The sequence below is a fragment of the Sphingobacterium sp. HJSM2_6 genome (assembly GCF_049316305.1).
Classification (GTDB): Bacteria; Bacteroidota; Bacteroidia; order Sphingobacteriales; family Sphingobacteriaceae; genus Sphingobacterium.
In genome coordinates, this window is the sequence record NZ_JBMOXB010000009.1 from 1 (window position 1) to 57,671 (window position 57,671).

The 57,671-nt window shown below is 35.8% G+C and carries 47 protein-coding genes (1 of these 47 running past the window's edge); 28 read left to right on the forward strand and 19 right to left on the reverse strand.

From position 1 onward, the window contains the following. The first annotated feature begins 861 nt into the window (after window positions 1-861). A complete protein-coding gene (locus ACFRAE_RS09370) occupies window positions 862-3,630 on the forward strand; it encodes a hypothetical protein (RefSeq protein WP_422796887.1) in 2,769 nt (922 codons plus the stop codon). Window positions 3,631-3,696: 66 nt separating this feature from the next. Here the strand turns inward: ACFRAE_RS09370 and ACFRAE_RS09375 are convergent, their stop codons facing one another. The 8 genes from ACFRAE_RS09375 to ACFRAE_RS09410 form a co-directional block, all read right to left on the reverse strand. Beyond that, on the reverse strand, window positions 3,697-8,247 hold the full coding sequence (locus ACFRAE_RS09375; protein WP_422796888.1) for an efflux RND transporter permease subunit: 4,551 nt from the start codon (window positions 8,245-8,247) through the stop codon (window positions 3,697-3,699). Between the two features lie 14 nt (window positions 8,248-8,261). After that, window positions 8,262-9,368: an efflux RND transporter periplasmic adaptor subunit gene (locus ACFRAE_RS09380; RefSeq protein ID WP_422796889.1), complete on the reverse strand. Its 1,107-nt coding sequence runs from the start codon at window positions 9,366-9,368 to the stop codon at window positions 8,262-8,264. Between the two features lie 115 nt (window positions 9,369-9,483). Then, on the reverse strand, window positions 9,484-9,849 hold the full coding sequence (locus ACFRAE_RS09385) for a hypothetical protein (RefSeq protein WP_422796890.1): 366 nt from the start codon (window positions 9,847-9,849) through the stop codon (window positions 9,484-9,486). A 75-nt stretch (window positions 9,850-9,924) separates the two neighbouring features. Beyond that, window positions 9,925-10,098, reverse strand: a complete 174-nt coding sequence (gene ccoS / locus ACFRAE_RS09390; RefSeq protein WP_422796891.1) for a cbb3-type cytochrome oxidase assembly protein CcoS — start codon at window positions 10,096-10,098, stop codon at window positions 9,925-9,927. 8 nt (window positions 10,099-10,106) lie between these two features. Beyond that, window positions 10,107-12,506 carry a heavy metal translocating P-type ATPase gene (locus tag ACFRAE_RS09395; RefSeq protein WP_422796892.1) on the reverse strand — a complete coding sequence of 800 codons (2,400 nt, stop codon included), beginning with the start codon at window positions 12,504-12,506 and terminating at the stop codon, window positions 10,107-10,109. A 16-nt stretch (window positions 12,507-12,522) separates the two neighbouring features. Next, on the reverse strand, window positions 12,523-13,887 hold the full coding sequence (gene hemN / locus ACFRAE_RS09400) for an oxygen-independent coproporphyrinogen III oxidase (RefSeq protein ID WP_422796893.1): 1,365 nt from the start codon (window positions 13,885-13,887) through the stop codon (window positions 12,523-12,525). Window position 13,888: 1 nt separating this feature from the next. Next, window positions 13,889-14,308 (reverse strand): lactate dehydrogenase, encoded by a 420-nt coding sequence (locus ACFRAE_RS09405; RefSeq protein ID WP_422796894.1) that lies wholly within the window; start codon window positions 14,306-14,308, stop codon window positions 13,889-13,891. 205 nt (window positions 14,309-14,513) lie between these two features. Then, a complete protein-coding gene (locus ACFRAE_RS09410) occupies window positions 14,514-17,075 on the reverse strand; it encodes an ATP-dependent Clp protease ATP-binding subunit (protein ID WP_422796895.1) in 2,562 nt (853 codons plus the stop codon). A 168-nt stretch (window positions 17,076-17,243) separates the two neighbouring features. Between ACFRAE_RS09410 and ettA the strand changes: the two genes are divergently transcribed. The 4 genes from ettA (at window position 17,244) to ACFRAE_RS09430 (ending at window position 21,864) form a co-directional block, all read left to right on the forward strand. Then, window positions 17,244-18,926 (forward strand): energy-dependent translational throttle protein EttA, encoded by a 1,683-nt coding sequence (gene ettA / locus ACFRAE_RS09415; RefSeq protein ID WP_422796896.1) that lies wholly within the window; start codon window positions 17,244-17,246, stop codon window positions 18,924-18,926. A gap of 7 nt (window positions 18,927-18,933) precedes the next feature. Beyond that, on the forward strand, window positions 18,934-20,118 hold the full coding sequence (locus tag ACFRAE_RS09420) for a PAS domain S-box protein (protein ID WP_422796897.1): 1,185 nt from the start codon (window positions 18,934-18,936) through the stop codon (window positions 20,116-20,118). Between the two features lies 1 nt (window position 20,119). Continuing rightward, the gene (locus tag ACFRAE_RS09425) at window positions 20,120-21,178 is read left to right on the forward strand and encodes a response regulator (protein WP_422796898.1); all 1,059 of its coding nucleotides are present in this window, start codon (window positions 20,120-20,122) and stop codon (window positions 21,176-21,178) included. Window positions 21,179-21,441: 263 nt separating this feature from the next. Then, complete coding sequence (locus tag ACFRAE_RS09430; protein ID WP_422796899.1) at window positions 21,442-21,864, forward strand: hypothetical protein; 423 nt, start codon at window positions 21,442-21,444, stop codon at window positions 21,862-21,864. 93 nt (window positions 21,865-21,957) lie between these two features. Here the strand turns inward: ACFRAE_RS09430 and recN are convergent, their stop codons facing one another. After that, the gene (gene recN / locus ACFRAE_RS09435; protein ID WP_422796900.1) at window positions 21,958-23,610 is read right to left on the reverse strand and encodes a DNA repair protein RecN; all 1,653 of its coding nucleotides are present in this window, start codon (window positions 23,608-23,610) and stop codon (window positions 21,958-21,960) included. 156 nt (window positions 23,611-23,766) lie between these two features. Between recN and ACFRAE_RS09440 the strand changes: the two genes are divergently transcribed. From ACFRAE_RS09440 to ACFRAE_RS09450, 3 genes are read left to right on the forward strand one after another with little or no spacing between them, the layout of a single operon-like run. Further along, complete coding sequence (locus ACFRAE_RS09440; RefSeq protein ID WP_422796901.1) at window positions 23,767-24,384, forward strand: SprT-like domain-containing protein; 618 nt, start codon at window positions 23,767-23,769, stop codon at window positions 24,382-24,384. A gap of 27 nt (window positions 24,385-24,411) precedes the next feature. Beyond that, window positions 24,412-26,073 (forward strand): M20/M25/M40 family metallo-hydrolase, encoded by a 1,662-nt coding sequence (locus tag ACFRAE_RS09445; RefSeq protein WP_422796902.1) that lies wholly within the window; start codon window positions 24,412-24,414, stop codon window positions 26,071-26,073. A gap of 30 nt (window positions 26,074-26,103) precedes the next feature. Next, window positions 26,104-26,532 carry a hypothetical protein gene (locus tag ACFRAE_RS09450; protein ID WP_422796903.1) on the forward strand — a complete coding sequence of 143 codons (429 nt, stop codon included), beginning with the start codon at window positions 26,104-26,106 and terminating at the stop codon, window positions 26,530-26,532. 894 nt (window positions 26,533-27,426) lie between these two features. Here ACFRAE_RS09450 and ACFRAE_RS09455 read toward each other — a convergent pair. From ACFRAE_RS09455 to proS, 4 genes are all read right to left on the reverse strand, one after another. Further along, a complete protein-coding gene (locus tag ACFRAE_RS09455; protein WP_422796904.1) occupies window positions 27,427-27,681 on the reverse strand; it encodes a hypothetical protein in 255 nt (84 codons plus the stop codon). Window positions 27,682-27,756: 75 nt separating this feature from the next. After that, window positions 27,757-28,905 (reverse strand): cystathionine gamma-synthase, encoded by a 1,149-nt coding sequence (locus tag ACFRAE_RS09460; RefSeq protein WP_422796905.1) that lies wholly within the window; start codon window positions 28,903-28,905, stop codon window positions 27,757-27,759. A gap of 29 nt (window positions 28,906-28,934) precedes the next feature. After that, window positions 28,935-29,723 (reverse strand): GDP-L-fucose synthase, encoded by a 789-nt coding sequence (locus ACFRAE_RS09465; protein WP_422796906.1) that lies wholly within the window; start codon window positions 29,721-29,723, stop codon window positions 28,935-28,937. A gap of 9 nt (window positions 29,724-29,732) precedes the next feature. Next, window positions 29,733-31,205: a proline--tRNA ligase gene (gene proS, locus ACFRAE_RS09470; protein ID WP_422796907.1), complete on the reverse strand. Its 1,473-nt coding sequence runs from the start codon at window positions 31,203-31,205 to the stop codon at window positions 29,733-29,735. A 180-nt stretch (window positions 31,206-31,385) separates the two neighbouring features. On the opposite strand from proS, the gene ACFRAE_RS09475 reads away from it, so the two are divergent. Next, window positions 31,386-32,615, forward strand: a complete 1,230-nt coding sequence (locus tag ACFRAE_RS09475; protein ID WP_422796908.1) for a hypothetical protein — start codon at window positions 31,386-31,388, stop codon at window positions 32,613-32,615. A gap of 78 nt (window positions 32,616-32,693) precedes the next feature. Then, window positions 32,694-34,253, forward strand: a complete 1,560-nt coding sequence (locus ACFRAE_RS09480; protein WP_422796909.1) for an OmpP1/FadL family transporter — start codon at window positions 32,694-32,696, stop codon at window positions 34,251-34,253. Between the two features lie 174 nt (window positions 34,254-34,427). On the opposite strand, the gene ACFRAE_RS09485 is transcribed toward ACFRAE_RS09480, so the two are convergent. Next, window positions 34,428-35,780 (reverse strand): NfeD family protein, encoded by a 1,353-nt coding sequence (locus ACFRAE_RS09485; RefSeq protein ID WP_422796910.1) that lies wholly within the window; start codon window positions 35,778-35,780, stop codon window positions 34,428-34,430. A 36-nt stretch (window positions 35,781-35,816) separates the two neighbouring features. Between ACFRAE_RS09485 and ACFRAE_RS09490 the strand changes: the two genes are divergently transcribed. The 3 genes from ACFRAE_RS09490 to ACFRAE_RS09500 are packed head-to-tail and all read left to right on the forward strand — an operon-like array spanning window position 35,817 to window position 38,146. Continuing rightward, window positions 35,817-36,566 (forward strand): hypothetical protein, encoded by a 750-nt coding sequence (locus tag ACFRAE_RS09490; protein ID WP_422796911.1) that lies wholly within the window; start codon window positions 35,817-35,819, stop codon window positions 36,564-36,566. A 9-nt stretch (window positions 36,567-36,575) separates the two neighbouring features. After that, on the forward strand, window positions 36,576-37,496 hold the full coding sequence (locus ACFRAE_RS09495) for a LysM peptidoglycan-binding domain-containing protein (RefSeq protein ID WP_422796912.1): 921 nt from the start codon (window positions 36,576-36,578) through the stop codon (window positions 37,494-37,496). An 11-nt stretch (window positions 37,497-37,507) separates the two neighbouring features. Then, window positions 37,508-38,146, forward strand: coding sequence for a uridine kinase family protein (locus ACFRAE_RS09500; protein WP_422796913.1), 639 nt, complete (start codon window positions 37,508-37,510; stop codon window positions 38,144-38,146). Between the two features lie 262 nt (window positions 38,147-38,408). Here the strand turns inward: ACFRAE_RS09500 and ACFRAE_RS09505 are convergent, their stop codons facing one another. Continuing rightward, the gene (locus tag ACFRAE_RS09505) at window positions 38,409-39,632 is read right to left on the reverse strand and encodes an MFS transporter (protein WP_422796914.1); all 1,224 of its coding nucleotides are present in this window, start codon (window positions 39,630-39,632) and stop codon (window positions 38,409-38,411) included. 167 nt (window positions 39,633-39,799) lie between these two features. Between ACFRAE_RS09505 and ACFRAE_RS09510 the strand changes: the two genes are divergently transcribed. The 9 genes from ACFRAE_RS09510 to ACFRAE_RS09550 all read left to right on the forward strand — a co-directional run bounded on the left by ACFRAE_RS09510 (window position 39,800) and on the right by ACFRAE_RS09550 (window position 49,541). After that, complete coding sequence (locus ACFRAE_RS09510) at window positions 39,800-40,327, forward strand: DUF4442 domain-containing protein (RefSeq protein WP_422796915.1); 528 nt, start codon at window positions 39,800-39,802, stop codon at window positions 40,325-40,327. A 2-nt stretch (window positions 40,328-40,329) separates the two neighbouring features. Beyond that, window positions 40,330-40,758, forward strand: a complete 429-nt coding sequence (locus tag ACFRAE_RS09515; protein ID WP_422796916.1) for a transposase — start codon at window positions 40,330-40,332, stop codon at window positions 40,756-40,758. 6 nt (window positions 40,759-40,764) lie between these two features. After that, window positions 40,765-41,406 carry an SCO family protein gene (locus ACFRAE_RS09520; RefSeq protein WP_422796917.1) on the forward strand — a complete coding sequence of 214 codons (642 nt, stop codon included), beginning with the start codon at window positions 40,765-40,767 and terminating at the stop codon, window positions 41,404-41,406. Between the two features lie 89 nt (window positions 41,407-41,495). Then, a complete protein-coding gene (locus ACFRAE_RS09525; RefSeq protein ID WP_422796918.1) occupies window positions 41,496-41,834 on the forward strand; it encodes a c-type cytochrome in 339 nt (112 codons plus the stop codon). 225 nt (window positions 41,835-42,059) lie between these two features. Continuing rightward, on the forward strand, window positions 42,060-42,638 hold the full coding sequence (locus tag ACFRAE_RS09530; RefSeq protein ID WP_422796919.1) for a TetR/AcrR family transcriptional regulator: 579 nt from the start codon (window positions 42,060-42,062) through the stop codon (window positions 42,636-42,638). A 5-nt stretch (window positions 42,639-42,643) separates the two neighbouring features. Then, on the forward strand, window positions 42,644-43,975 hold the full coding sequence (locus ACFRAE_RS09535) for a TolC family protein (protein ID WP_422796920.1): 1,332 nt from the start codon (window positions 42,644-42,646) through the stop codon (window positions 43,973-43,975). Window positions 43,976-44,009: 34 nt separating this feature from the next. Then, the gene (locus ACFRAE_RS09540; protein ID WP_422796921.1) at window positions 44,010-45,134 is read left to right on the forward strand and encodes an efflux RND transporter periplasmic adaptor subunit; all 1,125 of its coding nucleotides are present in this window, start codon (window positions 44,010-44,012) and stop codon (window positions 45,132-45,134) included. A gap of 35 nt (window positions 45,135-45,169) precedes the next feature. Next, on the forward strand, window positions 45,170-48,340 hold the full coding sequence (locus ACFRAE_RS09545) for an efflux RND transporter permease subunit (RefSeq protein WP_422796922.1): 3,171 nt from the start codon (window positions 45,170-45,172) through the stop codon (window positions 48,338-48,340). A 244-nt stretch (window positions 48,341-48,584) separates the two neighbouring features. Beyond that, a complete protein-coding gene (locus ACFRAE_RS09550; protein WP_422796923.1) occupies window positions 48,585-49,541 on the forward strand; it encodes a class I SAM-dependent methyltransferase in 957 nt (318 codons plus the stop codon). Window positions 49,542-49,558: 17 nt separating this feature from the next. Here the strand turns inward: ACFRAE_RS09550 and ACFRAE_RS09555 are convergent, their stop codons facing one another. Continuing rightward, window positions 49,559-50,122: a hypothetical protein gene (locus ACFRAE_RS09555; RefSeq protein ID WP_422796924.1), complete on the reverse strand. Its 564-nt coding sequence runs from the start codon at window positions 50,120-50,122 to the stop codon at window positions 49,559-49,561. A gap of 4 nt (window positions 50,123-50,126) precedes the next feature. Then, the gene (gene holA, locus ACFRAE_RS09560; RefSeq protein WP_422796925.1) at window positions 50,127-51,134 is read right to left on the reverse strand and encodes a DNA polymerase III subunit delta; all 1,008 of its coding nucleotides are present in this window, start codon (window positions 51,132-51,134) and stop codon (window positions 50,127-50,129) included. A gap of 73 nt (window positions 51,135-51,207) precedes the next feature. On the opposite strand from holA, the gene ACFRAE_RS09565 reads away from it, so the two are divergent. The 6 genes from ACFRAE_RS09565 to ACFRAE_RS09590 all read left to right on the forward strand — a co-directional run bounded on the left by ACFRAE_RS09565 (window position 51,208) and on the right by ACFRAE_RS09590 (window position 56,726). Then, window positions 51,208-51,663, forward strand: coding sequence for a type I restriction enzyme HsdR N-terminal domain-containing protein (locus ACFRAE_RS09565; RefSeq protein WP_422796926.1), 456 nt, complete (start codon window positions 51,208-51,210; stop codon window positions 51,661-51,663). A 54-nt stretch (window positions 51,664-51,717) separates the two neighbouring features. Continuing rightward, complete coding sequence (clpP, locus tag ACFRAE_RS09570; protein WP_422796927.1) at window positions 51,718-52,419, forward strand: ATP-dependent Clp endopeptidase proteolytic subunit ClpP; 702 nt, start codon at window positions 51,718-51,720, stop codon at window positions 52,417-52,419. A 2-nt stretch (window positions 52,420-52,421) separates the two neighbouring features. After that, a complete protein-coding gene (gene clpX, locus ACFRAE_RS09575; protein WP_422796928.1) occupies window positions 52,422-53,672 on the forward strand; it encodes an ATP-dependent Clp protease ATP-binding subunit ClpX in 1,251 nt (416 codons plus the stop codon). A 63-nt stretch (window positions 53,673-53,735) separates the two neighbouring features. Beyond that, complete coding sequence (locus tag ACFRAE_RS09580) at window positions 53,736-54,557, forward strand: AMP nucleosidase (protein WP_422796929.1); 822 nt, start codon at window positions 53,736-53,738, stop codon at window positions 54,555-54,557. 47 nt (window positions 54,558-54,604) lie between these two features. After that, on the forward strand, window positions 54,605-55,969 hold the full coding sequence (locus tag ACFRAE_RS09585) for a pyridoxal-phosphate dependent enzyme (protein WP_422796930.1): 1,365 nt from the start codon (window positions 54,605-54,607) through the stop codon (window positions 55,967-55,969). A 52-nt stretch (window positions 55,970-56,021) separates the two neighbouring features. After that, on the forward strand, window positions 56,022-56,726 hold the full coding sequence (locus ACFRAE_RS09590; protein ID WP_422796931.1) for an FkbM family methyltransferase: 705 nt from the start codon (window positions 56,022-56,024) through the stop codon (window positions 56,724-56,726). 39 nt (window positions 56,727-56,765) lie between these two features. Here ACFRAE_RS09590 and ACFRAE_RS09595 read toward each other — a convergent pair whose 3' ends face one another. Continuing rightward, complete coding sequence (locus ACFRAE_RS09595) at window positions 56,766-57,065, reverse strand: FtsB family cell division protein (RefSeq protein WP_422796932.1); 300 nt, start codon at window positions 57,063-57,065, stop codon at window positions 56,766-56,768. A 182-nt stretch (window positions 57,066-57,247) separates the two neighbouring features. Further along, window positions 57,248-57,671 carry the end of a phosphopyruvate hydratase gene (gene eno, locus ACFRAE_RS09600; protein WP_422796933.1) on the reverse strand. It continues 875 nt past the right edge of the window, so the window shows 424 of its 1,299 coding nt (coding positions 876-1,299); the start codon falls outside the window, past its right edge; its stop codon occupies window positions 57,248-57,250.

Genomic DNA, 57,671 nt, shown 5'->3' on the forward strand with positions numbered 1-57,671 from the left:
TCCAAGACTTAGCCACAACATTTTTTATCCCTAAACCGCAACTGCCTGTGCCTTTGATGAATAAATTTTTTAAAATAGCTGCTCTTAAGACAAAATAGGCCATAAATGGCCTATTCAAGGACGATATCCTTCTTTAAAGCCTCTTGCATTCGTATAAACTGCTAGGCGCTTTGCATCCTCCAGTTCTTTACCATCCGTTGAATCCTTATAATCGTAATTTCTACACTAGCTATAATACAATAGGCTAACATGGCACAAAACCTGAAAGCCAGTTAGCTTATCAACGAAAAAATTGTATTACCTATATTATATAAAACAACTACCCATATAATATCGCTAACAAGCATTTATTAATTACAGCAATGGATCTCCTTCGGATCTTGGTCGGACATCACTCGGATGTTCACCGAAAATCAGCGAACAAGATCCGACGAAAAACCTAGGATACAACAATATTGAACCCGTCTTATATACTACCTGTATCAGACCAACAACATAAGCATCACATTACGAAGAATTGTTTTGGTTGGATAAACTTGAGAAATCTCTTTAAGGTAGAGGACCATTAAACCATAACTCCATTCAAAACCTATTGGTTAATAATAACCTACATTACAAAATACCACATTTAGGGTATATGCGAGTTAGAAAACAATCTTTACATTTAAATATTATTAACTATAAATTCAAACCAACTAACTAACTAGTATGAAATCATTCATCCACAAGCTCCTTTGTGTTTTTTTAAGTTTTATGGTAGCAGATACCATATATGCTCAAAATTCAAATGATGCTCCAAAAAAACAAGATAGTGAAGATAATAGTATATATCCCAAAGATGAATTAAAGATCTATAATCTATTGGAATTAAGTAAATACATAACAAGTCATCGATTGTCTATGCCAATTAAAAAACAACTATTCAATCGATTAATGGGCCTAGTTGGAACAGATTCCCTGAAATTGTCGAAATTAAATTCTAATAAATACCTTAAAGAATTGGTAAATGTCGTGCAAAAAAATGATCTACAAAATATTGAAACCTCCATCCATCATTCCTTAGAAAATAACATTCCTTTTACTATTTTGACCGAAAATCTAATAATTCAATCCTCAAAAAAAACAGAATTTGAAAAAGAGTATATCCAGTTATTTGCCTATATAAATTCAATTAAGGATGAAGAAAATAAAAAGAAGATAATTAGAGATTCTATAGATAAATACAATGAAGTATTAAAAAACATAGATAAGTTTGATGACTTAATAAAACAACAAAACAGCGATATTAATTCACTCCAAAGTGAATGGATAAAAATCACTAATAAACTCGCCAAAAAAATATCAAGTGACACGATCAATTTAATTCAAAAATCATTTAATTTAATTGATACCACTTCCAATTTGACAAATTTGGAGTTTGTCCAGCATATCAAAGAAATCATAAATAAGAACTCATATTTATCAAATCAATCTAAAAAAATTGTAAACATTGATCAAAAAATTGATACTATAGAAATAGATAAAGGAAATGCCGTTAGGATTTTTAGTAAAAAGATCTTGGATCAAATGACGCAAAGTGAATACTCCGGGGCCATGTATAAATTACCTGACAATTTATCAACCGAGCAAATCACCCAACAAATCCAGATTAATAGTATCATTCAATCAGCAGAACAATCTACGCGTTCTTCCTTTTCACTGCCATCAGAATCTGACTTAATCAATGCATTAGCTATCTTTTTGGCCAATAGAGCAAAACGAGAAGCATTAATATGGTTTATGGATAATCTCAAAGAAAGGATAAGTGATCCAATTGTGTTAGATGCATTTCCATCTACCAGTAAATTCATTTACGACAATCCATCTGAGGTACTAACCGATTTTAATATTTCGTTAAGAAGAGCTATGGCAGACGATTTCATTAATCTGCCTGATCACCTGTTGAATAGTCCCTGGATCAATCAACATTATCTTCAAGGCAAAAATTTAAAAAACACAAAAGAACTAATAAAAATTGGGAGTGAACTTTTAAGTCTTGTTCATTCACAATATACATACCGAGATATTATTAAGCATTTTCAATTGAATACCTCATTCGATGAAAAAAATAATTCCCACTTAATATTCCATTTCCTTTATATGGTAACCAATGAATTTTTCACAATTGATTTAATCGATAATACAGCAAAATATAGGTTACTAGGATTTGAGGAACTATCTAACATTAGTTTAGACCAATGGGAGGTTTTTAAAACGCTGCTATCCCTCAAATATAATTCAAATGTATACTCCCAATTAATATCAAAATACAATTACGATGATAAAATGATAAAAACTGATATCCTCGAAAAGCAATTAAAATCGATCAGCTCTTTACTAATGACCTTATCTCAGTTTGATAAATTAGCCAACCGAACTGAAAAAATAAACCCTAATGATATTTTGGCACCTTCCTTATGGAAAAACTTGGAAAAGGTTTTAGAGAATGTATACAGCAACTTTGCTTTAGATGAAAGTTTTAAAAAAGATTTAGAAATCCTAAAGAAAATTATACCAATCTATGAAAATGTATATAATAAAAATTTTGATCAAGTGGTAAAGAACACATTAGACTTTCTAAAAAACTACATTTCAGATAACGATATTAAATTAAGTATAACAGAGCAGTCGATTAAATTTGACTCCAAGATTCCAGGAATTGCTAATCTGTCGTTAAAAAACACGTTCAATTTAAAATCAGCTAGTATAATTTTCAAACAAGGAAATGTGTACATCGATACAAGTAAAATAAGCCATTTAGATTCCATAAGAAACGAATTGAAATACACTAATTATTACCTAAAAAATTTAAAAGAATTTAAGGATTCATCTGCTCTAAATCATTTAAAAATTAAACACACGCAAGTGTTAATAGCTAAATTATTTGAACTAAATAAAAAAAATCCAATAACAAAAGAACACTTACAACTGGTTAATTTAATACTTAAACTAAGTGAAAACCCCTTAGAAATTTTCAATGACCCTATATTAGGAAATTTAAAATTCGCTAACAAAGACAAAAATGTAGATCCCTTTAATAATATAATGAAAATAGCTACTTTTTTCACTGACATTAATAACAGTACAGATGCTAAATCTTTAGCATCTGCGATAGATAAAAATGTCTTGCCTCCAACGTCTTATATAAATAAAAGAAAAAGGAATTTTAGCATTGATTTAAATGGATATGTCGGGGTATATGGTGGACACCTATGTTATAAAGGAAATGATTCTACAAAATATAAAAATGGAGGAATTTATGGAATTACTGCTCCAGTAGGTATTAATTTAAGCATTAAAAATTTTTCACTTTTCATAAAAGCTATAGATTTAGGGAATTTAGTCAGCCAATATTTATGGGCTGCAAATCCTGAAACAAAAAATGATGACATCAATTTCAGGCAAGTTATTAATCCAGGGATTAGCGCAATATGGCATATTCCAAAATCTCCATTTGTATTATTCTTAGGTACAAGCGTTGTGTTGAATGAAGATTTTAACACAAAACAAGATCGCTTGAATCTATGGCAAAAGAGTGCTGGAATTAAAATAGATATCCCAATTATAAACCTCAATCGAAAAAAATACTAATCCAAAAAAAAATACTTTTAATAAAAAAGGGAGCTTTCGCTCCCTTTTATCACCAACCCTCCAAGGTTAGTTCCACCCACCACCAAGTACTTTGTATAGTACAATTTGGTTTTGGATTTTTTCTTTATTAATATCCACTTCAGCTACCTGAGCGGCAATTCTTCCTTTCTGCGCAGTAATAATATCCAAATAAGATACCCTACCTGCAATAAACAATTCCTCTGCTGCTGCAATCGATAAATTAAGGGCTTGAGCCTGATCTTGAACATGGATTTCGCGTTGCATAATCGCATCTTGGGTATTCAATGCCAATGAAACTTCATTTACCGCCTTCAATACCACTTTCTCATACGCTAAAAAACTAATGCCATAAGTAGCTTTCATGATTTCGTATTGCGATTTTAACTCTCTTTGTTTGAAGATCGGCATGCTTATTCCTCCAAATAAACCGTAAGTAACGGATTTATCTAGGCTGAACAATTTATCGAAGCTAAACGATTGTAAGCCTAAATATGGGCTAATCGCTACCGAGGGTAAGAAGGATAACCTGGAAGCTTCCAAATCATGAAAGTCAGCTTTCAACGCTAATCCAGCCATCCGAATATCCAATCTATTATTCAACAAATCCGCTAAAGATCCTACCGAAAGGTTGGCAAATAGCACCTCCTTATTAATCGTATTGATATTTCGAGCGATAGGTTGATAAACTCGACCCAATAGTCCATTGATTTGATGTTCAAAATTTAAGATATCTTGAAATGCAGTAGCACGATTTGCTTTTGATTCGGCTAATATAGATTTGAATTGTTGAACGGCTAACTCATCAGACCTTCCTGCCTCCTTTTGAGCTTCAATGATTTCCAAAGCACGTTCATGAAGTTTGATATTTTCTTCATAGACCAACACCTTTTCATCAAGGCTTATTAATTCATAATAAGCAGCTGCGATATTTGAAATTATTTCCGTTTCAATTAACCTTTTCATTTCAGATTCAGACATCAATTGATGGAAAGCTGCTTCTCTCCTATTTCTTAGCTTTCCCCAAAGATCAATTTCCCATGAAGAGCGCACGCCAACAAAATAATCTGGAATAAATGGCTCAGGAATTTTTTCATCAGATTTTAAATTATCCGAAAAATTAGAATCATAATTTCCTATACCCGATTCTGTGTAATGACCATATTTCCGTAATCCGCCTTCTACCGCAGCTTCTAACGTGGGAAATAATGCCGATTTACGGAATCTAAATTGGGCTTGAGATGCTTCTATGCGATGCAATGCTTGTTTGATATCGCGATTATTCGCTAAAGCTTCATCAATTAAGGAAATTAATTGCTGATCACTAAAAACTTCTTTCCAACCTAAATTTGCAATACTCAAACTATCCAACATAAATTTTGAAGCGTCTGTGCTTACAGTAGTAGACAATTCTTTTGTTATGGTCTTTTGCGGAGTAGAACAAGAGGAGAATAATAAAAACAAGGCAATTACAGATGTTGCTTGCGCAATTTTCTTTTTCTTCGCCCTTTTTGAAAATAACACCACCAATCCAGGAATTACCAAAACACCCAACACCGTACCAATCACCATTCCCCCTACTGCAGCAGTTCCGATAGTTCTATTACCGATCGCCCCTGCACCAGATGCCAACATTAATGGAATTAAACCTGCAGCAAATGCAAATGAAGTCATTAAGATAGGTCTTAGACGCGCTACAGCACCTTCAATCGACGCTTCCAAAACGTCCATACCTTGCTTGCGCTTAAGGTTGGCATATTCTACAATTAGAATGGCATTTTTACCCAATAGACCAATTAGCATGACTAAAGACACCTGTGCATAGATGTTATTTTCCAAGCCAAATATCTTTAAAAAGAAAAATGCACCAAATAATCCCGCTGGCAAACATAATATCACTGGCATAGGAAGTAAGAAACTCTCATATTGAGCTGCTAGTAAAAGATATACAAAGACTAAACACAATAAAAAGATATATGCTGCTTGGTTTCCAGAAATTTTCTGTTCCCTGGTCATTCCTGACCATTCGATTTCATAACCTTGGGGTAGATCCTTTGCGATACGTTCTACTGCTTCAATAGCTTGTCCAGAACTAAATCCAGGCGCTGCTTGCCCCGTGATCATAGCAGACGTAAACATATTATATCGAGTGATTTGCTCAGGACCATATACGCGCTTCATCGTCATAAATGAGGAATAAGGCACCATCTCTCCTGTTTCGGTTTTGACGTATAGGTTTAACACATCCTCTGGTTTTTTCCGAGAAAATGCATCCGATTGAACCATTACTTTATACATCTGCCCATAACGAATGAAGTTAGTGGCATACTGGCTACCTAATAGGGTTTGTAATGTGCTCATGGAATTTTCTACCGATATCCCTTTTTTGGCTGCCAAATCATAATCAATTTCCAACAAATATTGAGGGAAATTCACGTCAAAAGTTGAACTGGTATTTTCAATAACTTCATCTTGATTAAGCTTTGCGATGAATTCTTTCACAATCACATTTGTTTGTGCTAAGTCTTCATTTCCACTACGATCTAAAAGTCTTAATTCAAATCCGGATGAATTACCAAATCCGGGCACTGTAGGTGGTGGAAAATATTCGATGGTTGCATCTGCGATATGGGACGTTTTCTCCCGTAAAACGCGCATGACATCATCCACCGATTCTTCCCGATCGTCCCAAGGTTTTAGATTGATCATCCCCATACCGTACGAAGCACCAGAAACCTCAGTCACAATACTGTATCCCGCCAAAATAGAAACGGTCTCTACAACATCTAGACTACGTGCTATTTGATCGACCTCATTCAATACTGTTTCTGTACGATCCACCGTTGCTCCCGGAGGTGTCGTAACTGCCACATAAATCATTCCCTGATCTTCCGTAGGTATAAATCCAGATGGTAATATAGACGCAGATCCCCAAGTCGCGATGAACATGACTACCAAGGCAAGTAAGGTGATAATACGGCGACCGGCTATTTTTGTCAAGGTATTTTTATACCCTCCACTTATGCGGTTATATACATTATTAAATCCGCTAAAGAATTTATCTAATACACCATTTCCGGGTTTCTTGTCGTGAGGTGACCTTAAAATAATGGCACATAATGCAGGGGTAAGTGTCAATGCGTTAATTCCTGAAATGACAATAGCAGCTGCTAAAGTTAACGAGAACTGCCTGTAGAAAATACCGACTGGACCTGATAGAAAGGCTACCGGTACGAATACGGCTGACATCACCAAGGTAATGGCAATTACTGCCGACCCTACTTCTTTCATTGCCGCTAGAGTAGCTTCCATAGGAGGTAAATGTTCTTCTTCCATTTTAGCATACACCGCCTCGACGACGACAATACCATTATCGACCACAATACCTATCGCTAGGACTAAGGCAAATAAGGTTAATAGATTGATGGAGAAACCCATCATCTGCATAAAGAATAATGAACCTATTAAACACACAGGTACGGCTAAAATTGGAATTACCGTAGCTCTAAAATCTTGTAAGAATATAAAAACTACTAAAAACACCAAAATAAATGCTTCGATCAAGGTGATTAATACACTGGAAATTGATGCGTTCAAGAATCTAGAAACATCATAACCCATGGTATAGGTCATTCCTGCAGGGAATGTAGAACCTTTTAGTTCTTCCATTCTATCCTTAACACGCTGAATAACTTCTTGCGCATTGGACCCAGGTAATTGTTTTAACATGATGGATGCCGAAGGACGACCATCTGTTTTGGAAACCATCTCATAATCTAATGATCCGAATTCCACATCAGCCACATCTTTGATCCGAATGATAGATCCATCGACATTAGCACGTATAGGCACATTTTCATATTCACTGACTTCAGTAAATTTTCCTGGATACCGAAGTACATATTGCTGCATATTCACGGTTTTATCCGAACTAATACCTGTTTGTCCAGGAGCTGCTTCAATATTTTGCTTTCTTAATGCTGCTACAAGTTCTTCCGTAGATATGGAATAGGCCGAAAGTCGATCTGGTTTTACCCATATACGCATGGCGTAATCTTTCATACCCATAATTTGCGCAAATCCTACACCCTCAATACGTTTTAATTCCTTTAAAATATTGATGTCTGTAAAATTATATATGAATCGCTCATCGGCTGTTTCATCATCGGTATAAAGGTTCAAGTACATTAACATACTATTCACCTCTTTTTCTGTCGTTACCCCCGCTTTAATTACCTCTTCGGGCAATTCATCCAATACGGTTGTTACCCTATTTTGTACGTTTACAGCAGCAATATCTGGATCTACACCGACTTTAAAAAACACTTGAATTAACGTCGTACCGTTGTTGGTAGAAACAGAGTTCATATAAGTCATCCCAGCAACACCATTTATTGCACGTTCCAATGGAATGGCTACGGCATTGGTACTCACTTCGGCATTGGCACCCGTATAATTCGCTGTCACCACCACAGAGGGAGGTACGATATCTGGGAATTGGGTAATTGGCAATGTAAACAAGGCCAATAAACCCAGTAAGGTTATAAAAATGGATATGACCAGCGATAATACTGGTCGCTTAATATATTGTTCAAACATGAAATTACTCCTTATTAGTTATTTAATAATTTAGGTTGTACAATCATTCCATCACGTAAGGATTGAACGCCTTCATAAACAACTTTAGAATCATTTGGCAAGCCATCTTCAACCACATAAAAATGACCTACACGTTGTCCATTTTTAAAAGGAGTCATTTTTACGGTATCTCCACTCAAGGTATAGACATATGCCTTGTCTTGAATTTCAAACACTGACTTTTGGTGTACCATTAAAAGATTTCCAGTTTGTGTAGGGACTGCTATTCTACCCGTAGCCCCATGTTTCAACATGCCATCGGGATTATTGAAACGTGCACGTAGTGAAATAGAACCTGTACTGGCTTCAAATTCACTTTCCACTAATTCTGCCTCGGCAGTCAATGGATATAATTGACCGTTTGCTAGAACCAATTTAACTTCTTTCCTGAAGGTATTTTTGTCAAAATTAGATTCAGAAACCATATTTAAATATTCCGTTTCAGAAATATCAAAATAAACATTTACCATCGCTTGATCAGAGATACTCGTCAACAAAGAACCCTCTTCTAATAAAGATCCTTCTTTCAAATGTAAACGATCTATACGACCATCAAAAGGAGCACGAATTTGTGTATTAGCTAATTTGGTTTTGGCTTGATTAGATATTGCTTCGGCTTCCTTTACTTTGGATTCTGCAGCTCTTAATTGAACTTGCAATAAATCATATTCTGATTTACTTACTATATTTTTATCTAATAATTTTTTAGTCCTTTCTAATTCTAACTCTACTTTTTTAACTTCCGCAATGGTGGTATTCAATGAAGCTTGAGCTTGCGCATAATCTGCCTTGTATTCATCGTCTACAATGGAAAATAAAACTTGGCCCTTTTTTACGCTAACACCCTCATCGACATAGATTTTATTTAAAAAACCTGAAAGTCTAGAGCGTAATTCTACATTTTTTAAGGATTGAATATCTGCAATATATTCCTTAAAAATTACAGTATCTTTTTGAATTAGGTTGGTCACAGGAACGACTTTTGGAGTAGCGTCTTCCTTCCTTTCATTACTATTTACGGTGCATGATGCAAATAGCAAACTGTACCCTAGAACAGGGAACAATAATGAATTAATTTTCATGATAAATTATTATTAGTGGTAAAGTGTGAATATTTATGACAAAACACAGGTTGGTTAGCAGGTATATGCTGCTAAGCAAGTGATAAAATAAGGTTCAGATTTTCTAGAAGGAAAATTAGAATGGTCTATACCGATATAGGAATTCGTAATAGCTTGGCAGACAATTGGTCTTTGATAAATAAACCGGATGTTTTACGGATTTTTGTAAAAATACAAATCGACTTAATAACCAAGTAAATATGAGTACTAATGGAACTACAGCAAGTAAAAGTGAAAAGATTCTATACTCATCATAAATAATAAGAGGGATATTTTTTTCTCCACCTTCATGCTGAAAGTTTAGCACTTCTTCTAAAACGACTTCAACAAATGTCTCATTGGAAGAAACACGTTGATAACCAAGAAGCTCACTACATTTCACCTCAAAACATAGAACGTTGAGGTAGCTAAAAATGGCTAGGAAATGTAATATTCGAAACATACTCGCCAAAGATAAGCAAGCTTAGTACGAATAGCGTATGAATTAAGTAAAAAAACTGTTATTAAAAGGCTTTTTTCAAGCTTTTTTATCTTTTTTAGTTCCACTTTTCAATTCATCATCAAAAAGAATACGAACAGATGGGGTATAGGTATCTTCATGCTGTCCATTTTTACTCGCCCAAAAGAAAGCTAACAGAAAAAATAAAGCAATGATAAAACTACATCCAATTAACATAAATATGATATCCATAATATAAATTAAATTAACTTCCGACGATGGGCATAATACCTAGTCATCAGGCTAGTAAAAGATATAATTGTGACTGTACTAATCGGCATCAATATGGCTGCAAATAAGGGCGACATGGTCCCTTGAACGGCAAAGCTCAAACCAATTATATTATATAAAATAGAAATTACAAAACTAATCTTAATGACTTTTAAGGCGTCCTTACTGAATTGAAAAAAACGAGGTAATTTTTCAAAAGATTCGCCATCTAATATTGCGTCACAACCGGGTGAAAAGTTATTAATATCATCCGAAACGGCGACTCCTAAATCTGCCATGCGTAATGCACCGGCATCATTCAATCCATCTCCAAACATACATACTTTCTTCCCTTCGCGTTGCCACCAGGTAATCCTTTCCAACTTATCTGAAGGGGTTTGATTAAATAATAAGTGCGAGTTGTTGGGAAAAATCAATTTTAACGAATCAGCTCTTCGATCATTGTCTCCAGAGATTAAATGCATCTGGTAATTATCTGCTTTAAAATCATTAATGACTTGAGCTAATCCCAATCGCCAAGATTGTTCGAAGGTAAAATATCCTTTAATCTTTTGGTTAATCCGAAAGTAAACTACCGAACCATCTGTAATAGCACTTTCTGTACCAACAAAACTTGCGCTACCAACAAATAGTTCAAAGTCTTGATATTTCCCCATTTGCCCCTGCCCTATAAATTCTTGATAATCCGTAATGAGTAATTGCTGATCAATTTCACCTATCCATTTAAGGATTTCTCGACTTAAGGGATGACTTGAATTGCGGCATATTGCGCTTAATAGGCATTTATCGAAAGCGTCTAAATTTCCTTCAAAATATATCGTGGATGCATTCGGCGAAGAGATCGTTCCTGTTTTATCAAAAATGAGGGTGTCTATAGCTGCCATCTGCTCGATAGCCGCTGTATTTTTAATGTAAAATTTATTTTTATCGAATATACTCAGCGCGGCAGATAGCGTGAATGGAGAGCTTAAGGCTAATGCACATGGACAGGCTATGATCAGTACTGCTGTAAATGCAGCCCATGCTCGATTGCTATCTGCTCCAACTATCCAAAATAAACCAGCGCTTACAGCAATTAGTAATAAGCCTATCGTAAAGTATTTGCTAATATAGCCGACGAAGGTATCAAATTGTTTATTGTAATCTTTGAAACTCTCATTGTTCCAAAGCTTAGTCAAATAACTTTGGGATACTGCTTTTACGACTTCTAATTCGATCGCTTCGCCCATTTGTCTTCCGCCAGCATACAGGACTTCTCCCAATACCTTTTCTACGGGTTTACTTTCCCCCGTAACAAAACTAAAGTCTACGGAAGCATTGCCTTTTAATAGGATTGCATCTGCAGGAATTATTTCATTATTACGAACTAAAATACGATCACCAATTTGCAAATCGGACAATTGGGTTGCTCGTTCTCCCTTATCTTCTAAAACCGTGACAGCAACTGGAAAGTATGACCGATAATCTCTTTCAAATGAAATATGGTAATAGGTTTTTTGCTGCACCCATTTACCAATTAAAATAAAAAAAACTAAGCTGCATAAGGTATCCATAAATCCAGCTCCAGTCTGACTTAATATCTCGAAAGAGGAACGGAAAAACAATACGAAAATCCCCAATGCCAAGGGTACATCCAAGTTTAATCGCTTTTGTTTTAAACTCAGGTAGGCAGATTTGAAATAATCGGATGCACTATAAAATAACACAGGAATACCGAAAGCTAAATTCATATAGCCAAATAAAGTGGCATATTGTTTTTCAAACTCCGCCATCCCGAAATACTCTGGAAAAGAAATCATCATCGAGTTTCCAAAACAAAAACCAGCAACAGTAATTTTTGCTATTAATTTCCCTTGATTTATCTTTTTACTTTCTTTTACGACATCCTGTAATGTAATTTTAGGATCATAACCGATTTGATGAAGCAAACTCACTAAAGCCCGTAAACTAAGTTCATTTTTGTTGAAGGTAATACTAACTAACTTCTTCATGAAATCTACTTGAGAGGATTTCACTCCATCATGCAGTTTATAGAGATTTTCTAATAACCAGATACATGAACTACAATGGATGGCTGGAATATAAAAGGTAATAATAATCTTTTCGTCATCCTGATAATCAACTAGTTTTTCTATAATTTTTGGTTCATCCAAATAGGATAAATCTTCTTTTTGCAAACGTTGTGATTTACCGGGATGTGTATTGTATTTATAATAGCTTGTAAGGTTATTATCATTTAATATTTGATAAACGGTTTGACAGCCTAAACAACAAAAGCTATGCTGATGAAGAACATAAGAACTTTCCTCCATATGATCCCCACAATGATAACAGGTGCTTTCTACCTTAATTCCTTCTTGGTTCGCCATAATTCTTATAGACTAATTAAATCGCCTGACTAAACAAGCCTTCACGTTCTTTGCTATATTGCAAGCGAACATCGAAAGCCATACAAACATTTCGTAAAAATGACTTCCCTAATGCGGTAATCTCTACTGAATTTCCATCAATACTGATGAATTTATCGGCAACAAAACATTCCAATCGTTCTAATATTCCTTCGTTAATTTCCATAGCAGGAATTAAATCAACATGCCCACGGCACATCATATTTAATATGTATTGACGCACCACCAAATCCTCATCGGTCAATAAGTGTCCTTTAATTACAGGCAACTTATTTTCTGCAATGATGGCATGGTACTCCTCAACCGTTTTCACATTTTGAGCAAAGGCAGTCCAACTATCGCTGATGGACGAAACACCTAAACCTATCAACAATGGCGTATAACGATCTGCATAGCCCATAAAATTTCGGTGTAAACGTCCCTCAATTGCTGCTTGATATAACTCATCATTCACTTTTGAAAAATGATCCATACCCACATCTTCAAATCCTGCAGCTTGAATCATAGTCTTACCTAAGGTATACAAATTCAATTTTTCTTCCCCTACTGGCAAATCATGCTCTGTAAAGCGTCTTTGACCTGGCTTTATCCAAGGAACATGCGCGTAACTGTAAAAAGATATACGATCAGGATCTAGTTGAAGTGCATGTTTAATAGTCATTTCTACCGAGGACATCGTTTGCTTCGGTAGGCCATAAATTAAATCAAAATTGATGGAATCATAGCCAATTTCTCTCGCATCTGCCATCACACGTTGTACATCTGCTACTGTTTGATGACGATTGATCACAAATTGAACCTGATCATCAAAATCCTGAATGCCCAAACTCAGACGTGTAAATCCCAATTGGTATAAGGTCTCTAAATGCTGACGCGTTGTATTTGCAGGGTGTGCTTCAAAAGAAAAAGTCGCATCTTGCGATTTTTCATTCCCAGCCAATATTCCTTCAATTAAATAGGCTAAATTATGTGCTTCAAAAAAGGTTGGAGTCCCTCCTCCTAGATGTATTTCTGCAATTTTAATAGATTCCTCCCCCAAAATTGATTTATACATAGCCCATTCTTTCAATACAGATTGTATATAAGGGTCTTCTACACTGTGGTTTTTCGTAATTCTCGTATTACAACCACAATACGTACACAAGCTTTCACAGAATGGCAAATGAATATAAATACTAATTCCATTGTCTTTAGAAGAAGCGTACTGTGCCGCAACACGAGATTCCCAATTTACGCTATTAAACGTTTCATTATCCCAAAATGGAACTGTTGGATAACTAGTATAGCGGGGAGCCGCCACATTATATTTATTTATTAATTTATTGCTATGTTCTACTTCCATATTAGCCTTTCATTACTTTATTAACACAATCCATCCTACATTGGCATGCTTCACCTGCACAACCACCAACCATCCATTGTGTCAAATTTTGTATTGTTCTTGTTGCAATTTCTTGAGGATTATTTTCTAAAGGAGTATTTGCGATGTGCATTTTTAATTGTCCAGCAAATTCCACATCAATGTGATCTATTGATTTAGAACGAGTAACGATACTTTTTACGCCTAATTTGAAGAGTTCATTCAATAAGGTTCTATCTAAATGATCTCTTTCAGAAATAATAACGCACTCTTTTCCAGCGGCAAAGTGAACTGTACTTAAGTTCAACCCATTAGAGATAAAAGTTAGATCATGAACTTTCGCATTAGCTTTCGCTAAATACTCTTTCTCTGTACCTAATATGTTATAAGCTATCACTCTCATCCTTAAGAAAATAATTATTTTAAGACAAAATTAAGCCTTTGTTGATTTCAATTGAGTGAAGTACATCAACATGGAAAGTGATATATATCACAATTCATTCGAATACATTTGGAATAGCATATATAGCTTAGCAACAACAAGTCAACCTGATAAATCAAAAAAGGAGGCTGAAATCAGCCTCCTTTTTCTATTCATGAAAAACTATCTAGTCTTTCTTCTTATTATCTTTTACATCAGATGCTAAAGAAGAATCATCTTTTTTATTCGCTTTTTTTGATGAGACACTAATCTCACTTTTTTCATCATCGAAATCTACGTGAATGACATCACCAGCTTTCATTTCACCTTTGAGAATTTCTTCTGCAATCGGATCTTCCAAATACTTTTGAATAGCACGTTTTAATGGACGAGCACCAAAATTACTATCGTAACCTTTTTCAGCAATATATTCTTTTGCTTTTTCCGTCAAATCAATAGGATGACCTAAGCCCTCTATTCGAGTAAACAAAGATTTCAATTCAATATCAATGATTTTGAAAATATGATCCTTTGTCAATGAATTAAATACAATCACATCGTCAATACGATTCAAAAACTCAGGAGCAAAAGCACGTTTTAATGCTGTTTCTATCACTCCTCTAGAATGCGAATCGGCTTGATTTTCTTTCGCTGCAGTTGTAAACCCAACCCCTTGACCAAACTCTTTAAGCTGTCTCGCACCAATATTGGAAGTCATGATAATGATGGTATTTCTAAAGTCTACTTTACGACCCAAACTATCCGTTAATTGACCTTCATCCAGTACCTGCAATAATAAGTTAAAAACATCGGGATGCGCTTTTTCAATTTCATCCAATAATATAACTGAATATGGCTTACGACGAACTTTCTCGGTCAATTGACCACCTTCTTCATACCCTACATATCCTGGAGGCGCACCTACTAAACGAGATACCGCAAATTTCTCCATATACTCACTCATGTCAATTTGAATCAAAGCATCTTCAGAATCGAACATAAAGCGAGCTAATTCTTTCGCCAACTCAGTTTTACCAACCCCAGTAGGACCTAAAAATATAAAGGAACCGATAGGTTTTTTAGGATCTTTCAATCCTGCTCGAGTACGTTGAATTGCTTTAACCAACTTTTGAACGGCATCATCCTGTCCGATAATCCTACCCTTCATGGAATCACCCATGTTAAGCAATTTCTGACTATCCGATTGGCTTACACGCTGAACAGGAATTCCTGTCATCATTGACACCACTTCAGCAACATTATCTTCCGATACAGTATACCTTGTGTTTTTGGTGTCCGCTTCCCAAGCAGTTTTCTCTCTTTCTAACTCTTCAATTAATTTCTTTTCCGTATCACGAAGTTTCGCTGCCTCCTCATATTTTTGAGAACGAACAACTTTATTTTTCTCTAATTTAACTTCCTCGATTTTTTCTTCAATATCGATGATACTTTGAGGAACATGAATATTATTTAAGTGTACCCGAGAACCAGACTCATCCAAGGCATCAATAGCCTTATCCGGAAGAAAACGATCCGTAATGTACCTTGTGGTCAAAGACACACAAGCCTCAATCGCTTCTGGCGTATAAGTGACATTATGATGTTCCTCGTATTTATCTTTAATACGATTAAGGATTTCGATGGTATCATCATAAGTGGTTGGCTCTACCGTAACTTTCTGAAATCTACGATCCAAAGCCCCATCTTTTTCAATGTACTGACGATATTCATCTAAAGTAGTTGCTCCGATACATTGGATTTCTCCACGTGCTAAAGCCGGTTTGAACATATTTGAAGCGTCCAAAGAACCCGAAGCACCACCAGCTCCAACGATGGTATGAATTTCATCGATGAATAAAATAACATCCGGAGATTTTTCCAATTCATTCATGACCGCTTTCATACGCTCCTCAAATTGTCCACGGTATTTTGTACCCGCAACTAATGAAGCTAAATCTAACGTCACTACCCGTTTATTGAATAATACTCTCGAAACCTTCCTTTGAATGATACGCAAAGCCAGTCCTTCTGCAATAGCAGATTTACCGACTCCAGGTTCACCAATTAAGATTGGGTTGTTTTTCTTTCTTCTAGATAAGATTTGAGACACACGCTCAATCTCTTTTTCACGACCTACTATCGGATCTAATTTACCTTCTTCAGCAGCTTTAGTCAAATCGCGACCAAAATTATCTAATACTGGTGTTTTCGATTTGATATCCGAAACTTTCTTTGGAGAAGTAAATTGTGATTCTTCTTCACTATAATCTTCATCGCCACCAGAAGGTGAATTTGAAGCTTCATCCGTAATTCCAGCGTTACTTTGTTCTACCTCTGCTTTAAAGACATTATAGGTTACATTATATTGTTGCAAGATCTGCGAGGCAATATTTTCCTCATCGCGCAAAATCGCCAATAATAAATGTTCTGTACCAATAATATCGCTTTTAAATATTTTAGCCTCTAGATACGTGATTTTTAAGACTTTTTCCGCCTGTTTTGTCAATGGCATATTGCTTATTGGAGATCTAGAAACCGAAGAACCCATTACTGCATCCTCCACCGATTGGCGCACCGCGACCATATCTATTCCTAAATTCTTCAATATTTTGATCGCTACACCATCGCCCTCACGGATAAGTCCAAGTAATAAATGTTCAGTCCCTATATAATCATGCCTTAGACGCAATGCTTCCTCACGACTATACGAGATAACATCTTTGACCCGGGGTGAAAATTTTGCTTCCATTAAATTCCTTTCTCAATTAAATTCGGGTGATTATTGTATAAATGTAAGAAAAATACCCATCACACCCACTTGTTATAGTTATTTTTTATCAACAATTACGCCATATCCCTAAAACTATCAATTTGTCAGTATTTCCCTTATCTTTGTGCTAAAAGTTTCATCATACTTATGTCCGACGAAAAAATTATCTTTTCAATGGCTGGGGTAAATAAAATTTATCCCCCATCAAAACAAGTACTTAAAAATATTTACTTATCCTTTTTCTATGGTGCCAAAATCGGTGTTATTGGTTTAAATGGTTCCGGTAAATCTTCCCTATTAAAAATCATTGCAGGATTGGATAAATCCTACCAAGGTGAGGTGGTTTTCTCTCCAGGCTATACTGTGGGTTATTTAGCACAAGAACCTGAATTGGACCCCAATAAAACCGTTCTTCAAGTAGTCGAAGAAGGGGTTGCTGAAACAACCGCTATCTTGAAAGAATATGAAGAAATAAATGAGAAATTCGGATTACCCGAGGTCTATGAAAACCCGGACGAGATGGACAAATTACTCACTCGTCAAGGGGTGTTACAAGATCTTATAGACGCCACAAACGCTTGGGAATTAGACAGTAAGTTAGAGCGCGCGATGGATGCTTTACGTTGTCCAGAACCAGACGCTTTAATTGCCAATTTGTCAGGAGGTGAGCGTCGCCGTGTTGCCATGTGCCGATTATTATTACAAGAACCTGACGTATTATTATTGGATGAGCCGACCAACCACTTGGATGCAGAATCTATAGACTGGTTGGAACAACACCTTCAACACTATAAAGGTACCGTCATTGCTGTAACGCACGACCGTTACTTCTTAGACAATGTTGCTGGTTGGATATTAGAATTAGATCGTGGAGAAGGCATTCCTTGGAAAGGAAATTACTCCTCATGGTTAGATCAAAAAGCAAAACGACTAGCCCAAGAAGAAAAGCAAGAAACTAAGAGACAAAAAACCTTAGAGCGTGAATTAGAATGGGTACGAATGGCACCTAAAGCCAGACATGCCAAATCCAAAGCACGTTTACATAATTATGATAAACTCGCCTCTGAAGAAACCAAAGAACGAGAAGAAAAATTAGAATTATTTATTCCACCAGGACCTCGATTAGGAAATGTAGTCATTGAAGCCAATCAAGTATCCAAAGCTTACGGTGATAAATTATTATTTGAGAACTTAAGCTTCGCCTTACCCCCTGCAGGCATAGTCGGTATTATCGGTCCAAACGGTGCAGGAAAAACAACCCTATTTCGATTAATTACCGGACAGGAAACACCAGATTCAGGAACATTCAAAGTAGGCGAAACGGTATCCGTTGGATATGTCGATCAAATGCATGATGATTTAGATCCCAATAAATCTGTTTGGGAAAACATTACCGATGGCAATGAAAATATTAACCTAGGAAATAAAGCAGTAAACTCCAGAGCCTATGTTTCAAAATTCAACTTCAATGGTGGCGATCAACAAAAGAAAGTTGGCGTATTATCTGGAGGAGAAAGAAACCGTGTACATTTAGCTATTACCCTTAAAAAAGGAGCCAATGTATTGCTTTTGGATGAGCCTACGAATGATATTGATGTCAATACCTTGCGTGCCCTAGAAGAAGGCTTAGACAACTTTGGTGGTTGTGCCGTTATCATTTCTCACGATAGATGGTTCTTAAACCGGATTTGTACGCATATTTTAGCGTTTGAAGGTGATTCTCAAGTTTATTTCTTTGAGGGTAACTATACCGAATATGAAGAAAATCGCAAAAAACGATTAGGCGATGTAGGTCCTAAACGTATTAAATACAAAAAATTAGTAAAATAGTACCATTTTGGAAACTGCAAAACTACTTGAGGCTATTATTGAGAATGCCATAGATGGAATTATCACCATAGATAATCGAGGAATAATAGAAAGTATTAATCCTGCAGCATCCGAATTGTTTGGATACGATCCGCAAGAGGTTATAGGCAATAACATTGCGATGTTAATGCCAGAGCCTGACAAATCGAGACATGACGGATACATCCATAATTATGAATCCACTGGGAATAAAAGAATTATTGGAATAGGTCGCGAAGTAAAAGGACTCAAAAAATGTGGCAAGACATTTCCTTTTCGCTTGGCCGTAAGTGAAGTTTTTTACAAGGATCGAAAAATTTTTACGGGTTTTATTCATGATCTTACCAAAGAAAAACAAGCCGAATCTGAGCTGAAGAAGCACACACAAGAATTGGAACAAAAAGTTAGGGAACGAACAAAAGATCTAATCAAATTAGTTTCAGAACTTGAAAAAGCGAAAGCAGATGTCAGTGTATCTTTAGAGAAAGAAAAAGAATTGAATCAATTGAAATCAAGATTTGTTTCTATGGCTTCACACGAATTTCGTACACCTTTAAGTTCGGTTCAACTTTCTGCCTCTTTGATTGATCGCTATGTAGATAAGTTAGACTACGCTCCTATTGAAAAACACACCTCTAGGATCAAAAGTTCTGTACAATTGTTAAACACCATATTAAATGATTTTCTAAATTTAGAGAAATTAGAAGCTGGTGTTGTCGTCGTGAACAAATCTTCCATCAACATGGTTCAGTTAGGTGAAGAAATTGCGGAAGAAATGCAACTCATCTGCAAAAAAAATCAACACATCATATACCAACATACCGGAGAAGAATATTTATTTTTAATTGATCCAAACCTGTTGAAAAATAGCATTATCAATCTTGTTTCCAATGCTATTAAATATTCAGGTGAAGATACCTTCATCGAGTTTAACACAGAAATAGAAGGCAATTCGTTGATGGTTACGGTAAAGGATAATGGTATCGGGATACCATTGGAGGAACAAAATAATTTATTTGAACCTTTCTTTAGGGCCAACAATACAGGAAATATACCAGGAACTGGTTTAGGATTAAATATTGTGAGGCGGTATGTCGAATTGATGGGTGGAACGATGAATTATTGGTCACAAGTGAATCAAGGCGCAATCTTTAAAATGAATTTTATCCAATAGCATGGAAAAAAGAAAAATATTAATCATTGAAGACAATAGCGATATTCGGGAGAGTACAGCAGAAATACTTGAACTAACCGGAGAATATACTGTTATTGTTGCAGAGGAAGGAAAATCAGGAGTTGATTTGGCGATTAAGCATAATCCGGATATGATTTTATGCGACATTATGATGCCAGAGTTGGATGGTTTTGGCGTACTCTATATGCTTAGCAAGCATGAAAGTACCCAACATATCCCTTTCATTTTCCTAACCGCTAAAACCGAAAAAGCAGACATTCGGAAAGCAATGGAAATGGGAGCTGATGATTATCTGACGAAGCCTTTTGATGATATTGAACTTTTGAATGCTATTGAAAGTCGATTTAAGAAAAGATCTCAAATCCAAGCTAAGGTAGCCCCTAGTGTGGACAATTTACGATTAGACGATCAAGAACAAGCCTACTTATTGCAGGACTTGGCAAACCATGGCCGAACTAAAATTATCAAGAAAAAGCAATCCATTTACGAAGCTGGCGATACACCTATTTATGTTTATTATTTAAAAAAGGGGAAAGTTCGTAGTTTTTTAAATTACAAAGATGGTCGCGAATTATCTACGAATATTTTTGTTGAAGATCAATTCTTTGGCATGGAATCCGTGCTATTAAATGATAAATACGGTGATAATGCCGCAACACTTGAAGATGCAGAAATCTCCTTAATTCATAAAGATATTTTTTTTGAATTACTTTATAAAAAACCAGCAATCGCCGCAAAATTAGTGAAGGTATTATCGCAAAACATACGCGAAAAAGAAGAACAGATGTTAGGGTTTGCTTATGATTCAGTACGCAAAAGAGTTGCAAACGCTTTGGTTAATGTAGCGGAAAAATCGAATCTCCAAACAGATGAGGTTACCATTAAAATTTCCCGTGATGATCTCGCTGCATTAGCAGGAACGGCAAATGAAACGATTAGTCGCATGTTAGCCGACTTTAAAGATGAAAAGTTACTCACTAAAGAAGGTAATGCCATCAAAATATTTTCGGTCAATAAACTGAAGCATATAAAACAGTAGGTTTGAACTGAAAGAACTGAGATATTAGCCGTGTATACGCGGTTCTACTCGGAATAGAATTGATCGTTTTATCATCAATGATAAACAATTTATTTGGCCTACAGGTTCATTGCCTCTAGGCCTTTTTACATTTCATTTCCTTAAAAAATTCAATAAAATTCAATTGTGGTCATATTTTTGTACTTACAATTAAACTATTTTAAATCTCTATCGTCTACTTACAAAAGGAAAACTATTAAATCACGATAAATTAGCAACCACAAATGAAAAAATTACTTTTAGCTCTAGCAATCGGAACTGCATCTTTAGTTAGTTTCAGTTCTTGCACCAAGGAATATATTACGAACATTACTCCTGGAGTAAGTTATGTATATAATGTTGACCCAAATGATTGGGAACGTATAACCAATGGGGATATTGTTAATTATAGAGTTACCATCAATGTTCCAGATTTAAAGGATTATATCTTTGAGGATGGTCATGTTGATGTTTCTATGTTACTGGATAGTAATCCAAATACTTATGAGAATATTCCAGCTACTATTGATGACTATCATTATAGTGCAAATTATTCCATAGGTAAAGTAACTATATATGCGGAATATCGTGGATCTTCAGCTACTGCTCTTTCACCAGAAAAGGCATTGGTAAAAGTTGTATTAACAGAATCAGAAATAGGAAATTAACAATTTCGATTAATATATAAGGGAAATAAATGGAGTGCGGCTCTAATTTATTTCCCTTTTCTATTTTTTACCATTTTCACCATGGCTATTTTTTTACTTCAATAATTCCTTCGCATGAAGAATGGCTGTATCTTCAGGTTTAGACCCACTTAACATTTGTGCAATCTCCATCACCCGGTCAGACTCCTTAAGTAAAACTATACTTGATTTCGTGCGATCCCCTACATCATTTTTAAAAACTTTAAAATGACTATTTCCTTGTGAAGCAATCTGAGGTAAATGCGTTATACTAATCACTTGCATATCTTGCGCAAGTTCTTCCATTAATTCACCAACTTTTAAAGCCACCTCTCCAGAAATTCCTGTATCAATTTCATCAAATATGATGGTCGGTAATGCCGAAGTCTTTGCCAACAAAGATTTTATCGCTAACATTACTCTAGACAATTCCCCACCAGAAGCCACCTTACTTATCGCTTGCAAGCCTTGTCCCTTATTGGCAGAAAATAGAAAATTTACTTCATCTAAACCATTCGATTTGAATTCTTGCACTTCCCTCCGATCTACTTTCAATTGGGCATGTGGCATACCTACCCGATTAAGAACAGATTGAACTTCCTGCTCTACTAATAGCCCTGCTGCCAAGCGATTTTTGGTAATTAATGCCGCTAAATCTGCTAACTTTAAAAAGGTATTGTCTATTTCCTTTTTTAGATTACTAATTTTACCTTCTAAACTATCCGTATCCAACAGCTTATTAGCAAACTCATCCCGCATCCTAATTAAAGCATCAACCGAGTCTGTCCGGTGCTTCTTTTGCAAACTATATAATAATGATAATCGTTCATTTACCCACTTCAATCGTTCTTCATCCATTTGAATACCATCCGAAGCCTGTTCCAATTCCGCTGCAATATCTTTCAGTTCAATGATCGCACTACTTAATCGATCGTTTAATACCGATGCTAATGGCAAATATCTTGATGCTTGTTGAATCGATTGATTAACGGTCTTTAAGCCGTCAATTAAATTTTGATCTGTATTTTGTAATTGTGCCGTAGCTAGGTGCAAATGCTTTTTTATATCTTCTGCATTTTCAAGTTGAGTTTGCTCGGTTTCCAACATTTCTTGCTCTGAAACTTGTAAATTTGCTTGTTCCAACTCAGTATACAAAAATTGATGATAATCATAGACCGATTTAGAATTTTCTAACTCCTCTTGCAATGCTTTCCATTCAGCAAGTAATTTCTTATGTTGTTTATAGCTAAGCTTATAATTAGTAATCACCTCCATATGTTGTGCCATGGTATCCAATACAAATAATTGAAAACTTTCTGTATTTATTTGCAAGGTAGCATGCTGAGAGTGAATATCAATTAAGCGCTCCCCTAGGGTTTTGAGTGTCTGTAAAGTTACTGGAGTATCATTCACAAATGCTCTAGATTTCCCATCGGCGAGTAATTCTCTACGGATGATGGAATGATCTTCATAATCCAAATCCAACTCATGAAACAAATCGGCTAAGGCATATTTTTGAATATCAAAATGCCCTTCAATAACACATTTGGCCGTTGCATCATAAAAATGCCTGCTTTCTGCTCGTTGACCAAGAATTAATCCAAGTGCTCCCATAATGATGGATTTTCCGGCACCAGTTTCACCCGTGATGATATTGAGTTTTTGATCAAATTGAATTTCTAATGCATCAATCAATGCATAGTTTTTTATCAGTAATTTACTTAACATCCAGTATATACCTAATTATAAGAGTAAGGTCTTTTTCTAAGCAGAATACGACCTTGAACAGTTGTATTCAAATATAGGCAAATAAAAAAAACAGTGTTAAATTTCTACCATTTAATATTATAAATTCTCCAAATAAACTAATAAGTTTGTAACCCGATGCCGGATTTCACTAAACAGTTAAGTAAATATCTACCTGAAGAGGCTGCACCTATCATTTCGACTTGGATAAATGATACGGGATGTCGATTTAAAGTGACTCGCTCTCGGCAATCAAAATTAGGGGATTATCGGGCTCCATACCAAAATCAACCGCATCAAATAACCGTCAATCACGATCTTAATCCTTATTCCTTTCTGGTAACTACCATTCATGAATTTGCCCATTTACAAACTTGGCAACGCCATAAAAACAAGGTCAAGCCTCATGGACAAGAATGGAAAAACAATTTTAAAAACCTGATGGATCCATTTTTAAGAATGGGTATATTCCCTGAAAATGTACAATTCGCTTTAATCAAGTACATGGACAATCCTGCCGCTTCGAGTTGTACCGATCTAAGTTTACACCATACCTTAAAACAATACGATACTTCTGAAAAAGAAATCATCACCATCGACAGCATTGCAATTAATGGCTTTTTCAGTATAAAAAATGGCAGAGTATTTCAAAAAATGGAGAAATTAAGAAAACGGTATAAATGTTTGGAAGTTTCTAGCAATCGGATATATCTTTTTCATCCCATCGCAGAAGTTTTTCCAATCGATCAACCTTAACAAAACAAACAACTATATTACACTATCATGATGAAACATTCTTTACTTATCGGCAGTGCGCTTATCACACTTTTCTTTTCCTGCCGAAGCTTACCTTCCTCTACGGAAAAGAATTCTTTGGATCAAAAAGCATTAGCTGTCATTTCCGAAAAGACCTATCAAGAGTCGGTAGAAAAATTAGCTTCCGATGAATTTCAAGGAAGAAAACCGTTTACCAAAGGAGATACCATTACGGTTAATTACATTGAAAATCAATTTAAATCCTTAGGCTTAAAACCAGGCAATGGAAAATCCTATTTCCAAGAGGTGCCTTTAGTGGAATCTGAAGTTTTTCCAGCAAATTCGAATTTGACCATTACTGGAAAAAATGGATCCACTACCTTAACCCATTTGGATGATTTTGTAATAGGAACTTCCCATTTATCGCCGCAAATAGATATCGAGAAAACAGATTTAGTATTTGCAGGATTTGGAATTGTCGCTCCAGAATTCAATTGGAATGATTATGCCAATTTGGATGTCAAAGGTAAAACGGTAGTCGTGATGGTTTCCGATCCTGGACGATACGATAAAACACTTTTTAAAGGCGATACCCTGACCTATTATGGACGTTGGACTTATAAAATTGAAGAAGCATCGAGACAAGGTGCTACTGGTGTAATCATCATACATGAAACTAAAGGCGCTAGTTATGGTTGGAATGTTGTAAGAAACAGTTGGAATGGACCACAATTGTCCTTAATCCCGGAAAACAACGGCTTGGATTTGGTAAAATTCAAAGGATGGATGACTACTGAAGCTGCTAAACAAGTATTTAACGTAGCAGGCTTAGATCCAAACCTGATTGAACAAGCTAAAAAACCTGGTTTTAAACCAGTCCCTATGCAGGCTCATACCTCGGTGAAAATGACCAATAAATTTCGGGTTTCTAAATCAAACAATGTGATTGCCATGATTCCAGGAACTAAACGAGCCGAAGAGACCGTTATTTATACCGCACATTGGGATCATTTAGGAATCGGAGAACCTACCCATGGAGATTCGATTTACAATGGCGCTATAGACAATGCCTCGGGAGTAGCTGCCTTATTCGAACTTGCAAAAGCGTTTAAAGCCGCAAAAGTAGCTCCTGAACGCAGCATTGTCTTCTTAGCCGTTACTGCCGAAGAAGAAGGTTTATTAGGTTCTCAATATTATACAGAAAACCCTATTTACCCATTGAATAAAACCGTAGGAAACATCAATATAGATTGTTTTAACGTTGCTGGTGCAATGAACGGATTTAGTGTTACAGGAACTGGACAAACGGAATTAGAGGATTACGCAGCCAGATCTGCAGCGAAATTTAACCGTAGCCAAAAACCAGAAGGAAGCCCAGCTTCAGGAGGTTTTTTCCGTTCCGACCATTTTAATTTTGTTAAAAAAGGGGTGCCTGCCATCTACATGGGTAGCGCCGGAGATTTCTTAGATCCAGATAAAGAAGCCGTTGCAAAACGTCAAAAAGCACTAGCAGGAAGATACCATACCGTCAATGATCATGTAGACAGTAACTGGCAATTTGATGGAATTATTGCCGATATTAAGCTTTACTTCGACATGGGTTATACCTTAAGTATGGAAAAAAGCTTCCCGAACTTTAAAACTAAATCAGAGTTTAAAGAATTAGGCGATAAACGATTAGCAAAATAGTATATTTGTAACTAAATTAAACATGAAACTATGCTGACAGGAATGCAACATCTACACTCAACTTTAGCCATCGTATTATTATTGGCTTTGGTTGTCGCTATTTTAATCACCCTAGTAAATTTTTCGGGGAATAAACCTTATAATCGCAAAATTGCTTTAATAGGTTTCATAAGTGCACATTTACAATTAGTGATTGGACTAATATTGTATTTCACCTCCGCTAGAGGTTTGAGTAATTTTTCATCGGAAACTATGGGAGATAGCACTTCTAGATTATATTTCTTAGAACATCCATTAATGATGATTATCGGTATCGTATTAATCAGCATCGGATATATTAAAGCTAAAAAAATTGCAGATGCAAAACAGGCTAATAAAACGGTCTTAATCTATTATATTTTAGGATTAATCATTATCCTATCTAGAATTCCTTGGTCTACCTGGAGTATTTTTAACTAGATAGTAGACCTTAGGTATTAGACTAGGATAACTAGTCAAAAATGGTTTAGCACGTTTACGCTAAACCATTTTTTATGATAATTGGTACTTATTTCAGGAGATGTATTATTGAAGGGATTATTTTTTGCAAACAAATTAAAACCCACAATAAAACTGCTAAACGCTGCAGCAGTTTTGCATCAGTCTTATAATAATACTCATAAAAACGTTTCTTATTCCTCAAATTTCGAGGTGACAAAGCCATATCGGGATATTCATACTTGAGATCGATGGATAAAAAAGTCCATACAGTCCTAAACTTAGCTTATTCATGCTAAAAATGGGAAGACTATATTAAATCAACGATACAATTACAAAGTCTAATTCCAGACGTAACTATCATTCCATTTAGTAATGATACCTATAATAAAAATTTTAATACCTTATTCATCGACAGTCCTCCGAAAGTGATGAATGAGCTGATGCCTATATTCTTAAAGTCTGATTCAGTAATTATTTCAAAAAAGCAGGTGTTCTTGATCTATTGGAGCTACGCTCGACTGTAGTGCTTGTAAAAGAGTCAATAGAAAGCTAAGGAACAACTGTATTACCATATAAGCTTCTTAATGATAAAGGATTTTTACATAACTGATTTATTACGCCATCGGATCTCACTCGGATCTTGTTCGGGACAGCACAACTTAGGTCCGTCCAATGTCCGACTGAGGTCCGAAGGAGATCCGAAGAAGTAGACAATTTGGATACTATTTGGATCTAAAAAAATTATTCAAAAATGAAGGTTTGAAGCGTAGAAATTAGGGAATTTTGTTGTTTAGAAAAAGAAGTATAAAGGCATAAAAAAAGCGTCTAATCTTTCGATTAGACGCTTAAGCATATTTTAAATTCTAAAAAGAATTATTTTTTACTAAATCCTAAGATTGCAAAAACCACTTTGAATGCTAAAAATGATGCGATTAAAACAGCAATATTAGCAATCCAAGAAAACACAGAGGTTAATTGGTTTAAAGCTGGTATTACATCAGGTACAAAGCGAATAAAAACACCAATTAATCCAATGACAATGGCAACGGTTAAAGAAACATAATATTCCGTACGGTTTGCATTGTTATCCGTATGTTTTGCTGGTCTTTCTACAGTAGTATTTTCCATATTTGACAAATTCGTTTTTTAGCTGCACAAATGTACAAAAGTCTGACTGCTAATTAAAATAAATATTACAATAAATTAACGAGCTAAAGCTTGTTCCAAGTCGGCAATTAAATCTTCCGCATCTTCGATCCCAACGGAAAGACGCAAAAGGTTATCGACCACACCTACTTTTTCGCGTGTTTCTTTCGGTATAGAACCATGTGTCATTGTTGCCGGATGGTTGATTAGCGATTCAACTCCTCCTAAGGACTCTGCTAACGTAAATACCTTAAATCCAGAAGCAATGCGGAATGTACCTTGTAAATCCTCCCCTTTTAATACAATAGAAACCATCCCTCCAAAATCTTTCATTTGCTTTTTAGCCACTTCATGACCTGGGTGATCGGTAAAACCTGGCCAATAAATCTTTTCAATTTTTGGATGGTTCTTCAGGTATTCGGCTACTTTTCTACCATTCTCACAATGCGCTTTCATACGTAAGTGTAAGGTTTTAATACCTCTTAATACCAAAAAGGAATCTTGAGGACCAGGAGTACCACCACAAGCATTGTAATAAAACCATAAAGATTTATACAGTTCATCATCGTTAACAATCAACGCACCCATCACCACATCCGAATGTCCTCCTAAATATTTAGTTACAGAATGCATGACAATATCTGCACCTAAATCCAGTGGATTTTGCAGATAAGGAGAGGCGAAGGTATTATCTACCGCATATAGTATCTGATGTTTTTTAGCGATGGAACCTATCGCTTCTATATCAGCCAGTTTTAAGGTAGGATTAGTAGGCGTTTCTACCCAGATCAATTTCGTTTTGTCGGTGATGGCAGCTTCTACAGCATGCACATCCGAGGTATTAACGAAGATAAATTTGATTCCAAGTGGTTCATAAACTTTGGTGAATATACGGTACGAACCGCCGTATAAATCATCGCCAGTAACCACCTCATCTCCTGGTTTTAACAAACGAAGCACGCAATCCGTAGCCGCCATTCCGCTAGAAAAAGCCAAACCATGCTTTCCATTTTCTAATGCGGCTAAACAATCTTCTAAAGCTTTACGAGTTGGATTAGTCCCTCTGGAATATTCAAAACCCTTATGGTCTCCCGGGGCTTTTTGTTGGTAAGTAGAAGTTTGGTATATCGGAGTCATTACCGCTCCAGTTGTAGGATCAGCTTCTTGACCAGCATGAATCGCTTTCGTTGCAAATTTATAGTTCATGATGTATAAAAATTAAAGCCACTAAGTTATTAAAAATCTAGTGGCGAAGGGTATTTGAAGGTATAATTCAACAGTTTTATGATTTTATCTCCATGCACAATTTTCTGAAAGCTGTTTTGAGGTTCAAAAGCAGCAGGTAAATCCAACTGATATTTAGCCGCACTAGCTTCTATCACCCTACGCTTTGATGGATGATCAGGTGCTACCAAATTGTAAATATCCGATTTACTTGATATAGCTATATAGGATTGAATTAATCCAATGACATCCTCGATATGGATGAAATTAGCCGGTTGATCACCCGTTGTGCAAATCCGTTGTTGAAAATATTTTGCGAAGATTCTATTTTTTCCAAATAATCCAGCTAATCTAAAAACGGATAAATTTGGAAGTTTAAACATGTATTTTTCAGCTAAGCTAAGTTTAGCATTGAATGCATAGTCCTGCGCCAGCTCTTCCCTAAATTGCATATCCAAATCGGGATAAATCCCTATGGAGCTAAAGAAAATGGCTTTTGTATAGGAAATTTGCGAGATGAACTGAGTAATCTTTTGGAAACGCTGATCAATTTGTTCAATTGTATTTTTTTGCGTAGCAGGAACGGAAATAATGAGCAGATCAACAATTGGAAATTCATGAATGAGCAAATTTTCCTCCTGATCAAAGTCGTGTAAGTAAATAAAAATACCATCGTTTTTTAAACGATGGTATTTTTCAGGAGTTGTTGTTGTTGCCCAAATCTCCCAATTTTTATTTTTTAATGTAAAAGCTAGATCTTCAGCTAGCCAACCACATCCCAAAATGAGGGCTTTCTTCATACATATATTTTAATATGCTTTAGCAAATAATACGCGTTTAGTAGATGGATTACCTGTAAAAATACAGATGCCATCTTCATCTTTCGCATCCAAAGGAATACAACGAATAGTTGCTTTGGTTTCTTCTTTCACTCTTTTTTCAGTTTCTACGGTACCATCCCAATGACATGAAATAAAACCGCCTTTTTCTGTTAAAACTTGTTTAAATTCTTCATAAGAATTTACTTCAGTAATGTGTGAATCGCGGAAGTTTAATGCCTTGGTATATATATTCTCTTGGATTTCATCCAAAAGACCGACAATTTTACTCGCTAGTCCGGCCTGTGCTACGGTCTCTTTCGTTTGCGTGTCCCGACGAGCAATTTCTACCGTAGCATTTTGCATATCTCTTGATCCAATAGCCACACGTAAAGGCACACCTTTAAGCTCCCATTCGGCAAATTTATACCCAGGACGTTGGGTATCGCGATCATCATATTTAACTGAAATCCCTAAGACCTTCAATTCAGCATTTAGTTCATTAACAAAACGATCAATAGCATCCTTTTCTTCGTCGGTTTTATAAATCGGAACGATTACAACTTGTATAGGAGCCAATTTAGGTGGTATAACCAATCCTTGATCATCGGAATGCGCCATAATCAATGCCCCCATTAAACGGGTAGATACACCCCATGAAGTTGCCCAAACATGGTCTAATTTACCCTCTTTGGAGGTGAATTTCACATCAAAAGCTTTTGCAAAATTTTGCCCTAAAAAGTGGGAAGTTCCCGCTTGTAACGCTTTTCCATCTTGCATTAATGCTTCAATACATAGGGTATCCAATGCACCAGCAAAACGTTCATTTTCTGTCTTACGACCACGAACAACAGGTACAGCCAAGGTATTTTCTGCAAAATCAGCATACACATCCAACATTTGTTCTGTCTCTGCAATCGCTTCTTCTCTTGTAGCATGAGCCGTGTGACCTTCTTGCCACAGAAATTCTGCGGTACGTAGGAATAGTCTTGTTCTCATTTCCCAACGAACCACATTCGCCCATTGGTTAACTAAAATAGGAAGGTCACGGTAAGATTCAATCCAACCGCGGTAAGTGTTCCATATAATAGTTTCGGAGGTAGGACGTACAATTAGCTCTTCCTCTAATTTAGCATCTTCATCAACAATAATATTTCCATTGCCATCATTTTTCAAACGGTAATGAGTAACAACCGCACATTCGGTAGCAAAACCTTCGACATGGGAAGCTTCTTTAGAGAAAAAAGATTTGGGAATAAATAAGGGGAAATATGCATTTGAATGACCTGTTTCTTTGAAACGCTTATCCAAAATGGCCTGCATACGTTCCCAAATAGCATAACCGTATGGTTTAATCACCATACATCCACGAACTGCAGAGTATTCTGCAAGATCTGCTTTAATCACTAAATCATTGTACCATTGTGAATAATCTTCACTACGGCTGGTAATTCCTTTACTCATTCGATAAAAAAAATATGTAAGTAAAAATTTAAAAAGGGTTTAATTGGGTTAAAAACCAACTTTATGCTCCATACTAAAAATTATTCTTATTTTTGATTGGAAGATTAAACCCCGATATAAAAATTGCGTCTAAGATAATAATTAATGACTGTAATATCGAATTTAAACTGTTTTAGGATCATGAAAAACAACAAGATATTTTTTGGAGGAATAGGTATAGCGATGCTAGTTTTTATTAGCTCCTGTTCGACTGCAAGCCGAACCGTCTATCGTGATGATGTGTATAATAACCGAGATACCAGGGCTGTATACCAAAGTCCAGACTATTATTATACCGATCCCGTAGAGGATGAATCATTAGCACAATCTGAATATTATGCAGATGAATATACCGATGAACAATTTGTAGATGAAAGCTATGAAGATTTAGAATATGCCAACCGCATCAATAGATTTCATTACTATTCACCAGGCATGAATTATTATGATCCATTTTTTGATCCATGGTATGGCTTCAACAGTGGCTTTGGTTTCGGATGGGGTTCTGGATTTGGAATCAGCATCGGTAGCTACTGGGGTTCTCCATGGTATGGATATGGATGGAATTCCCCTTGGAATAGATATGGTTGGAACTCTCCTTATTACGGATATGGATGGAATTCTCCATACTATGGCTATGGAAATTACTGGGGATATAACTCTTACTACAGTCATTGGGGCAACCCACGTTATGGCACAGGATATTACAATGACCGTGGTCGTGTAGCATCTAATCGTAGTCAACGTATTTACAATGGCGGTGTTGCTTCCAATCGTTCATCTATTGTTCGTGACAATAATGGACGTATATTATCTGGAAGAGCAGCAGCTAGTAGCGATAGAAGTTCAAGGATTGGAAGTTCCAACCGTACAGGTACTTCTAGAACTGGCAATGATCGTGGTACGGTAAGCCGCTCTCGGGAGCGAGTGACATCGGACAGATCAAGTTCGAACAGAACAAGTACTTCAAGATCACAAGGAACTGTGACTGACCGTACAGGAACAACAAGATCACAAGGAACAACAAATAGAACTCCTTCATCCAGATCGCAAGGGACTGTTACCGATCGTACAGGTACAAGCAGATCAGAAGGCACTATTAATAGAACTACCCCTTCGACAAGATCAAATAACACTCCGCAAAGGACACCTAGTAGTCGTTCACAACAAGGAACGGTTCGTGAGACACCTACTCGTTCCTCTGCACCAACAAGGTCTACAGCACCAGCTTCTAGACCTACTGAATCCAGCCGTTCTAGCGGTAGTTTCAGTCGAGGATCTTCCTCTTCCGGTAGCAGCGCAGGTAGTAGCAGCCGAAGCAGTGGTAGTTCCTCTTCTTCATCATCAGGAAGAAGTGGTAGCAGAAGATAATACCAACAGTCAATAACTACTTTAGCCAATATAAAATTATATTGGCTAAATTCTTATAACCATTCTTAACGAAGCTTCATGAAATTAAGATTACTTAGCATTCCTTTTTTTCTTTTTTACTTAGGTATTCAAACTACACAAGCGCAGTCTGTTTTAGATAACGCACATTTATTATCGAAAGATATTCAAACAGGTACAGCACGATTCAAAGCCATGGGAAATGTACAAACTGCAGTGGGTGGAGATATTAGTTCCATTACTGGAAATCCTGCCGGACTTGGATTTTATGGGCAAAGTGATCTTTCCATTAGTACCAGTTTCTTTTCAAATCAAAACAGCAGTAATTATTTCGGTCAACAAACAAAAATTGCGCAAAATAAGTTTGGATTAGAAAACATCGGTTTAGTTATTCACAGTAATGTGAGTCAAGATCCAGACTTTGGTTGGCAATCATTTAATATGGGATTTAGTTTTGATAGACAGTCCAATTTTAATGAAAAGCTTTCCTATGCCGGTAATAACACCAGAAATACCATCGTACAATACCTTTCCGATGAAATGTTCTATAATTCAGGATTTACCTCTGATTTCCGTAAATCCTATTTAGTCGATCAATTTGCTGATGCCGCTAATGGATATTTTCCAACGGTACTCGAAGCAGACCCTAAAAACCAACAATTCGACCATACCAACCAAGGGTATAAATACCGCACAAATATCTCCTTTGGAGCAAACTATGGAAATAAAATTTATGTCGGTATGAGTGTTGGATTTTTAACTTATAAGTCAACCTTTACTCAAAGTGTTTTTGAAGGTGGTTGGACGAAACGTGCCGATGAGATTACTCCCGATAACCCAAATTCTGAATTTGCTAAACCGAATACTGTGGAATCAAGGTATTTAGATATCAATTACGAATTGACTGATTATAAAGATATGAAAACAGAGGGTACCGGTGGTAATTTGAGTTTAGGTCTTATTTACAAACCTTCCTGGGATTGGAACTTAGGGGTAAGCTTTACCTCTCCTACTTGGACAGAAGTAAAACAAGAAGATTGGTTAGAGACCGTTGCGAACTATTATGAAGATGAGAATGCAACAAATACCCTTCACCCTGCTTACAATTCTAAGGTTGGTGGTGGCATCCTAGAATATAGCATCTTAACTCCTTGGAAAGCCTCCTTTGGAGCTACAAAATTTCATGGACGAGGATTGTTTTCTGCAGAAATAGAATATGTGGACTATAGTGTGATGAACTATACAGACATTTCTCTTGATCCGAATATAAATCAAGAAAATGAGTTTAATAAAACTTTTAGTAATCAGTTTAAAGGTAATGCCAATGTTCGATTGGGAACAGAGTATTTATTCACTGACCAGTTGACAGGAAGAGCAGGTGTCAATTTTATAGGATCAGCTTTTAAAGATGTTAAATCTTTCGATAGCAATATCAGTTTAGGATTAGGCTATGTGTTGGCAAGTAAGTTTTATGTTGATTTTGCTGCTGTAAAATCAGTTAATAAAGCTCAGTCACATACGACTTATCAACTAGAAGATGTTTGGAATTCTCCAAACCCAACAGCCGATGTTAAAAACTCAAGACTAAATATGGTGCTTACCTTAGGTACCAAATTTTAATGCTTGGAATATTTAAATAAATTATAAAAATAAATAGCGCTTGTTATCAATTGTAACAAGCGCTATTTATTTCTAATGCTATTGAAGGCTCAAAAAACCGCTTAGAAAGGAAAATCCATGTTTAAAAAGATCACCTTATCTAATATTCAATCCATAAACGATTACAGGAATCGATTAACTATTTTTTTCTGATAATTTTCGAACAAATAGATTATAGTTTTCATGCTTTTCGACATAGATTTGTTCTCCTGCATCTATAAAACCATCCAAAGCTACAGCATCATACCATACCTGATCAATTTCTATTTTTCCTGCAGGTCGCAATACAGTTTTTGCAATACCTACCTTATCCAATAAATTAGTTTTAGTCATGGAAGAAGTGTAACCTATATCAGATCGTTGTTCATCCTCTAAAACCAATTTCTTAAAAGCAGAGGATTCTAATAGATTTCTGCCAAAAATAACCATAAGCACAATGGTTAATACCATGGCTCCAATAACGATAATAAAGGAATTCATTAATAATCCGGGTTGAGTTAATTTAAAATCAAAATAATCATTCGCCACCATAGAAAAAGCAAGACCACACAACATGAGGATGATTCCGGCTATTCCGGCTACCCCAAACCCTGGAATAACTAGTATTTCTAAGGCCAACAAGATAATACCTAAAACAAAAATGGCAATCTCCCAATGGTCTGCCAAACCTTGCAAATATAAAGGAGCAAAAAACAAAGTAGCACAAATTATTGCAATAAGGAGTGCAAAACCAATTCCAGGTGATTGCATTTCAAAGTAAATTCCTCCGATAATTCCCATAATCAATATACCACTCACGAGTGGGTTGATCAGAAAAGCAATTAAATAATCTACCCAAGTAAGTTGATGAGCGGTTACTTTTGGTTCTTTAATTTGCAAATCGCTGAAGATTTCATTTTCCGAATTCACCTCTTTTTTGGCTAAGCCAATTTTAATAGCCTCTGAAGTCGTCAGCGTTAATAGTTTACCATCTTCTTTTAGCGTAGGTATAGATACCGCAGGGTCTACAAATGCTTCAGCTACTTTGGGATCTCTTGCTTTCGCTTCTGCAGTAGCACGCATAAGCCCACGCATGTAGGATTGATATTTTTCAGGCATGATCTCCCCTTGCTGATTAACCACAGAAGCGGCACCTAAACTTGCACCAGCATGCATATAAATATAATCTGCAGCCAAGGATATCAGCGCACCAGCCGATGCTGCATTATTATTAACGTACACAATAGATTGAAAGGATTTTTCGTTCAATAAACTAGTACGGATAGAATCTGCAAAATTTAATGCACCACCGTAGGTATTGAGTTCTAATAAAAAATAATTGGCTTTACTTTCTTTGGCTTTAGCCAGCGCGTTTTTCATTGTTCTCCAAGCATTAGGTCCTATTTCTTCTTTTATTTGAACTGTGTAGACCGTTTGCGCTTGAAGCGACTGTAAGGTATAGGTACAAAGAAGGATAATACCTAAAATGTATTTTGTAATTTTGTTCATAGTTCAAATATATTAACCCGAAAAAAAACATCTCGGATGACTAAATATACAATAAATAAAGTGTTCGAGAAAGCTTTCCACGAGAATATCTGGAAAATAGAAGTTGATTCTAAGCAATCCTTAGTTGCTATAGAAACCAGAGATTTGGCGAGTACATTAGCCAGTTTCCATATTTTTGATTTCAATGGAAAACCTATATTAGACGCTTGCATAGCGGAAAGTAAAGAATGGACTTTGGACAGCATACAAAATGCCAAACTAATTTTAAAACGAGTTGGCGAACATACCCCCATCCAAGAAGGTATAAAAATCATTGATATTTATTTAAATCAGGAAATATTCCTATCGTATGAATACATCTTATTGGACGTGTATTGTGAATACATCCATGCGAGACATCGTAGTATTCTGACTGGTGAGAGTTATTTAATTGATATCGCTAGTGCTGAGGTAAGCATCGTCCACGATCTAGATTTAGAAATTTGTTTAAATAAGATACAATACCCGATTACGTATCCGCATACTCCTCCATTTTTAGCAGAGGAACTTATATCAGGGCCAATATGGCTAAGCAAGGTTGATGAACACTATCTCTGGTGCTTTCATCAAGAAGATGGACAAAAATTTAACTTAATTTTAGCGTTAAGCAATTTAAACCAGTTGTTAGATAAACAAGTCGTACTGATTGGTATGGATAAAATGATTCCGCAACCTTATTTCAAAATGGAGAATCAAGTATTCTTAATGTCATTTAATAAGCGGGAAATTATTTCATATTTAGTATAATTGCAATTCATGATGAAAAACAACATAAAAAAGAATTTTACGAGCAAGGCTTTAACCCTATTTACTACTTGTTTAATTTTATTTTCTGCAGCTCCAAGTTTTGGACAACAAAATAACAGCAGTCAGAAAACAACCACGGTAGAGGGTAAAAAATATATAGTGCATTCCATTTCGGCAAAAGACACGTATTATCAATTAAGTCGGATATATGCGGTACCGGTGAAGGATATTATGGCCGCTAATAATAAAAAGAATTTACGGGTTGGTGACCAAGTATTAATCCCTACAGTTGAAGTAAGCACTCCAGTTACTCCTATTCCAGAAGAACCAACAACAGTTGTTGAGCCTACAAAAAAAGAAAGGGAAGTAAATTTCCAAACAGGTACGGTCAATGCGAAGATATTAACAGCGTATAAAGTTGGGAATAACGAAACCTTATTTTCTATTGCTAAGCGCTTTGGAACTACGGTAGATGATATTAAGAAAATAAACAACTTATCTTCCAATGTTTTACAGGAAGGTCAAACATTGAAAATTCCTGATGGAGGGGTGGTTGAAACGCAAGAAGTTATCGAAAGTAGCTCATCGAATCTGCCTATCCCTGAACCTGCAAAAGAAGAAGTGGAGTTTGAAGCTAACCGCTATGGTATTAGGGAAACGAAAGAGAAAGGTATCGGGATGTGGATGGAAGATTTAGAATCTGCAGGCAGGAATAATTTAGCCTTACATCGTACAGCACCCGTAGGTACGATTTTAAAAATTACCAATCCATTAACAAAAAGTGTTACCTTTGCAAAAGTGGTAGGGAAGTTTACTAATACAGCAGAAAGTCACGATGCTATTGTGATCTTATCGAAGTCTGTTGCATCCAATATCGGTGCATTTGATAAACGCTTTCTCATAGAAATTACCTACGGCGCACCCCTATAGAAGTATAATTAATGAGTGAAATAGAGAAACCCTACGTAATAGGAATCGCGGGAAGTAGTGGATCAGGTAAAACTTTCTTTTTAAAAAGCTTTTTGGATCATTTTTCATCCAATGAAATCACCCTGATTTCGCAAGATGATTATTATATTCCTGCTAATACAAAAACAAAAGAAGAAAATCGTCTTTATAATTTTGACTTACCAACGGCCATCAATCGAGCAAATTTTTATGATCATATTAAAGATTTATTTGAAGGAAGGACCGTTTTTCAAAAGGAATATACGTTTAATAATCCATTGTTAGCTAACAACATATTGGAGATAAAACCAGCTCCAATTTTGGTCGTGGAAGGGCTCTTTATCTTTCATTATGAAGAAATCAATGAATTATTAGATTATCGAATCTTTTTAGATGCGGACGAATCTATTGCTTTAGAACGTCGTTTGAAAAGAGATCTTATCGAACGTGGCTATGATCATGATGATGTGATGTATAAATGGATAAATCACGTCGTTCCATCTTATAATGAATATTTATTGCCGTATAAAGCATCCTGTGACCTAGTCATTCAAAATAATGTGGATGACCCTATGATTATTCAACAATTTACAAACGATATTGCTGCGAATTTAAGAAATAGGATTGTTTAATTATTTATAATCAATCTAAATACGTATGTTTGTATTATGTTTGAAAGCATGATCAAATTACATATTTTAGAAAACAATCCATTTGAAGATAGAAAAGGGAGCAACCCCTTTTCTGATCAAGGTGATTTTAGTTTTAAAAAGTGTTGTAAAAAATACAAAGACGGCAAACGTTGCAAAAAATGTCCTGGTCGAAAATAAGTAAAAGCCTCTATTTTTATCTGTAAAACTCCAATAGCTGATGTGCTATTCCAAATTTTATAATTTACTCTTCAACGTAATCTAAATCCTTATCAAAACTTTCCTTCAATTGACTCAATGCAAAAACCGCAATTCCAGTCAATAGAAAAATCATGAAGGCAGCTGCCCAAATAATTCCTAACCAATTGACTAAAACGCCATACAACATGGTCGAAGGAATCAAGGCACCCCGCACAAAATTAGGTGCGGTAGTCGTGACGGTAGCTCGAATGTTGGTTCCAAATTGTTCTGCAGAAATGGTAATAAAGGTAGCCCAATAACCTACACCTAATCCCATAAAGAAGGCGAGCCATAGGAATTCCAATTCCGTAATCCCTTGCCTGCTTAAGTATAAAAAGGAAAAAATTAAAATAACTAATTGATAAATAAACACGACTTTCTTTCTTGACTTTAATTTCTGCGCTAACAAACCTGCCATGAAATCCCCTAGAGAAATCCCCAGGTAGGTAAACATGACGCCTTTGCCGGCGCTTAATGTCGTTTCAGCATGCAGGGCTTTTCCGATTTCTGGCGCTTGCGTAACTAATACACCAACCACAAACCAAATCGGTAAACCAATGCACAAGCAATATAAATACCGTTTAAATCGTTCACTTTGGTTAAATAGGATTCCAATACTTCCTTTTTTTACTTGCGAGTTCACTAGATTCGTAAACATCCCTGATTCCAAGACCCCTACCCGAAGCAATAAAAGTAATAATCCCATCCCTCCTCCGACAAAATAAGCGGTTCTCCAACTAAACCATTCTGAAATAAAATAAGCCAATATAGCCCCCAACACCCCTACACCAGCAACAATCATAGTTCCATAGCCCCTATTTTTACGATGCATAGACTCACTCACCAAGGTAATTCCTGCACCCAGCTCACCAGCTAATCCTATCCCCGCAATAAACCGAATCCATCCATAAGTCTGAACATCTTGCACAAAACCATTGGCAATATTTGCGATGGAATACAAAAGTATAGATCCAAATAAAACTTTTAATCGGCCATATTTATCGCCAAGCACGCCCCAAATGATTCCACCAATTAATAATCCTCCCATTTGCATATTTAACACAAATTCTCCTTGACTACGCATGTCTTCGGCGGGCACTCCAATGTCTGTGAAGGATTGAATTCGAACTATGGAAAAGATAATAAGGTCATAGATATCCACAAAATAGCCTAAGGCTGCTACAAAGACTAATATCCATACATTTTTAGGAGTTTTAATATCGGTCATTTACGGTTTATTTTAGGCTAGCTAAAATATAAATTTTTATGTTAAGATTTAACAGTGGCATCGGATAGAAATTAATTGAAACAGTTGTAAGTAATCGAGGTCATCTATCCTATTTTATTACAATCAGAAGAAGTAATATTTAGTAAATAAGCTGTAATTTTACAGGCATGCGAATTTCTCCAAATCTTTTAAAGTGGGCACTTCGGTTTTATCCCCCATTCTTTTTTCAGAGAATATGGGTTCGCCATATTTTTACAGGCTTTTTAGGGGCAGATTTAAAAGTTAATAAGAGTATTTTAAATATCAATTCGAATAAAACAATTTTTGGAGGAACGATCTTTTCCGCTATTGATCCAATGTATCCGATACTATTAGATCAATATTTTAAGAAACAAGGAATACAACGTACAGTTGCCTGGTTAAAGACGGCCCACATTGATTATATTAAACCTGCAAAACACCATCTATTTTTTTCTATTCGCTTAGATGAAAACGAATTAAAGCAGGCTTTAGTTTCAATTAAAACAAATGGGAAAATAGTCAAAACATTTAGAACCCAAGTATTTGATAAAAACAATTTATTGTGTGCCATAGCACATAATGAAATTTATATTCGAGATTTAGATTTCAACTTTGAATCGTTCATAGCACATCCTTCCAAAGAAGATGGCATCCGTTTACCACAAAAATTTTAACAATGAAAAAAATAGTAGTATTCAGCATTGGGATAACCACATTTTTGTATTCCTGTCAAGAAAATTCAATCAACAAAGTACAACAGATTTCAAAAGAAGCTATCGGCATTCATGATGAAATCATGCCGCAGATCAGAAATTTTGATCAGCAAACGTTGAAAATTGATAGTCTTTTACAAAATTTAGACAGCTTAAAAGCGATTCATTCAACTATTGACAGTAATGCGCTAAAGGTAGAATTGATACAATTGAAAAATGATATTGAAGCGGCAACAGATAATATGATGACTTGGATGAAGGATTATGAACCTTCCGACACTAGTCTTGTCGTTCAAGAAAAAATGTTAAATCGAGTTCAAGAAATGAAAAAACAATTTGAAACGGTCAACACAAAGATAAACAGCTCATTGAAGCCCTTACAAACGAAATAAATAAGCATGAAATTATTAAAACTGAGCTTTCTGGTATTTTTTGGAACTTATATTTTGAGTGCGTGCCAATCGGAACAGAAAAAATTACCGATTTATGGGGAAACTACCACGGTAACCAATATGGTAGATGGTAAAGAAGTCGTAGATTCCGTTTACCATACTATCCCAGACTTTTCTTTTCTAAATCAAGATAGTGTTTTAATCAGTCAGGATTTTTTTAAGGATAAGATTTATGTTGCGAATTTCTTCTTCACCCATTGTCCAAGTATTTGCCCGACAATGCAGAGAAATTTGTTGAAGGCGTATGAAAAATATAAAGGAAATAATAAAATAGCCTTCTTATCTCACAGCATAGATTTTAAGTATGATCAACCTTATGTGTTGAAAGATTATGCAACTAAGCTAGGAGTGGATAATGACCAATGGCAATTCGTGACCGGTAAGAAACAGGATGTATATGGTATTTCCGACAAATACATGGTTTTTACTAAAGAAGATGCGAATGTACCTGGGGGCTATGACCATTCGAGTTATTTGGTCATCATTGATCCAGCACGTCGAATTCGTGGCGCATATGATGGGACAAATGATGAACAAGTCAGTAAATTGTTGAGTGATTTAGATCTTATCTTAAAAGAATACAATTAATGATCCTAAGAGTCATTTTGGGGCTTTGCTGCATTTTTTTGCTTCTTATAAGCTCCTTTTCTTGCCAAAATAGCCTGCCCATCGAAACGATGCAATACGCAAGTAATGGTCAAAAATTATATGTAAAACATTGTCAGAATTGCCATGGAGCACAAGGGGAAGGATTAGGCAAATTATATCCTCCCTTAACAGATACCCTATTTTTAAAGGAACATCGTTCGCAATTGGCCTGTATTATTCGGAATGGAATGCGAGGTGAAATAAAAGTGCATGGGATCTCGTACAATCAACAAATGCCTGCGATACCTGAGCTAACGAATATAGACATCGCTTTTATACTCACCTACATAACTACCTATTTTGGCAATAGCAAAACACATTTTAAACAAGAAGAAATTGCTGAATTTTTAGATAATTGTAAAAAATAAAAGGTTTTCAAACGGGGAGAATGAAAACCTTTAATAACCAATTATAAACCTAAATTATGATAGTACAAATATAAGTGTAATTAGTACACAAGTCAATAGCAATTGGAAGATTTAACAATAACTTAACATTAGAAAAAATTCCAATCCCCTCCTACCCAACATTCTCCAAATTATAACGATTTTTTGACAAAAACTTGGTTTTAGAATCCTTACATTTGGCACCGAATGAACATTCAATTGACAGAAAAGAAAGAGCAAATCTTCCGCAGCACCCTCAAACTAATCCATGAATTTGGTTTTCATGGATCCCCAATGAGCAAAATTGCCAAGGAGGCTGATGTAGCTGTAGGCTCCATATATCATTATTTCCCTTCGAAAGAGGATTTAATTATTGAGTTATATTGGTTTTGTAAAGAATCAATTAATAAAGAAGTTTTTGACAAACTCCAACCGGACCTCAGCTATGAGGTTCAATTTAAGGAGATCTGGAAAAGCTTTGTTGATTATTATTTACAACATGTAGAATTTTTTGGATTCATGGAACAATTTTATGGCTCCCCATTTTATGAAGGAATTCGGAATGAAATTTTTTATCAAAAATGTGAGCGGAATAAAATCATCCATTTTTTGGAAGAAGGAGTCCAGAAAAAAGAATTGAAAGACTTGCATGTACGTGTACTGCTAGCCCTGTATTTAGGCCCTGCTATTTCCTTAATTAAAAGCACATTGTATGGCCAATCTAGTGTAGATAGAAAAATAGAAAACGACCTAGTCCACTTAATTTGGGATGGGGTTAAACTATAATATATATGAGATTTAACATAAAGCACCTATTATTTTTTGCATCCTTTAGCACTTTCGCTATCGGTTCAGTAAATGCCCAGACTAGCATTCCACTTAAGAGTAATGCCTCCTTGGATGAACTGATACAATTTGCCATTTCCAATAAAATAGAAGTACAGCAGGCTAAAATAGATCAAGAGATCGGGGAGCGAGAGATTGCTTCGGCATTATCGGGCTGGTTTCCGCAGATCAATGCGAATGGTACATTTACGCACTTTATGCAACTACCAACGGCAAATATAAATGGACAGAATATTGCCATGGGTCAAAAAAACACCTCGGCATTAACATTTCAAGCGGAACAAGCCATCATAAATCCAGGACTATTTCAGGCCTCTAAAGCTGCTACCTATATTAGGGAACGTAATAATCTTCAACTAGAAAACAGCAAAATAAATACAGTGGTCGACGTAAGTAAGGCCTATTATGATATTTTGACTAGTGAAGAACAAATTAAAATTATAAACGAGAACATTGTTCGGTTAAAACGACAATATACAGAGGCTAACGCTCGGTATGAAACAGGATTAGTAGATAAAATAGACTATAAACGTGCACAAATCTCCTTAAACAACGCACAGGCGCAGTTAAAGTCGGCGCTGGAAATGAGAAAATACAAGTATGACTACCTCAAGATGTTGATGGGGTTAAACCCAATGGATAATCTTTCGCTTTCGTTTATCGATCAAAACATGGAGGCAAACATACTCATGGACAGTACCGAACTGATTCAATATGCGAACCGTGTCGAATATAAACAATTGCAAACTTTGCAAAATATCCAACGCTTAAATACACAATTCCAAAAATGGAATTATTTACCACGTCTAGGTGCTTTTGCAAACTATGGTTTAAATTACCGAAACAATGCTATTGCCGATCTATACTCAGACAATTTTCCACAGTCCAGTTTAGGACTAAGTTTGTCGATTCCCATATTTCAGGGGGGTAAACGCCAACAAGAAATCAGAAAGTCTGAATTGCAAGAAAGTCGCTTAGCAATGGATTTGGAGAATTTAGAGAATCAAATCGGCGCTCAATATTCAGCAGCGATGTCTTCTTATCGCGCAAACACCAATGAATGGAAGAATGCGAAGGAAAATATGACGCTCTCTGAAGAAGTATACAACACCATCAAATTGCAATATGATGCAGGCGTAAAAACCTATTTGGAATTAATGACTGCTGAAACCGATTTAAAAACAAGTCAATTGAATTATTTAAATGCTTTATATGCTGTATTAGCAAGTAAGCTCGACATTCAAAAAGCTTTAGGGACCATCACGACCACAAATTAAATACTACTAATCTCATTACAGAAATATCAAACGTATGAATACGAACCGCATTTTAACAACTATATTTTTAAGTTCCAGCCTATTTATTTTTTCCTGTGCTAATAAAGATTCTGCTAAGCAAGGCGCTGCGGGACCACAAGCTTCCGCCATTCCGGTAAGTATGGACACGGTAAGGCTTGAATTAATTACAGGTACTCGGACTTACCCTGCCAATGTAGTTCCATTGCAAGAAACAGAAATTCGCGCAGAGGTCACGGGGTATATCACGAATATTTATGTGGCAGATGGTTCTTTCGTAAGTAAAGGTCAAAAACTTTATGAAATAGATCGGGTACGTTACGCAGCAGCAGTGGATCAAGCAAAAGCAAATTTGGAAATTGCAAAGGCTAATTTATCCCGTACAGAGAAAGATTTGGAACGGTATCAAACCTTAGCGGATAAAGATGCTATTGCAAAACAAACTTTAGATTATGCCTATACCGATGTCAATAATCAAAAAGCGCAGGTGCAAGCAGCCGAAGCGAATCTGACTACTGCAAGAACAAACCTTCAACGTTCTACCATTACGGCTCCTTTTTCAGGAAATATAGGTATTTCCCAAGTACGGACAGGTGCATTAGTATCAGCAGGTTCCACTTTGTTGAATAGCATAAGTTCTACCAATCCTATAGCGATAGAATTTCAAATCAATGAGAAAGAAATTTTAGAGTTTTCAAACCTTCAATCCGGAAAAAGTAAGACAGAGATTAACTTAACCTTACCAGATGGTGCTACTTATGAAACCTTAGGAAGAATTACCACCATGGATAGAGCAGTAGATTCCAATACTGGTACCTTGAAAGTAAGGGCTACCTTTGATAATCCAACAAATGTACTACGCGCAGGGATGAATCTAAATTTGAATATGCTAAGTACTTCAAATCAAGAAGAATTAGTAATTCCGTACCGTGCAATTTTTGAGCAATTAGGAACATTTAATATCTATACGGTAAGTGATAGCAGCACAGTAGATTTAAAACAAGTGAAACTAGGTCAAAAATTAGGCGATCATGTAGTCATTAGTGAAGGTTTACAAGCAGGAGATAAAGTAGTTGTTGACGGTATCACGACCTTAAAACAAGGTGCTAAAGTGGTAGAAAAACCTACACAAACAAAATAAATGTAAATGCTATTACCTAAACAATTCAAGAAAGCATGATTTCAGAAGTTTTTATAAAGAGACCGGTAACGGCGATGGTGATCTCCATATTGATCGTAATCATAGGATTGATTTCCATCACCACCCTACCAGTGAGTCAATATCCGAATATAGCACCACCTACAGTTTCCGTAATGGCAAACTATACAGGTGCAGATGCACAAACGGTAGAAAAAACAGTAACAACGCCTATAGAGAGTCAAATCAATGGTACTCCAGGAATGTTGTATATGAACTCCAATAGTACCTCGGATGGAGGTTCGCGTATCACAGTGACTTTTGAGGTCGGAACAGATATTGATATTGCGACATTGGATGTACAAAACCGAGTAAGTATAGCTGAACCGGTATTGCCAGAGGCGGTACGTCGTCTAGGTGTCACCACCAGAAAAGTGAATACGGATATCCTAATGATGGTGCAATTAAGTTCTCCAGATGGATCCAGGAATGCGAATTTTTTGGCGAATTATGTCAATTTATTTTTAAAAGACGCTCTTCTACGTGTAAAAGGAGTTGGGGATGTGCAAGCATTCGGGCAACCTTTCGCAATGCGTATTTGGTTGGATGCTAATAAATTAACTAATTTGGGTCTTACTCCCTCCGATGTAAGTGCGGCGATTAATGAGCAAAACTCCCGAATGGCCGGAGGAAGTGTTGGTGCACGTCCACAAGAAAATTCCCAAGTATTTGAATACCCTATCATCCTAGATTCAGATTTAGAGGAGGTAGAGGATTTTGAAAATATCGTCGTTAAAACCAATATTGATGGTTCCATCGTATTATTGAAAGATGTTGCTCGTGTTGAATTGGGGCAATTTAACTACGGTATTACCACCAAAGTGAATGGAGATGTTACTTCCGGTATGATGATTTCTCAGACCCCTGGAAGTAATGCGGTTGAAACTGCTGAAGGTGTTTACGAAGCCCTAAAAGAACTTAAAAAATCATTCCCTAAAGGAGTTGATTACGTGGTTCCTTATGAAACCGTATCCGTAGTTAATGCATCAATAAGCTCTGTATTGCATACGTTAGTAGAGGCCTTAATCTTGGTAACTATTGTTGTATTCTTTTTCTTACAAAGTTGGAGAGCTACCTTAATTCCAGTTTTGGCTATTCCAGTTTCCATTATTGGGACATTCATTTTCTTTACCTTATTTGGATTTTCGGTAAATAACTTAACCATGTTGGCCTTTGTATTGGCTATTGGTATCGTGGTGGATGATGCGATTGTGGTGGTGGAAGCGGTGCAACATTATATAGACCACTATAAAATGGATGCCAAAGAGGCAACAATGCGAGCCATGAAGGACATTACCGCTCCCGTTATTGCGATTGCATTGATCCTTTCAGCTGTATTTGTTCCAGTAGGATTTATACCAGGTATGGTTGGGCAATTGTATCAGCAATTTGCGATTACGATTGCCGTTTCTGTTATGCTTTCGGCATTTATAGCCTTATCGCTTACCCCAGCATTATGTTCCTTATTGTTGAAACCATCAGCAACCACGAAAGATTCGAAAGGTCTAAATAAGTTTTTCTATTTATTTAATATCTGGTTCGAAAAAGTAACTTATAGATATTCAAAAGGAGTTAAAAAATCAATTAAAGCAGCTCCACTGGTATTAATCATACTAGTCTGTATTTTCGTAGGAACAGGATACCTATTTACGAGCAAAAAGACTGGTTTTATACCTGGGGAAGATGCAGGTATATTTTTCATGGGCGTAAATTTACCGGAAGGCGCATCGAGTGCGCGTACGGAGGAAGTGCTAAACGAGCTATCTACAGATTTGCGAACATCCTTTCCAGAAATTGAATATGTGACCGCCATTAATGGTATGAACTTATTGAATAGATCATCGAAGCCAAATGGAGCGTCTTTATTTGTTTCCTTAAAGCCTTGGGATCAGCGCAGCAAAACTGTGACTGATATAACAGGAGCCATCATGGGTAAATACAAAGGCTATTCTAAAGCGAATGTCATTGCCGCTTCACCTCCCCCAATTCCAGGTTTAGGATCATCAGGCGGTTTTACAATGGAAATTCAAGATCGTCAAACTGTGGATATCAAGGTATTTGAAGGTGTCGTTCATAACTTTTTAATGGCGGCAAATCAAAGACCAGAAATTGGAATGGCTTATACCCTATTTAATACCAATTCGCCAAATTACAAGCTTAATGTAGACCGGGAAATGGCCAAAAGAATGGGCGTGCCTATTTCTACGATTTATAGTACCATTTCCTCCTATTTAGGTAGTAGCTATGTAAATGATTTTACTAAGTATGGTCGGAATTTTAGGGTTGTTTCACAAGCAGACACCAGTTTCCGTATGCATATAGAAGATATCAATAAATTATATGTCAAAAATGTTCAAGGACAACCTGTACCGATTAGTAATTTGGTAAAATATGATTTGATTACTAACCCGTCAATTGTCAATCACTTTAACATCTTTAGATCTATTCAGGTATCCGGTGAAGCCGCTCCAGGTTATTCTTCAGGAGATGCCATCAGAGCGCTTGAAGAGGTTGCTGCACAAACATTATCGGACGGTTATTCATTCGAATTCTCGGGTATATCACTTCAAGAAAAGCAATCTGGTAGCCAAACCATTGTTATTTTTGCACTCTGTATACTTTTTGTATTCTTATTATTAGCATCCTTATACGAGAGTTGGTCAGTACCATTTTCTATTTTACTGTCTGTTCCATTAGGTATTTTCGGATCTATCTTGGCGTTAACATTAATACCAAGTTTAGATAACAATATTTTCGCGCAGATTGGATTGGTAACCATCATTGGTTTAGCCGCTAAGAATGCGATTTTGATTGTAGAATTTGCAAAAGAACGGGTAGATATCGGAATGAATCTATTGGATGCGACCATTGATGCTGTTAAGTTACGTTTGCGACCGATTATTATGACATCCTTGGCATTTATTTTAGGTATTATTCCTTTAATGTTATCGACTGGAGCGGGTGCAATATCTAGACAAACGATAGGTTGGACTGTATTTGGAGGAATGACTGCCGCAACGTTCCTAGCGATATTTATCGTCCCTGTTTTATTTGTTGTCATTACGAGGTTAGCGTATGGGAAAAAGAAATTGGCTGAATTAGAAGCTAATTTTGATGAAGAGAAAAAGAAAAATCTTAGTGCACATTAAGCTAATATAGAGTTAACAAAAAAAGGGTCGATTAAAAATCGACCCTTTTTTTGTTAACTCCTAAGCCCTGCCTTCTACCGAAAGAATGAACAAGCTATTCTGATAATGGTAATTCAAGTATTGTTCAACTAGCTAAATTATTTTAATACTTTAGTTTTAACCAGATAAGAACGAATAGAAAAATTAATTATATTTATAATAACATTATAACTTAATATTTAATTACTCTTATAGCTAACCATTTATGATAGAGAAAGACAAGGATAATTTCCAAGTGATTACTGTGGATGCTGAATTGCAACAAGAAAGCTATAGTAGACACACAAATTGGTATCAGCAACAATTTCCAAATTATGAAGATAAAATAAGTGTCATTACAAATTTTAAGAATTATGCTGGAAGCATTAATCATTGGTTACAACTAATTTTTTTCAACACATTAACGCCTTTCCTTACCGACAAAAACAAATCCTGGTTAACCTTAGGAGATGCTTACGGGCATGATGCCAACTTTTTAATACAGCAAGGAATACAACAAACTACTGCCAGTGATTTAGACCCCAATATGCTTCAAATTTCAAAAGAATATGGTCTTATTCAGCATTATGAAGTAGTCAATGCGGAGAAAATGAGTTTTTCGAATGAAAGCTTTGACTATATTTTATGTAAGGAAAGTTACCATCATTTTCCAAGACCTTATGCCGCCTTATATGAAATGATCCGAGTTTGTAAAACAGGCATTATTATTATTGAGCCTCAAGATCCAATTGCTCGAATGCCTTTACTATTACTGATTAGCAATATTTGCAATAAATTTAACATTCAACTTATAGACAAAATTTGGAAAAATAGGATTTCCTATGAATCGGTAGGAAACTTCGTTTATAAAGTTTCAGAACGCGAATTTGAAAAGTTTGCTGCAGGATTGAATTTACCTATGATTGCTGTAAAGGAAATTAATCCCAATTTCTGGTTTGTGGGCAGTAATCAAATCCAAGCTCAAATGGATCAACCTGCGTTTAAAAAAATATATTGGAAAAAGAAGTTCAGGGATTTTTTAACGCGGTTAGGGATTTTTCCATCACAAACATTGGTTCTGGTTGCCTTTAAGCAAGTGCCTAATGAAGAAACCCTTCAAATATTGAAATCTGAAGGGTATAGAATATCAAAAATTAAAAAGAATCCATATCGCAATTCTTAAATTCTTAACACATCATTTTATTTTAGCATGAAACCAATTGTCAAATTGATTTGCTGATGTTGGAAATCTTTTGCAAATGCATTTTTTGTTAATTGCTGGTACCCATATGTTAAGGAACCTGTCAAGTTTGATTTACCCATACGCTCATGCAAATAGTAAAATCCAGCTTTAAATAAAGCTCCTTTATCGTAAGCAGGCCCAATGGCTGCTGAATAACCGGCATTCGCTAATAAACCGATTTTTGAAGTTTCATTGAATCCTCCAATAGGAAGTCGAACATCTGCAAACAGCGGGAAAACATTATAATCATATTTAAACACTTGTTGATTAGGCTCGTGAGGGTCATTCGTTTGGTAATCCCCCGTAAATTTTTCATTCCCTAAACCTAATCCTAAGTAAAGTTTATCATCGAAGTTTCTTCCAAAGATAAAATGAAAATGATATCCGCTAAAAGCTCCCTTAAAGCCTTCATTAGCGAATCCTAAATTTCCACCCAATTGAATAACAGAATAATACTGTTTTTGCGCTTGTACAACATTGGTAACTAGCAAAACAGCAAGAAGAAATAAAAATTTGCGCATAAATTTAATTAAGAATTTTATATATCATTTCGTTTAGTAAATCGGCAGTTTCTGTGAGGTGGCCCACCTGTACCCCTTTGGATTTTAAATCGTAATCTTTGATAATATGAATAACATCAAAGGTTTTCTTTCTATTGAAATTCCTTGCTGCCAATTCATATTCTTTCACAAAATAGGGATTTACACCTAAAGCTTTTGCGGCACTGCTTGCTGACTTATCGGGTAGGTAATGATACTTTAGTATTTTAGTGAAATAGTTGCCGAGAGAACCAATGACTACAGGCATTGGATTGGATTTAGGATTTGCTGCAAAATAATCGACGATTTGAAATGCTTTGAAAGAATTACGCTTGGCTAAAGCTGAGTTTAATTCAAAAGCATTGAAATCCTTACTTATACCAATATTACGTTCAATATCTGCAGTGCCAATTTCCCGGTCTTGTGGCACATTGAGTTGCAGTTTTTCCAATTCATTGGCCACTTTTGACAAATCAGTACCTAAATATTCTGCCATCAAGGCGGCAGCATGGGGATGAATTTTTCTATGATTTGCTGATAATTGTTCCAGGATCCATCCGGAAACCTTGTCTTCATAGAGTTTCGCCGATTCCAAGACTAAACCTATCTTTTCCATCGCCTTATAAGACTTTTTACGCTTGTCAAATTTGCTGTATTTGTGTGCAAACACCAATAAGGTACTGCTGGTGGGATGCTCTAAATATTTTAATAGCAGCTCGTCATCTTTCCATTTTAAATTTTGGGCTTCCTTGATAATGATGACCTGGTATTCACCCATCATCGGATATCTTTTTGCCATGGCAATGATCGTACTAAAGTCGGTATCTTTACCATAAAGCACCGATTGATCAAAGCCTTTTTGTGCGTCACTTAATATAGATTGTTCGATGCAATCTGAAATTAAATCAATAAAATAAGGCTCTTCACCATGTAAAAGGTATACAGGTTTAAGTTTTTTATTTTTTATATCAGCAAGAATAGATTTGGTATTCATAACCCTACTAAAGTACAAATTTCAGGGCAAATAACGATATTTGCAGAGCTTGTTAAAATTTGTAATTTTGTAAATGTTTAACCCAACCCCTTTAAACTTACCGCCATATTCTGCTAAAATCATTAAAAAATTAGGGCAATATTATATTTTTGATGAGCTACGCAAAAAGCACCTTATTTTAACTCCTGAGGAATGGGTTCGGCAACATTGGATTCAACATCTGAAACATACGTATCAATACCCATTAGGATTGATGAAAATCGAAGGAGGCTTGATTTTAAATGATTTACAAAAAAGAACTGACTTAGTCATCTATAATCAATTGGGGAAAAAAATACTTTTGGCAGAATTTAAAGCACCATCTGTCAAAATAACAGAAAAAGCATTCCATCAAATAGCTAATTACAATTCTATCCACAAAATCCCCTTACTTTTAGTCAGTAATGGAATTGAGCATTATTATTGTAGAATAGACTTTGAAGAGGAAAGATTTACATTTCTAACAGAATTGCCATCTTTTACCTCATGATTGATTAGATTTTAAAATAAACATTATATTAGTAATTATTAATAGTAGGAAGATATGAATATCAATAAAGATGAATTTAGAAAATACGCTGTAAAGCATCATAGGATAGGAAGTCAACACGTAGATGGTTACATTGCAAGAGCAAACCAACAAATGCCGACTAACCTAACGCCATATATTATTGAAGAACGCCAATTAAACGTTGCTCAAATGGACGTTTTTTCTCGCTTAATGATGGACCGTATCATCTTTTTGGGTGATGGAATCAATGATCAAGTAGCGAATATAGTTCAAGCACAATTGTTGTTTTTACAATCAACCGATGCTCAGCGTGATATCCAAATCTATATTAATTCACCAGGTGGAAGTGTATATGCTGGATTAGGAATCTACGACACTATGCAATATATCAGTCCTGATGTAGCAACCATTTGTACAGGTATCGCGGCATCAATGGGTGCAGTATTATTAGTTGCTGGTGCAAAAGGTAAACGTGCGGCTTTAAGACATTCCAGAGTCATGATTCACCAACCTTCTGGAGGTGCGCAAGGTGTTGCATCGGATATGGAAATCAACTTACGTGAAATGTTAAAATTGAAGGAAGAACTTTATACCATCATTGCTGATCATTCAGGTCAAAACTATGATTGGGTAGAAAAATCTTCAGATCGTGACTACTGGATGCGTGCTGCTGAAGCAAAGGAATTCGGTATGATCGACGAAGTATTACTTCCTAAAAAAGAAATAAAAAAATAACAATGAGTAAAACGAATAGTAGAGATGTGCATTGCTCCTTTTGCGGCATCAGTAAGAATGAAGCTCAAATGCTTATTGCAGGCGATGGAGCTCATATCTGCGATAGATGTGTGCAACAGGCAGGTGAGATTTTGGCAGAAGAGCTTAAGCAACGCAAAAACAACTCCATTCAAACTGCACTTAAATTAATACGTCCAAAGGAGATTAAAGACCATTTAGACCAATACGTAATAGGTCAAGATGATGCGAAAAAAGTTATTTCTGTTGCTGTATATAACCATTATAAAAGGTTAAATCAACGCGTGGAAACTGATGAAACGGAAATCGAAAAATCTAATTTAATCATCGTTGGTGAGACGGGTACAGGAAAAACGTTATTAGCAAAAACTGTTGCCAAGATATTAAATGTGCCTTTTTGTATTGTTGATGCGACAGTATTAACAGAAGCTGGCTATGTAGGTGAGGATGTTGAAAGTATACTGACTCGTTTATTACAAGCTGCAGATTATGACGTAGCAGCGGCTGAACGTGGTATTATTTACATCGACGAAATTGACAAAATTGCTCGTAAAAGTGATAACCCCTCAATCACAAGGGATGTCTCTGGTGAGGGTGTTCAACAAGCATTGTTGAAAATATTAGAAGGTACGAATGTAAATGTTCCACCTCAAGGTGGACGTAAACATCCTGATCAAAAAATGATCAGCGTAAATACCAGCAACATATTGTTTATTTGTGGTGGTGCTTTTGATGGTATTCAAAAGAAAATTGCAAATAGATTGAGAACTCAAACTGTGGGTTATAAAATGAAAGATGAGGATCAAGATATCGATTTAAACAATCTTTATAAATACATTACTCCTCAAGACTTGAAGAATTTCGGATTGATTCCTGAATTAATTGGTCGTCTTCCAGTGCTTACACATTTAAATCCATTGGATAAAGAAACTTTACTAAGCATTCTTACGAAACCTAGAAATGCCTTGGTAAAACAATACATGAAATTGTTCGAATATGAAGGTATTGAATTAAGTTTTGCGCCAGAAGTATATGAATTTATAGTGGACAAAGCATGGGAATTTAAATTAGGTGCTCGTGGTTTGCGAAGTATTTGCGAAGCGATCATGTTGGATGCCATGTTTGAGATTCCCTCATCAAAGGATGATCTTGATAATAATCTCCTTCAAATATCTTTGGACTACGCGAAGAACAAGTTTGCAAAAACAGATTTTAAGAAATTACAAGTTGCATAACATAAACCCTCGCCTAAAAACGAGGGTTTTTTATTAGCCGAAACATTTTTAAATAATTGTACTATGTCAAAAAAGTTAAATAAGGAAGTAGATACTCCTATTAAAGTAGGTTTAAAAACTAAAGAACAAATTGTAAATAATTGGCTTCCACGCTATACGGGTAGACCATTAGATGATTTTGGAGATTATATCTTATTGACAAATTTCAGTAATTATGTTAAACTGTTTGCGCAATTGCATGACGATGCTCCTATCTTAGGAGAAGACAAGCCTATGCAAAGTTGCACGGCAGCAGGTATTACCATTATCAATTTTGGAATGGGTAGCTCTGTAGCCGCTACAGTGATGGATCTGTTATCGGCCATAAAACCTAAAGCAGTACTATTCTTAGGTAAAACAGGAGGCTTAAAGAAAAAAATTGAAGTTGGTGAGCTTATTCTTCCAATTGCTGCTATACGTGGTGAAGGTACCTCCAATGATTACTTTCCTGCTGAAGTTCCATCGCTCCCTGCATTTGCGCTTCAAAAAGCAATTTCTACCACTATCCGAGACCATCAACGAGACTATTGGACAGGAACAGTCTATACCACTAATAGACGTGTATGGGAACACGATAAAGTATTTAAAAAATACTTGAAAAATATTCGAGCAATGGCTGTGGATATGGAAACCGCGACTATTTTCTCCGTAGGCTTTGCGAATAAGATTCCAACTGGTGCATTGTTATTGGTATCAGATCAACCTATGGTTCCTGAAGGAGTTAAAACTGAAATATCAGATGTGACTGTTACTAGGTCCTACGTAGAAACACACCTTAAAATTGGAATTGACGCACTTAAGCAATTAAAAAATAATGGCTTAACAGTAAAACATCTTAAATTCTAAAAAATATCTACCTTTGTAGTAGATAACTTAGCGCTATTTCTTCACCTATGTGGTATAACAATATTCTAGAAACGATTGGTAATACACCAATGGTCAAATTAAACAAAGTCACCAAGGATTTAAAAGGTACAATCTTGGCAAAGATTGAAACTTCAAATCCTGGCAATTCTATTAAAGATAGGATGGCCTTAAAAATGATAGAAGATGCAGAATCAGCAGGCTTACTAAAACCTGGTGGCACAATCATAGAAGGAACTTCGGGAAATACAGGAATGGGATTAGCCATGGCTGCTGTGGTGAAAGGTTACCGATGTATATTCACAACTACAGATAAACAATCCAAAGAAAAGATAGATGCTTTACGCGCCTTTGGTGCGGAGGTAATTGTTTGTCCGACGAATGTGGAACCGGAAGATCCAAGATCCTATTATTCTGTTTCTAGTCGATTAGAAAAGGAAGTCCCTAATGCCTGGAAAGCTAATCAATATGATAATCTTTCCAATTCACAAGCACACTACGAGCAGACTGGACCAGAAATATGGGAACAAACAGAAGGAAAGATTACGCATTTAGTAGTAGGTGTTGGGACAGGAGGAACAATTTCCGGAACTGCAAAATTCTTAAGAGAAAAAAATCCTTCGATTAAAGTTTGGGGAATTGATACCTACGGCTCCGTATTTAAAAAATATAAAGAAACAGGCATTTTTGATAAAAACGAGATTTATCCTTATATCACTGAAGGTATTGGTGAAGATTTCTTGCCAAAAAATGTTGATTTCAATCAAATAGACTTATTTGAAAAAGTCACTGATAAGGACGCAGCACTAATGACCAGAGATTTAGCTCGAAAAGAGGGAATATTTGCTGGTAATTCTGCAGGAGCTGCTGTCGCTGGATTATTGCAATTAGGTAAAAGTTTAAGAGAAGAGGATGTTGTAGTAGTTATATTTCATGACCACGGTTCAAGATACATGGGAAAAATGTATAATGAAGATTGGTTAAGAGAACGTGGCTTTTTAAAAGACGAGAAAATTACGGCTAAAACCATCCTAAAAAATAGAGGCCTTCAAGATATTGTAACAGTGGATGTAGAACAATCTGTTTTAGAAACATTTAATATTATGAAGTCTTTGAACATATCCCAAATACCATTAACTCAGCAAGGTATGGTGATGGGTAAAGTAACAGAGTCAGATATTTTATCTGCATTACTTGAAAATCCGTCCTTAAAATCTTCTGCCGTTAACGAAATAGCGACTAAACCGTTCCATTTTGTTGATTTAAATACGTCAATAGATAAAATTTCAAGTCTGATTAACAAAGACTCCCAAGCTGTTTTAGTTGAAGATGAATATGGTAAAATAAACATCATTACACAATACGATATAATTAACGCAATATCTGAAGTTTAATTCTTCTCTTTTCCACAGTATTTAGCTATATTTATTAGGCTAACCTAAACAAATGGAAAGAAATAATAAACTTAAAAGACTAGAATACTGGATAAAGGCTCGAATAGGCAAAATTGCATTTATTGCTATCGAAGAAAAAAGAACAAAACAATGGTATGGTAATGGTTACGGTGGATTTTATGTAGATCCAACCCTAATACCAGAACGAGCTGTAGTTTATTCATTTGGAATTGGTGAAGATATATCTTTCGATCTAAACATCATAAAAAAACATAATTGTAAAGTTTATGGATTTGACCCTACCCCAAAATCCATAAACTATATTCAAAAAACCGATATTCCCGAACAATTTATTTTTCATCCATACGGCATAGGTGAAAAAACAGAACATGTTTCCTTTCTTTTACCAAAAAACAAAGAACACGTCTCTGGCAGTGTATATGAGCATAAATTGCTCGATGAAGAGAATTCAATTGAAGTGTTATTAAAAAGCTTTAAGGACATATCAGAAGAGTTGAATCACCAACATATTGATGTGCTCAAAATGGACATAGAGGGCTCGGAATATGCTGTAATGGAAGATATATTAAATAGTGGAATTACTATTACTCAAATTCTTGTAGAAACCCATGAACGATTCTTTGAAGATGGAATTATGAAAGGAAAGAAATTTTTCGAATTATTACATAAACACGGGTATCGTATATTTGCAATATCTGACACCTACCAAGAAATATCGCTTATAAAAAGCCAATAAATAATAAGGAAAATAAAGGGATGAGATGACTAGAAGAGGTTAATTATTTAAGGTAGTTTCAGTAATAATATAAACATCTTCTACGTCCTTTTTCATTTTATATTTTTCACGAGCAATGCGTTGAATCTCATTTTTATTATACTGAACATCTTTTATCGATTGTTCAATTGATCCAATTTCATTCACGTAATAAGCTTTTTCTACTTCTAATTTATTCTTCTCTTTTTGAAAATCATATTGCGTAGCTATATCATAGCGATCGAAAAAACACATCCAAATCACAAATGCCACTACGGCGATAAGATATTTGTTTTTTATGGTGTTAACTATACGCTCCATATATTAAAGTAGAAATTTAAACCAGTTAAAGATAAGAATTTTCATTAAAATAAAGCAAAATTTTAATGAAGCAAATTCGCAGGTCAATGCTATATAAACTAAAAACATTTTGTTTGTATTCAGACTAAAAGGTCAGAATACAAACAAAATGTTATATAAAATAAATAACGATGTATTCGTTATTATTTTTTAGGAGCATATTTAAAGTCCTTACCAATGAACTTTGCATTTACACCCAATTCTTCTTCAATTCTTAACAATTGATTATATTTTGCGATCCTATCAGAACGAGAAATAGAACCTGTTTTAATTTGACCACAATTCAATGCAACCGCCAAATCAGCAATAGTTGTATCCTCAGTTTCACCAGAACGGTGCGACATTACCGAAGTATAACCATTCGTTTGAGCCAATTGTACGGCGTTGATTGTTTCAGTCAAAGAACCAATTTGGTTCACCTTCACTAAGATAGAGTTACCGATAGATTTAGTAATACCTTCTTGAAGTCTTTTTGTATTAGTAACAAATAAATCATCACCAACCAATTGAACACGGTCACCAATTTTCTCAGTTAACAATTTCCAACCTTTCCAGTCATCCTCAGCC

Excerpts from the sequence above, each read along its gene's own strand:
- hemN (WP_422796893.1), bottom strand. The coding sequence starts at position 13,887 with ATGGAAGTAGAACATAGCAATAAATTAATAAATAAATATAATGTGGCG.
- ACFRAE_RS09405 (WP_422796894.1), bottom strand. The coding sequence starts at position 14,308 with ATGAGAGTGATAGCTTATAACATATTAGGTACAGAGAAAGAGTATTTA.
- ACFRAE_RS09480 (WP_422796909.1), top strand. The coding sequence starts at position 32,694 with ATGAAATTAAGATTACTTAGCATTCCTTTTTTTCTTTTTTACTTAGGT.
- ACFRAE_RS09380 (WP_422796889.1), bottom strand. The coding sequence starts at position 9,368 with ATGAAAATTAATTCATTATTGTTCCCTGTTCTAGGGTACAGTTTGCTA.
- ACFRAE_RS09395 (WP_422796892.1), bottom strand. The coding sequence starts at position 12,506 with ATGGCGAACCAAGAAGGAATTAAGGTAGAAAGCACCTGTTATCATTGT.
- ACFRAE_RS09515 (WP_422796916.1), top strand. The coding sequence starts at position 40,330 with ATGAAAAAAATAGTAGTATTCAGCATTGGGATAACCACATTTTTGTAT.
- ACFRAE_RS09545 (WP_422796922.1), top strand. The coding sequence starts at position 45,170 with ATGATTTCAGAAGTTTTTATAAAGAGACCGGTAACGGCGATGGTGATC.
- ACFRAE_RS09510 (WP_422796915.1), top strand. The coding sequence starts at position 39,800 with ATGCGAATTTCTCCAAATCTTTTAAAGTGGGCACTTCGGTTTTATCCC.
- ACFRAE_RS09485 (WP_422796910.1), bottom strand. The coding sequence starts at position 35,780 with ATGAACAAAATTACAAAATACATTTTAGGTATTATCCTTCTTTGTACC.
- ACFRAE_RS09540 (WP_422796921.1), top strand. The coding sequence starts at position 44,010 with ATGAATACGAACCGCATTTTAACAACTATATTTTTAAGTTCCAGCCTA.
- ACFRAE_RS09475 (WP_422796908.1), top strand. The coding sequence starts at position 31,386 with ATGAAAAACAACAAGATATTTTTTGGAGGAATAGGTATAGCGATGCTA.
- ACFRAE_RS09580 (WP_422796929.1), top strand. The coding sequence starts at position 53,736 with ATGTCAAAAAAGTTAAATAAGGAAGTAGATACTCCTATTAAAGTAGGT.
- ACFRAE_RS09430 (WP_422796899.1), top strand. The coding sequence starts at position 21,442 with ATGAAAAAATTACTTTTAGCTCTAGCAATCGGAACTGCATCTTTAGTT.
- ccoS (WP_422796891.1), bottom strand. The coding sequence starts at position 10,098 with ATGGATATCATATTTATGTTAATTGGATGTAGTTTTATCATTGCTTTA.
- clpX (WP_422796928.1), top strand. The coding sequence starts at position 52,422 with ATGAGTAAAACGAATAGTAGAGATGTGCATTGCTCCTTTTGCGGCATC.
- ACFRAE_RS09565 (WP_422796926.1), top strand. The coding sequence starts at position 51,208 with ATGTTTAACCCAACCCCTTTAAACTTACCGCCATATTCTGCTAAAATC.
- recN (WP_422796900.1), bottom strand. The coding sequence starts at position 23,610 with ATGTTAAGTAAATTACTGATAAAAAACTATGCATTGATTGATGCATTA.
- ACFRAE_RS09375 (WP_422796888.1), bottom strand. The coding sequence starts at position 8,247 with ATGTTTGAACAATATATTAAGCGACCAGTATTATCGCTGGTCATATCC.
- ACFRAE_RS09465 (WP_422796906.1), bottom strand. The coding sequence starts at position 29,723 with ATGAAGAAAGCCCTCATTTTGGGATGTGGTTGGCTAGCTGAAGATCTA.
- ACFRAE_RS09520 (WP_422796917.1), top strand. The coding sequence starts at position 40,765 with ATGAAATTATTAAAACTGAGCTTTCTGGTATTTTTTGGAACTTATATT.
- ACFRAE_RS09595 (WP_422796932.1), bottom strand. The coding sequence starts at position 57,065 with ATGGAGCGTATAGTTAACACCATAAAAAACAAATATCTTATCGCCGTA.
- ACFRAE_RS09550 (WP_422796923.1), top strand. The coding sequence starts at position 48,585 with ATGATAGAGAAAGACAAGGATAATTTCCAAGTGATTACTGTGGATGCT.
- ACFRAE_RS09445 (WP_422796902.1), top strand. The coding sequence starts at position 24,412 with ATGATGAAACATTCTTTACTTATCGGCAGTGCGCTTATCACACTTTTC.
- ACFRAE_RS09555 (WP_422796924.1), bottom strand. The coding sequence starts at position 50,122 with ATGCGCAAATTTTTATTTCTTCTTGCTGTTTTGCTAGTTACCAATGTT.
- ACFRAE_RS09590 (WP_422796931.1), top strand. The coding sequence starts at position 56,022 with ATGGAAAGAAATAATAAACTTAAAAGACTAGAATACTGGATAAAGGCT.
- ACFRAE_RS09500 (WP_422796913.1), top strand. The coding sequence starts at position 37,508 with ATGAGTGAAATAGAGAAACCCTACGTAATAGGAATCGCGGGAAGTAGT.
- ACFRAE_RS09460 (WP_422796905.1), bottom strand. The coding sequence starts at position 28,905 with ATGAACTATAAATTTGCAACGAAAGCGATTCATGCTGGTCAAGAAGCT.
- ACFRAE_RS09505 (WP_422796914.1), bottom strand. The coding sequence starts at position 39,632 with ATGACCGATATTAAAACTCCTAAAAATGTATGGATATTAGTCTTTGTA.
- ACFRAE_RS09490 (WP_422796911.1), top strand. The coding sequence starts at position 35,817 with ATGACTAAATATACAATAAATAAAGTGTTCGAGAAAGCTTTCCACGAG.
- ettA (WP_422796896.1), top strand. The coding sequence starts at position 17,244 with ATGTCCGACGAAAAAATTATCTTTTCAATGGCTGGGGTAAATAAAATT.
- holA (WP_422796925.1), bottom strand. The coding sequence starts at position 51,134 with ATGAATACCAAATCTATTCTTGCTGATATAAAAAATAAAAAACTTAAA.
- ACFRAE_RS09535 (WP_422796920.1), top strand. The coding sequence starts at position 42,644 with ATGAGATTTAACATAAAGCACCTATTATTTTTTGCATCCTTTAGCACT.
- clpP (WP_422796927.1), top strand. The coding sequence starts at position 51,718 with ATGAATATCAATAAAGATGAATTTAGAAAATACGCTGTAAAGCATCAT.
- ACFRAE_RS09410 (WP_422796895.1), bottom strand. The coding sequence starts at position 17,075 with ATGGAAGCAAAATTTTCACCCCGGGTCAAAGATGTTATCTCGTATAGT.
- ACFRAE_RS09450 (WP_422796903.1), top strand. The coding sequence starts at position 26,104 with ATGCTGACAGGAATGCAACATCTACACTCAACTTTAGCCATCGTATTA.
- ACFRAE_RS09585 (WP_422796930.1), top strand. The coding sequence starts at position 54,605 with ATGTGGTATAACAATATTCTAGAAACGATTGGTAATACACCAATGGTC.
- ACFRAE_RS09425 (WP_422796898.1), top strand. The coding sequence starts at position 20,120 with ATGGAAAAAAGAAAAATATTAATCATTGAAGACAATAGCGATATTCGG.
- ACFRAE_RS09530 (WP_422796919.1), top strand. The coding sequence starts at position 42,060 with ATGAACATTCAATTGACAGAAAAGAAAGAGCAAATCTTCCGCAGCACC.
- ACFRAE_RS09385 (WP_422796890.1), bottom strand. The coding sequence starts at position 9,849 with ATGTTTCGAATATTACATTTCCTAGCCATTTTTAGCTACCTCAACGTT.
- proS (WP_422796907.1), bottom strand. The coding sequence starts at position 31,205 with ATGAGTAAAGGAATTACCAGCCGTAGTGAAGATTATTCACAATGGTAC.
- ACFRAE_RS09495 (WP_422796912.1), top strand. The coding sequence starts at position 36,576 with ATGATGAAAAACAACATAAAAAAGAATTTTACGAGCAAGGCTTTAACC.
- ACFRAE_RS09525 (WP_422796918.1), top strand. The coding sequence starts at position 41,496 with ATGCAATACGCAAGTAATGGTCAAAAATTATATGTAAAACATTGTCAG.
- ACFRAE_RS09455 (WP_422796904.1), bottom strand. The coding sequence starts at position 27,681 with ATGGAAAATACTACTGTAGAAAGACCAGCAAAACATACGGATAACAAT.
- ACFRAE_RS09440 (WP_422796901.1), top strand. The coding sequence starts at position 23,767 with ATGCCGGATTTCACTAAACAGTTAAGTAAATATCTACCTGAAGAGGCT.